At 70.4% G+C, this 56,189-nt stretch carries 51 protein-coding genes, 5 tRNA genes and 1 riboswitch (2 of these 57 only partly in view); of the genes, 35 read left to right on the top strand and 21 right to left on the bottom strand.

Annotated features, from left to right (window positions below; genetic code table 11):
• On the top strand, positions 1-264 hold the final stretch of the coding sequence (locus AC1DE0_RS12440; RefSeq protein ID WP_478100901.1) for an MFS transporter. 936 nt of this gene lie to the left of the window's left edge; the window shows 264 of its 1,200 coding nt (coding positions 937-1,200); its start codon lies off the left edge, out of view; it ends in the stop codon at positions 262-264.
• Between the two features lie 188 nt (positions 265-452).
• Here the strand turns inward: AC1DE0_RS12440 and AC1DE0_RS12445 are convergent, their stop codons facing one another.
• Together AC1DE0_RS12445 and AC1DE0_RS12450 are read right to left on the bottom strand one after the other, a co-directional pair.
• Complete coding sequence (locus AC1DE0_RS12445) at positions 453-2,207, bottom strand: MDR family MFS transporter (RefSeq protein WP_478100903.1); 1,755 nt, start codon at positions 2,205-2,207, stop codon at positions 453-455.
• Between the two features lies 1 nt (position 2,208).
• Complete coding sequence (locus tag AC1DE0_RS12450; RefSeq protein WP_478100905.1) at positions 2,209-2,736, bottom strand: MarR family winged helix-turn-helix transcriptional regulator; 528 nt, start codon at positions 2,734-2,736, stop codon at positions 2,209-2,211.
• Between the two features lie 229 nt (positions 2,737-2,965).
• Between AC1DE0_RS12450 and AC1DE0_RS12455 the strand changes: the two genes are divergently transcribed.
• The gene (locus AC1DE0_RS12455; protein ID WP_478100907.1) at positions 2,966-3,694 is read left to right on the top strand and encodes an ANTAR domain-containing protein; all 729 of its coding nucleotides are present in this window, start codon (positions 2,966-2,968) and stop codon (positions 3,692-3,694) included.
• A gap of 150 nt (positions 3,695-3,844) precedes the next feature.
• Here AC1DE0_RS12455 and AC1DE0_RS12460 read toward each other — a convergent pair whose 3' ends face one another.
• Both AC1DE0_RS12460 and AC1DE0_RS12465 read right to left on the bottom strand, forming a co-directional pair.
• Entirely contained in the window at positions 3,845-4,633 is a 789-nt protein-coding gene (locus tag AC1DE0_RS12460; protein ID WP_478100908.1) for a sigma-70 family RNA polymerase sigma factor, read from the bottom strand.
• Positions 4,634-4,801: 168 nt separating this feature from the next.
• Positions 4,802-5,665, bottom strand: a complete 864-nt coding sequence (locus AC1DE0_RS12465) for a maleylpyruvate isomerase family mycothiol-dependent enzyme (protein ID WP_478100910.1) — start codon at positions 5,663-5,665, stop codon at positions 4,802-4,804.
• Positions 5,666-5,691: 26 nt separating this feature from the next.
• On the opposite strand from AC1DE0_RS12465, the gene AC1DE0_RS12470 reads away from it, so the two are divergent.
• Both AC1DE0_RS12470 and AC1DE0_RS12475 read left to right on the top strand, forming a co-directional pair.
• A complete protein-coding gene (locus AC1DE0_RS12470; protein WP_478100913.1) occupies positions 5,692-7,776 on the top strand; it encodes a bifunctional copper resistance protein CopD/cytochrome c oxidase assembly protein in 2,085 nt (694 codons plus the stop codon).
• Between the two features lie 45 nt (positions 7,777-7,821).
• Positions 7,822-8,055, top strand: coding sequence for a DUF6767 domain-containing protein (locus AC1DE0_RS12475; RefSeq protein WP_478100915.1), 234 nt, complete (start codon positions 7,822-7,824; stop codon positions 8,053-8,055).
• A 109-nt stretch (positions 8,056-8,164) separates the two neighbouring features.
• Here the strand turns inward: AC1DE0_RS12475 and AC1DE0_RS12480 are convergent, their stop codons facing one another.
• Complete coding sequence (locus AC1DE0_RS12480; protein ID WP_478100918.1) at positions 8,165-8,371, bottom strand: hypothetical protein; 207 nt, start codon at positions 8,369-8,371, stop codon at positions 8,165-8,167.
• Between the two features lie 130 nt (positions 8,372-8,501).
• Here AC1DE0_RS12480 and AC1DE0_RS12485 point away from each other — a divergent pair, with 130 nt between their 5' ends.
• The 6 genes from AC1DE0_RS12485 to AC1DE0_RS12510 all read left to right on the top strand — a co-directional run bounded on the left by AC1DE0_RS12485 (position 8,502) and on the right by AC1DE0_RS12510 (position 15,139).
• On the top strand, positions 8,502-9,308 hold the full coding sequence (locus AC1DE0_RS12485; RefSeq protein WP_478100920.1) for a carbon-nitrogen family hydrolase: 807 nt from the start codon (positions 8,502-8,504) through the stop codon (positions 9,306-9,308).
• A complete protein-coding gene (locus tag AC1DE0_RS12490; protein WP_478100922.1) occupies positions 9,305-11,167 on the top strand; it encodes an NHL domain-containing thioredoxin family protein in 1,863 nt (620 codons plus the stop codon). Before AC1DE0_RS12485 ends, AC1DE0_RS12490 begins: the two co-directional genes overlap by 4 nt.
• 59 nt (positions 11,168-11,226) lie before the next feature.
• The gene (locus tag AC1DE0_RS12495; RefSeq protein ID WP_478100924.1) at positions 11,227-12,102 is read left to right on the top strand and encodes a hypothetical protein; all 876 of its coding nucleotides are present in this window, start codon (positions 11,227-11,229) and stop codon (positions 12,100-12,102) included.
• Positions 12,103-12,170: 68 nt separating this feature from the next.
• Positions 12,171-12,461, top strand: coding sequence for a DUF6458 family protein (locus AC1DE0_RS12500; protein WP_478100926.1), 291 nt, complete (start codon positions 12,171-12,173; stop codon positions 12,459-12,461).
• A gap of 259 nt (positions 12,462-12,720) precedes the next feature.
• Complete coding sequence (locus AC1DE0_RS12505) at positions 12,721-13,959, top strand: acyltransferase family protein (RefSeq protein ID WP_478100928.1); 1,239 nt, start codon at positions 12,721-12,723, stop codon at positions 13,957-13,959.
• A 175-nt stretch (positions 13,960-14,134) separates the two neighbouring features.
• Complete coding sequence (locus AC1DE0_RS12510; protein WP_478100930.1) at positions 14,135-15,139, top strand: GNAT family N-acetyltransferase; 1,005 nt, start codon at positions 14,135-14,137, stop codon at positions 15,137-15,139.
• 96 nt (positions 15,140-15,235) lie between these two features.
• Here the strand turns inward: AC1DE0_RS12510 and AC1DE0_RS12515 are convergent, their stop codons facing one another.
• Positions 15,236-17,098, bottom strand: a complete 1,863-nt coding sequence (locus tag AC1DE0_RS12515; protein WP_478100932.1) for an acyl-CoA dehydrogenase — start codon at positions 17,096-17,098, stop codon at positions 15,236-15,238.
• 244 nt (positions 17,099-17,342) lie between these two features.
• Here AC1DE0_RS12515 and AC1DE0_RS12520 point away from each other — a divergent pair, with 244 nt between their 5' ends.
• Entirely contained in the window at positions 17,343-17,558 is a 216-nt protein-coding gene (locus tag AC1DE0_RS12520; protein WP_478100935.1) for a hypothetical protein, read from the top strand.
• Positions 17,559-17,639: 81 nt separating this feature from the next.
• Here AC1DE0_RS12520 and AC1DE0_RS12525 read toward each other — a convergent pair.
• Positions 17,640-17,713, bottom strand: a tRNA-Gly gene (locus AC1DE0_RS12525).
• Between the two features lie 130 nt (positions 17,714-17,843).
• On the opposite strand from AC1DE0_RS12525, the gene AC1DE0_RS12530 reads away from it, so the two are divergent.
• Positions 17,844-19,901 carry a transglycosylase domain-containing protein gene (locus tag AC1DE0_RS12530; protein ID WP_478100937.1) on the top strand — a complete coding sequence of 686 codons (2,058 nt, stop codon included), beginning with the start codon at positions 17,844-17,846 and terminating at the stop codon, positions 19,899-19,901.
• 40 nt (positions 19,902-19,941) lie between these two features.
• Here the strand turns inward: AC1DE0_RS12530 and AC1DE0_RS12535 are convergent, their stop codons facing one another.
• Positions 19,942-20,433 (bottom strand): FBP domain-containing protein, encoded by a 492-nt coding sequence (locus AC1DE0_RS12535; protein WP_478100939.1) that lies wholly within the window; start codon positions 20,431-20,433, stop codon positions 19,942-19,944.
• Positions 20,434-20,816: 383 nt separating this feature from the next.
• A riboswitch (cyclic di-AMP (ydaO/yuaA leader) is annotated at positions 20,817-20,956 on the top strand.
• Positions 20,957-20,958: 2 nt separating this feature from the next.
• Between AC1DE0_RS12535 and AC1DE0_RS12540 the strand changes: the two genes are divergently transcribed.
• Positions 20,959-21,543, top strand: a complete 585-nt coding sequence (locus AC1DE0_RS12540) for a C40 family peptidase (RefSeq protein WP_478100941.1) — start codon at positions 20,959-20,961, stop codon at positions 21,541-21,543.
• Between the two features lie 78 nt (positions 21,544-21,621).
• Here AC1DE0_RS12540 and AC1DE0_RS12545 read toward each other — a convergent pair.
• Positions 21,622-21,692, bottom strand: a tRNA-Gly gene (locus AC1DE0_RS12545).
• Positions 21,693-21,801: 109 nt separating this feature from the next.
• On the opposite strand from AC1DE0_RS12545, the gene AC1DE0_RS12550 reads away from it, so the two are divergent.
• Positions 21,802-22,233 (top strand): hypothetical protein, encoded by a 432-nt coding sequence (locus tag AC1DE0_RS12550; protein WP_478100944.1) that lies wholly within the window; start codon positions 21,802-21,804, stop codon positions 22,231-22,233.
• Positions 22,233-23,102 carry an SMP-30/gluconolactonase/LRE family protein gene (locus AC1DE0_RS12555; protein WP_478100946.1) on the top strand — a complete coding sequence of 290 codons (870 nt, stop codon included), beginning with the start codon at positions 22,233-22,235 and terminating at the stop codon, positions 23,100-23,102. Before AC1DE0_RS12550 ends, AC1DE0_RS12555 begins: the two co-directional genes overlap by 1 nt.
• A gap of 79 nt (positions 23,103-23,181) precedes the next feature.
• On the opposite strand, the gene AC1DE0_RS12560 is transcribed toward AC1DE0_RS12555, so the two are convergent.
• Positions 23,182-24,738 (bottom strand): AAA family ATPase, encoded by a 1,557-nt coding sequence (locus AC1DE0_RS12560; RefSeq protein WP_478100948.1) that lies wholly within the window; start codon positions 24,736-24,738, stop codon positions 23,182-23,184.
• A gap of 80 nt (positions 24,739-24,818) precedes the next feature.
• On the opposite strand from AC1DE0_RS12560, the gene dcd reads away from it, so the two are divergent.
• From dcd to rpmG, 7 genes are all read left to right on the top strand, one after another.
• A complete protein-coding gene (dcd, locus tag AC1DE0_RS12565; RefSeq protein WP_478100950.1) occupies positions 24,819-25,397 on the top strand; it encodes a dCTP deaminase in 579 nt (192 codons plus the stop codon).
• Positions 25,394-26,134 carry an alpha/beta hydrolase gene (locus AC1DE0_RS12570; RefSeq protein ID WP_478100952.1) on the top strand — a complete coding sequence of 247 codons (741 nt, stop codon included), beginning with the start codon at positions 25,394-25,396 and terminating at the stop codon, positions 26,132-26,134. The genes dcd and AC1DE0_RS12570 overlap by 4 nt, the downstream gene beginning before the upstream one ends.
• 53 nt (positions 26,135-26,187) lie before the next feature.
• Complete coding sequence (locus AC1DE0_RS12575) at positions 26,188-27,396, top strand: ABC transporter ATP-binding protein (protein ID WP_478100954.1); 1,209 nt, start codon at positions 26,188-26,190, stop codon at positions 27,394-27,396.
• Positions 27,393-28,034 (top strand): ABC transporter permease, encoded by a 642-nt coding sequence (locus tag AC1DE0_RS12580; protein ID WP_478100956.1) that lies wholly within the window; start codon positions 27,393-27,395, stop codon positions 28,032-28,034. The genes AC1DE0_RS12575 and AC1DE0_RS12580 overlap by 4 nt, the downstream gene beginning before the upstream one ends.
• Complete coding sequence (locus tag AC1DE0_RS12585; RefSeq protein WP_478100958.1) at positions 28,031-28,801, top strand: ABC transporter permease; 771 nt, start codon at positions 28,031-28,033, stop codon at positions 28,799-28,801. The genes AC1DE0_RS12580 and AC1DE0_RS12585 overlap by 4 nt, the downstream gene beginning before the upstream one ends.
• Positions 28,798-29,742, top strand: a complete 945-nt coding sequence (locus AC1DE0_RS12590; RefSeq protein WP_478100960.1) for an ABC transporter substrate-binding protein — start codon at positions 28,798-28,800, stop codon at positions 29,740-29,742. Before AC1DE0_RS12585 ends, AC1DE0_RS12590 begins: the two co-directional genes overlap by 4 nt.
• 134 nt (positions 29,743-29,876) lie before the next feature.
• Positions 29,877-30,044 (top strand): 50S ribosomal protein L33, encoded by a 168-nt coding sequence (gene rpmG / locus AC1DE0_RS12595; RefSeq protein WP_478100962.1) that lies wholly within the window; start codon positions 29,877-29,879, stop codon positions 30,042-30,044.
• 188 nt (positions 30,045-30,232) lie between these two features.
• Here the strand turns inward: rpmG and AC1DE0_RS12600 are convergent, their stop codons facing one another.
• Positions 30,233-30,958: a hypothetical protein gene (locus AC1DE0_RS12600; protein ID WP_478100963.1), complete on the bottom strand. Its 726-nt coding sequence runs from the start codon at positions 30,956-30,958 to the stop codon at positions 30,233-30,235.
• 176 nt (positions 30,959-31,134) lie between these two features.
• Between AC1DE0_RS12600 and AC1DE0_RS12605 the strand changes: the two genes are divergently transcribed.
• From AC1DE0_RS12605 to AC1DE0_RS12615, 3 genes are all read left to right on the top strand, one after another.
• Entirely contained in the window at positions 31,135-32,388 is a 1,254-nt protein-coding gene (locus AC1DE0_RS12605; RefSeq protein ID WP_478100965.1) for a GAF domain-containing protein, read from the top strand.
• A 237-nt stretch (positions 32,389-32,625) separates the two neighbouring features.
• Positions 32,626-34,149: an acetaldehyde dehydrogenase ExaC gene (exaC, locus tag AC1DE0_RS12610; RefSeq protein ID WP_478100967.1), complete on the top strand. Its 1,524-nt coding sequence runs from the start codon at positions 32,626-32,628 to the stop codon at positions 34,147-34,149.
• Between the two features lie 14 nt (positions 34,150-34,163).
• Positions 34,164-34,610: a DUF779 domain-containing protein gene (locus AC1DE0_RS12615; protein ID WP_478100969.1), complete on the top strand. Its 447-nt coding sequence runs from the start codon at positions 34,164-34,166 to the stop codon at positions 34,608-34,610.
• A gap of 94 nt (positions 34,611-34,704) precedes the next feature.
• Here AC1DE0_RS12615 and AC1DE0_RS12620 read toward each other — a convergent pair whose 3' ends face one another.
• Positions 34,705-35,439: a transporter substrate-binding domain-containing protein gene (locus AC1DE0_RS12620; RefSeq protein ID WP_478100971.1), complete on the bottom strand. Its 735-nt coding sequence runs from the start codon at positions 35,437-35,439 to the stop codon at positions 34,705-34,707.
• Between the two features lie 160 nt (positions 35,440-35,599).
• Positions 35,600-37,951, bottom strand: coding sequence for a (Fe-S)-binding protein (locus tag AC1DE0_RS12625; protein WP_478100973.1), 2,352 nt, complete (start codon positions 37,949-37,951; stop codon positions 35,600-35,602).
• A 320-nt stretch (positions 37,952-38,271) separates the two neighbouring features.
• On the opposite strand from AC1DE0_RS12625, the gene cysK reads away from it, so the two are divergent.
• From cysK to AC1DE0_RS12640, 3 genes are all read left to right on the top strand, one after another.
• Positions 38,272-39,201 (top strand): cysteine synthase A, encoded by a 930-nt coding sequence (cysK, locus tag AC1DE0_RS12630; protein WP_478100975.1) that lies wholly within the window; start codon positions 38,272-38,274, stop codon positions 39,199-39,201.
• 56 nt (positions 39,202-39,257) lie between these two features.
• Positions 39,258-39,983: a serine O-acetyltransferase EpsC gene (gene epsC / locus AC1DE0_RS12635; RefSeq protein WP_478100978.1), complete on the top strand. Its 726-nt coding sequence runs from the start codon at positions 39,258-39,260 to the stop codon at positions 39,981-39,983.
• Between the two features lie 148 nt (positions 39,984-40,131).
• Positions 40,132-41,928, top strand: a complete 1,797-nt coding sequence (locus AC1DE0_RS12640; protein WP_478100981.1) for a serine/threonine-protein kinase — start codon at positions 40,132-40,134, stop codon at positions 41,926-41,928.
• Between the two features lie 129 nt (positions 41,929-42,057).
• On the opposite strand, the gene AC1DE0_RS12645 is transcribed toward AC1DE0_RS12640, so the two are convergent.
• From AC1DE0_RS12645 to AC1DE0_RS12655, 3 genes are all read right to left on the bottom strand, one after another.
• A tRNA-Ser gene (locus AC1DE0_RS12645) sits at positions 42,058-42,148 on the bottom strand.
• Positions 42,149-42,163: 15 nt separating this feature from the next.
• Positions 42,164-42,775 carry a DUF6518 family protein gene (locus AC1DE0_RS12650; RefSeq protein ID WP_478100983.1) on the bottom strand — a complete coding sequence of 204 codons (612 nt, stop codon included), beginning with the start codon at positions 42,773-42,775 and terminating at the stop codon, positions 42,164-42,166.
• The gene (locus AC1DE0_RS12655; protein WP_478100985.1) at positions 42,772-43,245 is read right to left on the bottom strand and encodes a lactococcin 972 family bacteriocin; all 474 of its coding nucleotides are present in this window, start codon (positions 43,243-43,245) and stop codon (positions 42,772-42,774) included. The genes AC1DE0_RS12650 and AC1DE0_RS12655 overlap by 4 nt, the downstream gene beginning before the upstream one ends.
• A gap of 605 nt (positions 43,246-43,850) precedes the next feature.
• Here AC1DE0_RS12655 and folP point away from each other — a divergent pair.
• Entirely contained in the window at positions 43,851-44,810 is a 960-nt protein-coding gene (folP, locus tag AC1DE0_RS12660; protein ID WP_478101307.1) for a dihydropteroate synthase, read from the top strand.
• A gap of 228 nt (positions 44,811-45,038) precedes the next feature.
• A complete protein-coding gene (locus AC1DE0_RS12665) occupies positions 45,039-45,242 on the top strand; it encodes a cold-shock protein (RefSeq protein ID WP_121033889.1) in 204 nt (67 codons plus the stop codon).
• Between the two features lie 227 nt (positions 45,243-45,469).
• On the opposite strand, the gene AC1DE0_RS12670 is transcribed toward AC1DE0_RS12665, so the two are convergent.
• Complete coding sequence (locus AC1DE0_RS12670) at positions 45,470-47,008, bottom strand: LCP family protein (protein ID WP_478100987.1); 1,539 nt, start codon at positions 47,006-47,008, stop codon at positions 45,470-45,472.
• A 193-nt stretch (positions 47,009-47,201) separates the two neighbouring features.
• Between AC1DE0_RS12670 and AC1DE0_RS12675 the strand changes: the two genes are divergently transcribed.
• Positions 47,202-47,288 (top strand) — tRNA-Ser (locus AC1DE0_RS12675).
• A 266-nt stretch (positions 47,289-47,554) separates the two neighbouring features.
• On the opposite strand, the gene AC1DE0_RS12680 is transcribed toward AC1DE0_RS12675, so the two are convergent.
• A complete protein-coding gene (locus AC1DE0_RS12680) occupies positions 47,555-48,055 on the bottom strand; it encodes a DUF6328 family protein (protein ID WP_478100989.1) in 501 nt (166 codons plus the stop codon).
• A 102-nt stretch (positions 48,056-48,157) separates the two neighbouring features.
• The gene (locus AC1DE0_RS12685) at positions 48,158-50,002 is read right to left on the bottom strand and encodes a phosphoenolpyruvate carboxykinase (GTP) (RefSeq protein ID WP_478100991.1); all 1,845 of its coding nucleotides are present in this window, start codon (positions 50,000-50,002) and stop codon (positions 48,158-48,160) included.
• A gap of 420 nt (positions 50,003-50,422) precedes the next feature.
• On the opposite strand from AC1DE0_RS12685, the gene AC1DE0_RS12690 reads away from it, so the two are divergent.
• Positions 50,423-50,495 (top strand) — tRNA-Arg (locus tag AC1DE0_RS12690).
• A 78-nt stretch (positions 50,496-50,573) separates the two neighbouring features.
• On the opposite strand, the gene AC1DE0_RS12695 is transcribed toward AC1DE0_RS12690, so the two are convergent.
• Entirely contained in the window at positions 50,574-50,774 is a 201-nt protein-coding gene (locus AC1DE0_RS12695) for a hypothetical protein (RefSeq protein WP_478100993.1), read from the bottom strand.
• Positions 50,775-51,260: 486 nt separating this feature from the next.
• The gene (locus AC1DE0_RS12700; RefSeq protein ID WP_478100995.1) at positions 51,261-51,722 is read right to left on the bottom strand and encodes a MarR family winged helix-turn-helix transcriptional regulator; all 462 of its coding nucleotides are present in this window, start codon (positions 51,720-51,722) and stop codon (positions 51,261-51,263) included.
• A 127-nt stretch (positions 51,723-51,849) separates the two neighbouring features.
• On the opposite strand from AC1DE0_RS12700, the gene AC1DE0_RS12705 reads away from it, so the two are divergent.
• The 3 genes from AC1DE0_RS12705 to AC1DE0_RS12715 all read left to right on the top strand — a co-directional run.
• The gene (locus AC1DE0_RS12705) at positions 51,850-52,545 is read left to right on the top strand and encodes a maleylpyruvate isomerase family mycothiol-dependent enzyme (RefSeq protein ID WP_478100997.1); all 696 of its coding nucleotides are present in this window, start codon (positions 51,850-51,852) and stop codon (positions 52,543-52,545) included.
• A gap of 97 nt (positions 52,546-52,642) precedes the next feature.
• Positions 52,643-54,283, top strand: a complete 1,641-nt coding sequence (locus AC1DE0_RS12710) for an AMP-binding protein (protein WP_478100999.1) — start codon at positions 52,643-52,645, stop codon at positions 54,281-54,283.
• A gap of 168 nt (positions 54,284-54,451) precedes the next feature.
• Positions 54,452-56,189: the 5' portion of a sunset domain-containing protein gene (locus AC1DE0_RS12715; protein WP_478101001.1), read on the top strand. Its footprint extends 371 nt past the window's final position; the window shows 1,738 of its 2,109 coding nt (coding positions 1-1,738); the start codon lies at positions 54,452-54,454; its stop codon lies off the right edge, out of view.

Here is a 56,189-nt window from a genome sequence, read left to right on the forward strand (position 1 = left end):
GCCACCGCCCCGACCCTCATCACGACGATGAACCTCATCGAGCGCATCGTGCCCAAGGCCCAGCTCAACGAAGGCATGACGATCGTGCTGACCGGTCTCATCATCGGCATCGCGGCCGGCTCGGCCGTGTCGGGCGCGGTCGTCGACCGCGTGGGCGCGCAGCACGGCTACTGGGTGGCGGTCATCGCCGGCGGGTTCGCCTTCGTGATGGCCCTCGGCACGCGCGCCTTCCTCAGCCGCCGCGAGCTGCACAACCTCCGCTGACCCGCGCACGACGTCCCGGGCGAGGACCTGGACCAAGCGCTCCGGCATACCTCCTCGCCGCCCACCGTCGAGTGGCCAAAGTCTGCGGTCTCCCGCACGTCGAAAGGCCACTTCTCGCGGCGAGAAGTGGCCTTTCGACTTCCGTCAGGCGGCCAACTTCGGCCTCTCGACGGTTGAGGTGGGGTGGGTCAGTGGCCGGCGGGGATGGCTGCCTGGTCGTCCTGCTTGGCCGCCCCCGGCTGGCCCGGCTTGGGGCCGAGGTCGACGTGAGGCAGGAAGAGCGTCGCGATGACGGCCAGCACCATGACGCCCGATGCGACGAGGAAGACCACCGACATGGCGTCGGAGAAGCCGACGAGGAACGGATGGGCCAGCGTCGGGTCGAGCTGCTGGATGAACGAGCTGTCCTGCAGCGCGGCGTTGCCCGCGCCGCCAGCCGCCTGGCCGGACTGCTGGGCGGCCTGCATCTGGTGGACGAACTGCGCGTTGACCTGCGGGTCGCCGCCGGTGGGGTTGCGGGACGCGGCGATGAACGCCGGGTCGGACGCCGCGGTCGCGAACGCCTCGTTGATCTTCGTGCCGGCCTGCGAGAAGAGGATCGAGAGGAAGACCGCGGTGCCGAGCGTGCCACCGATCTGACGGGTGAACGTCGCCGACGACGTGGCGACGCCCATGTCCTTGCGGTCGACGGCGTTCTGCACGGCGAGGGTCAGCGGCTGGAAGTTGAAGCCGAGCCCGACGCCGAAGAAGAACATCCCGATCATGACCTTCCACAGGTCGGTGTCGGCACCGACGTAGTGGAAGCCGAAGAGGGCGAGCACGAGCAGCACCGCGCCGATGATCGGCCAGTGCCGGTAGCGACCGGTGCGCGAGATCATCTGGCCCGAGAGGATCGAGCCGAGCATGATGCCGAGAGTCATCGGCAGGAGCATCAGGCCGGCCTCGGTCGGCGTCGCACCCTTGACGATCTGCAGGTAGAGCGGCAGCGCTGCGAGACCGCCGAACATGCCCATGCCGATGAAGACCGAGGCGATCGACGACGAGGCGACCGTGCGGTTCTGGAAGAGGCGCAGCGGGATGAGTGCCTCCTCGCCCATGGACTTCTCGATGAGGAAGAAGGCGATGAAGCCGATGGCGCCGATGGCGTAGCAGAGGACCGCGGTGACCGAGCCCCAGCCCCACTCGCGACCCTGCTCGGCCACGATGAGGAGCGGCACGAGGGCGATCGAGAGCGATGCGGCGCCCCAGTAGTCGATCCGGTGGTCGAGACGCTTGTGCTTGAGGTGCAGGGTGCGGGTGACGACGAAGAGCGCCGCGATGGCGATCGGCACGTTGACGAGGAAGACCCAGCGCCAGCCGGTGACCCCGAAGAGGGTGGCCTGCCCGGCGAAGAAGCCGCCGATGACCGGTCCGAGCACGCTCGAGGTGCCGAAGACGGCGAGGAAGTAGCCCTGGTACTTGGCCCGCTCGCGTGGCGGCACGATGTCGCCGATGATTGCGAGGGCGAGCGAGAAGAGACCGCCGGCGCCGATGCCCTGCACCGCGCGGAAGGCGGCGAGCGACGGGATCGACCAGGCGAGCGTGCAGAGCATCGAGCCGATCGTGAAGATCGAGATCGCGAAGATGAAGAGCTTCTTGCGCCCGTAGATGTCGCCGAGCTTGCCGTAGAGCGGCGTCGCGATGGTGCTCGTGATCAGGTATGCCGTCGTGACCCACGCCTGCCCGGCGAGGTCGTTGAGGTCGTCGGCGATGACGCGCATGGCGCTCGCGACGATGGTCTGGTCGAGCGCCGCGAGGAACATCCCCATCATGAGGCCGACCAGGATCGTGACGATCTCGCGGTGCGACAACGGCGTGTGGTCGGCTGCCGGGGCCCGGTGGCCCGGCGTGGCGCCCGATGCGGCGCTCAGCGCGCCGTTCGGTTCGGCCGTGGTGTCGGACATGTCAGTCCTCTTTCTGGTTCTGGTCCTGCAGCTGTCTGGTGGTGTGGAAGGGCATCGGGGGCGGCGCTGCACCCCGGGCCCGGAGGTTGGCGTCGAGCACGTCGCCGAGCTCACGCAGTCGGTCCACGAACGCGGCGGTCTCGGGGCTCTGCCAGTCGGAGAGCAGCCCCTGGAACCACGCGGCGCGGGAGGCCTGGATGCGATCCAGGGCGTCACGCCCGCGCTCGGTGAGCGACACGACGGACGCACGCCCGTCGTTGGGGTCCGCGCTCTTCTCGAGCAGCTCGACCGCCACGAGGGCGCTGACCTGCCGGCTGACGGTGGACACGTCGTTGTGGAGGGTCGTCGCGATGTCGGAGATGCGCACGGTCCCGGCCCCGGCCACGACGAAGAGCACGGGGTATGCCGTGACGTCGACGTCGACGTCGTCCTCGAGCCGCGGGGCCGTGTTGCGGGCGGCCACGAGCAGCTTCTGGACGCGCAGCAGCCCGAGGAAGACGTCGTTCGCCTCGTCCTTGCTGACCGTCACCGCGTGAACCCCTTCGATTACTTGCTTGCAGCATGCAAGTATTTGCCCGGCACTGGTCGGTGTCAACTTTCCTGTCCAGGGTTCGTGCCCACGGATGGGGCGTTGCTCCCACCTGCAGGTCCGTTGTGGTTTTCTGTGGTCCTCGCAGTGCAGCCAGGTGCGAAGATGACTGACGCGCCGGTCCGTCCAGAAGCGGCGACACGGCCCACGTCCGAGTGGAGGGAGTGCCATGAACAGCGACGTCCCCGTCGACCCGACGATCACCGACGTCTTCCGACAGATGTCGGCCCTCGTCTATGCCGGCGCCGACTCCGGCTCGATCCACCAGGCCCTCGTCGACGCCTCGGCCCGACTCGTCGAGGGCTGCACCCGCGCCTCGCTTCTCGTGCGCACGCGCGACCGGTTCGTCACCGCGGCGAGCACCGACGACATCGCCCGGCGCATCGACCAGATCGAGCTCGAGGTCGGTGAGGGGCCCTGCGTCGATGCGATCGTCGAGGAGGCCTACCAGCACGACCCCGACCTCACCGACGGCACGACGCCGTGGCCGCGGTTCGCCGAGCGCATCGTCGCCGAGACGCCGGTGCGTTCCGCCATCGGCTACCGGCTCTTCCTCGACGGCGACAAGGTGGGAGCCCTCAACCTCTTCGCCGACGTGCCGGGCGCCCTCACGGCGAAGTCGGCCGACACCGGCGCGGTCATCGCGTCGTTCGCGTCGGTGGCCATGATGGCCATCCGCGCCCGTGAGGAGGCCGCGACCCTGCGTCAGGGTCTGAGCAGCAACCGCGAGATCGGCAAGGCGGTGGGACTGCTGATGGCGGCGCACCACATCAGCGGCCAGGAGGCGTTCGAGCTGCTCCGCAGCACCTCGCAGGAGCTGAACATGAAGCTGGCCCACGTGGCCTCGCAGGTCATCGAGGGGCAGGAGTCGCAGTTCACCGGCAACCACCGCGGGTGAATCGCCTTCCGCCACAAAGGCATTGCGGGTCGGCCCGGCGCGAGCGACCGTGACGGCCCCCACCCGGTGCACGACCCGCCGGTGACGACAAGCGGCCCCGAAGCGCTGGGAGGTGCGCGTCGGGACCGCCGGTGGGGTTCTCTGGAGGGGTCAGGCCGAGACCATGCCCTCCGCGGTGAGCTGTCGCCGCAGCTCGTCGAGCGTGCGTCGCAGCAGCCTGCTGACCTGCATCGCGCTGAGCCCCATGGACTCCGCGATCTCGGCCTGGGTCATGTCGCCGCCGAAGCGCAGCTGCACGAGCCGCTGGTCGCGGGCCGGCAGCCTCTCGAGAGCGCTGCGCACGACGATGCCCTCGTCGAGTGCCGGGTCGGCGCCCGGGTCGCCCCGTGCGTCGAGCAGGTCGAGCACCGGCCTGGCGCCGTCGCTCGTCGTCGTGTCGAGCGAGGCGGGCCGCAGGTTCGTCGCGGCGACCTGGGCCTCCTTGACCGACTCGAGGGTGAGGTCGAGCTCGCTCGCGAGCTCACCGGCGTCCGGGTCATGGCCCAGACGCTGCTCGAGCCGGGACCTGGTGTCGGTGACGAGCTGACGGCGTTCCTGGAGCTCGCGCGGGGGGCGCACGAGCCAGCCGTGGTCGCGGAAGTGACGACGCAGCTCGCCGGTGATGGTCGGCGTGGCATAGGCGCCGAACTCGGTGGGCTTGTCGAGGTCGAAGCGCTGGATCGCCTTGAGCAGGGCGAGGAACGCCACCTGCTCGAGGTCCTCACGGTCGAGGCCCTTGCCGGAGTAGCGGTGGGCGAGGGAGCGTGCGAGCGGCATGTGCAGCAACGTCACGGCCTCGAGGGCGTTTGCGCGTTCGGACTCGGAGTCCGCCGTGCGTAGGGCATGAATGAGATCTCTGGTTCGCGCATCCCTGCGCGGACCCGCGGACGGGTCGGTCATTGTGTCTCCGATGATCGGATATCCCCGATGCGGCACTGGCTTGACCGACTACCTATGACGCTAGGCCGTTGCCCAGACATACACAAGATGGGCGTACTTACCGTGGGGGTGTCCCGAGGTGTATAAGGGCATCGCGCCCCGGTGACCTCCGAACGGGGACGGGGAGCGTCAGTGCGTGACGACGACGAGTGCCTCGAGAACCCGCCGTGCGATCTCCTCGTCGCCCGTCACCGTGTAGTGGATCTCGTCGACCGGACGACGCCCGGCCGCCCGTCGGGTCAGTGACTCGGTGGTGAGGTGGATCGACGTGACATCGAGCTGCTCCTCGCCCTCGGGGCGGTCGTGACCGCTGAAAAGGGCTTCGCCGTAAGGTCGCCCGTCGTCGCCGGTCACCACGCGCACGCCGTCTCGGGCCACGACGGGGCCGCTCACGTCGATGACGACGGCGTGACCCGGACCGACGTCGGCGGCGCGAGCCGCGATGCGCGGGAGGGCGGCGAGGATGTCTGCGGTGAACACCGCGGCGCTCGGCGAGTCGAGGTTTCCGGGCCGGTCGAGCGCGGCACGCAGGTCCTGCTCGTGCACCCAGGCATCGACGACTCGACGGTGCAGGTGCCCCCCGAACGTCGTGTCGGGCCCGAAGAAACCGCCGATCACCGTGTCCATGTCGGCGTCGAACTCGCGCAGCTCGGCGACTCGCCGGGGGTGGAACTCGGCGAGCTCGGCGACGACCTCGCGGCCGCTGAGCCCACGACGAGCCTCGACGTCGACCTCCACGAAGCGGGCGAAGTCACTGTGCAGGTGGGGGTAGTCGGGCACCGTGACCTCGACGCGGGGCAGGCCGGCGAACGACTTCTCGGAGCCGACGACGTGCGAGATCTGGTCCTTGACGGTCCAGCCCGGACACTCGGTCTGCAGGTCGAAGTCGTCGTCGCGGCATGAGAAGCCGAGATCGATGATCGACTGGACGGAGTGGTCGAACGCGTCGATCAGACCGATCCGGTCGTCGGGGGCAGCCGGGTGCATGGGCATGTCATCAGACTACTTACCCTTGACGCATGCCTACCCAGCAGCGAGCCGGTCTCGCCGACCCTCGCGCGGGAGCCCAGCCCGCCGCCTCGTGGGGCGCCTCGGCCGTGGTCGCCGCGGTCGTCGTCGTGGGGCTGCTCGCCACCGTCGTGGCCGCCCGCTACACGGGCGCGACCGACTCACCCCCCGACGGCATCATCGATGCCGGACCGGTCGTGCGCTGGGCACTCCCGCTCGCCCGGGTCGTGCACGACGTCGCGGCCTCGCTGACCATCGGGTCGCTGCTGCTGGCGGCCACGATGGTGCCGGGGCGCACCCGGCAGGAGAGCGCCTCGCTCGACGAGCCGCGTCGGGCGGCTGCCTTCCGGGTCGCGACCGCCGCGGCGTTCGTCTGGGCGGTCGCGGGCGCCGTGGGTGTGGCGCTCACCTTCGCCGACGCCGCCGGTCTGCCGCTCAGTGACCCGACCTTCGGCACGAACTTCACGGGCAACGTCTGGAGCATCGAGACGCTCAGGGTCGGGCTGATCAGTGCGATCGCAGCCTTCGCGGTCGCGTCCGTGGCCTCCGTCGCCCGCGCGCGCTCCGTGGCGGTCGGGCTCACGGTCGTGTCGGCGTTCGGCCTGCTCGTGCTGGGTCTCGCCGGCCACGCCGGCGGCTCGGCCGACCACGAGACCGCGGTCAACGCGCTCGCCGCCCACCTGCTCAGCGCCGGCGTCTGGGTCGGTGGTCTGATGGCGCTCGTCGTCCTGCGCAGCCACCTCGGCGACGCCCTGGGCGCCGTGGCCCGCCGCTACTCGACCGTGGCGCTGTGGTGCTTCGTCACGCTGGGTGTCTCGGGTGTCATGTCGGCCACGACCCGGCTCGGCGGCTGGTCGGATCTCGCGACGGCATACGGCGTGCTCGTGCTCGTCAAGGTGCTCGCCTTCGTGGCTCTCGGTGTCGCCGGCGTGTGGCACCGCCGCGTCACCCTTGACCGCATCGACGACGCGACGTCGGCCGGGGACCGGGCCGGTCGGGGCCGGCTCTTCGCCCGGCTCGCGGTCGCCGAGACGCTGGTGATGGGCCTCGCGTTCGGGGTCGCGGCAGCCCTGTCGCGCACCGCACCGCCGGTGCCCGAGAGCGTGTCGAACCCCTCGCCGGCCCTGGCACTCACGGGCTTCCCCGCCCCGCCCGCACCCACGGCGCTGTCATGGCTGACCGCCTGGCGCGTCGAGTGGCTCTTCCTCGCGACGGGGCTGCTGGCCATCGGTGTCTACGTCGTGGGGGTCGTGCGGCTGCGCAGGCGAGGTGATGCCTGGTCGGTGCTGCGCACCCTCGCGTGGGTGGCCGGTTGGCTGCTGTTCCTCTACGCCACCAACGGCGTGCTCGGCGTCTACAGCCGGGTCGCCTTCTCCTGGCACATGGTGCTGCACATGACCGAGGCGATGGTCGTCCCGATCCTGCTCGTCCTCGGGGCGCCGGTCACGTTGGCGCTGCGCACCCTGCGCCCCCGTCGTGACGGCACGCTCGGCCCGCGCGAGCTGCTGCTCGGCGTGGTGCACTCGCGCTTCCTCGCGGTGCTCGGCAACCCGGCCGTGGCGGCCACGCTGTTCTTCTCCAGCCTCGTCGTCTTCTACTGGACGGGCCTGTTCCAGCTGGCCCTCCAGACCCACACGGGCCATCTGCTCATGACCGCCCACTTCGTGCTCACCGGCTACCTCTTCGCGTGGGTGCTCGTCGGAGTGGACCCGGGCCCGAAGAAGTGGAGCCCGGCCCTGCGACTGGTCGTGCTCTTCGCGACGATCTCCTTCCACGCGTTCTTCGGCGTCGCGATGATCAGCGGCACGACGGTGCTCGGCGGCGACTTCTTCGAGGTGATCAAGATCCCCTGGATCGGTGACTCCGCCGCCGCCCGCCTCACCGACCAGCAGTACGGCGGCGGTGTGGCGTGGGCCATCGGTGAGCTGCCCTCCCTCGTGCTCGCCATGATCGTCGCACTCCAGTGGTCGCGCAGCGACAGGGCCGAGTCGAGGCGGGTCGACCGCCGGGCCGACCGCGACGGCGACGCCGAGCTCGCGGCCTACAACGAGCGCCTCGCGTCGCTCGCCAGGCGCGACGACAACGCCGCGCGCTGACCGGGCGCTACTACTACATGCGGTAGTATTCGGTCAGGAGGTTCCATGTCCCGCAGACCACCCGCCCCGATGTGCCCGATCCGGCTCGGCGAGGCGTGCAGCCTCTGCGTCCCGGGTGCCACCGGCCCACAGGACTGTGGCCTCGTCTACCTCGTGCAGAGCGACCCCGAGCTGCGCGAGCAGCTCGCTGCCCGTCGCAGCGCGTACTCCGCGACCCGGGGACGCACGGCCGGGGTCGGTGGTGCCGACCTCAGCGCACCGGCTGCTGCAGCTCGGTGACCCAGGCGTCCGGGTCGCCCACCGTGACCGCCCGGTCGCAGGCCGGGAGCGCGCTCACCTCGGCGCCCTCGACGTCGACCGACTCGAGCGCCGGGAACCCGACGCCCCATCACGTCCCGTCCGCATCGCCGTCGTACCAGGCGAGCGACGCCGACTGGAGCGTCACCCCGGCCGCACCGAGGCCGCTGACGAGCCGGTCGAACGCCGGCCCGATCTGCTGTCCCAGCTCGCTCATGTCGGCGACCCGTCCGGTCATCTGCGCCAACATGCGCAGCGTGACCACCGCGAGCCGGGCGAAGTCTCCGATGTTGAACATGACGACCATGGTCTACGCCCTCACACGGTGTGAGGGCCTAGGCCGACGGACACCGAGGGCGTATGCCTGGTGCTGCCCGGGTGCCGGGCGTGGCCGACCGCCGCCGACCGGGTCGTGTGAGCATGGGGGCATGAAGGTTGCCCTCATCCAGCTCGCCTACGGCGACGACGAGTCCGTCGCCCACCGCACGGCCAGGGTCGCCGACCTCGTGCGCGCCCAGGAGGGTCACGACCTCGTCGTGCTGCCCGAGCTGTGGTCCGCAGGTGGCTTCGACTACACGCACTGGGACGAGCGAGCCGAGGCGGTCGACGGCCCTGTGGCACAAGCGCTCTCGGCTGCGGCCCGAGACGCGGGCGTCATGCTGCACGGCGGGTCGATCGTCGAGCGGGGCGCGCCGACCGAGGCCGACGGACGCGGACTCTGGAACACCAGTCTCGTCTTCTCGCCGTCTGGTGAGCTCGTGGCGACGTACCGCAAGATCCACCGGTTCGGCTTCGGCGAGGGCGAGCCGAGCCTCATGGACGCCGGAGAGGACCTGGTCGTCGTCGACGTGCCTGTGGCCTCCGGCGCGACGGTGCCCGTGGGGGTCTCGACCTGCTACGACCTGCGCTTCCCCGAGCTCTACCGGCGGCTCCTCGACCGTGGCGCCGAGGTCTTCGTCATCCCGGCCGCGTGGCCGCGCAGGCGCGTCGGGCACTGGACGCTGCTGGGCCAGGCGCGCGCGATCGAGGACCAGTGCGTCGTGCTCCAGTGCAACACCGCCGGCACGCATGCCCGCCACGAGATGGGCGGACACTCGCAGGTCGTCGACGCCGCCGGGAAGGTTCTCGCCGCCGCGGGCCTTGACGAGGAGGTGCTGAGCATCGACATCGACACCGCGGCGACGCTCGAGTGGCGGCGCACCTTCCCCGTGCTGCCCGACCGGAGACTCTCGTGAGCGCCGACGCCTCGACGCTTCGCGCGCGCGTCAAGGTCCGCGCCGCAGAGCTCGTCGGCCGCGGGTGGCTCAACACGGGCGGACGCCCGTTGTCGCTCGCCGATCTGCGCGGGCGCGTCGTCGTGCTCGACTTCTGGACCTTCTGCTGCATCAACTGCCTGCACGTCCTCGACGAGCTGCGCCCGGTCGAGCAGCAGTTCCCCGACGCCCTGACGATCATCGGCGTGCACTCCCCGAAGTTCGAGCACGAGGCCGACGCCGACGCCCTGACCGCCGCCGTCGAGCGTTATGCCGTCCACCACTCGGTGCTCGACGATCCCGAGCTCGTCACGTGGAGGGCCTACGCCGCGCGGGCGTGGCCGACCCTCGTGGTCGTCGACCCGGAGGGCTACGTCGTCGCGTCGATGTCCGGTGAGGGGCACGGGCCCGGGCTCGCTTCTCTCGTCGCCGAGCTCATCGAGGAGCACCGCGCGAAGGGCACCCTGCAGCCGGGGGACGACCCCTACGTCCCGCCGCCCGCTCCTGAGACCGCCCTGCGCTTCCCCGGCAAGGCCGCGGCCCTGCCCGACGGCTCGTTCGTCGTCTCCGACACCTCCAACCACCAGATCGTGCACCTCGAGGGCGACCTCGAGACCGAGCGCGCCCGCTGGGGAGGCGAGGGCGTCCTCAACGAGCCACAGGGCGTCCTGCTCGCGACGCCCGAGGTGGCCGAGCGCCTGGGTGTCGACCTGCTCGTCGCCGACTCGGTCAACCACCAGCTCAAGGGAATCCGCTTCTCGGACGGCTCGATCCACGTCGTGGCGGGCACGGGCCGCCAACTGCGCGAACGCACCGGCGGCGGTCCTGCCCTCGAGCAGGCGCTGTCGACGCCGTGGGACCTCGCGTGGCTGGGCGACCGCGTCGTCATCGCCATGGCCGGCACGCACCAGCTGTGGGCCTGGACCCCGGGCGACACCATCGAGCACGGCATCGTCGAGGTCGTCGGCGGCACGTCGAACGAGGGCCTCGTCGACGGGCCGGCCCTGGATGCCTGGTTCGCCCAGCCGTCGGGCCTGGCCGCCTCCCCGTCGGGCGAACGCCTCTGGGTGGCCGACGCCGAGACGTCCGCGCTGCGTTCCGTGCACCTCGGTGCCGATGGGGGCCAGACCGTCGAGACTCACGTCGGCACAGGCCTGTTCGACTTCGGACACCGCGACGGCAATGCGACCGAGGCGCTGTTCCAGCACCCGCTCGGGGTCACCGAGCTGCCCGACGGGTCGGTGGCCGTCAGCGACACGTACAACGGTGCGATCCGTCGGTTCGACCCCGTCACTCGTCAGGTGACGACCGTGGCGCAGGGCCTCGCCGAGCCGAGCGACGCCGTCGTCGAGGTCGACCCGGAGTCCGCGCAGACCCGTCTCGTCGTCGTCGAGTCCGCGTCGCACCGGCTTGTCCGTGTCGCCCTGCCCGAGGACGCCCAGCGCGTCGACGGACCGGCGCACCGCACCCAGCGCCCGTCGACGCCCCTTCCGTCCGGCGAGGTGACGCTCGAGGTGACCTTCGTGCCCCCGGCAGGCCAGAAGCTCGACCACCGCTGGGGCGACCCGACACGGCTCGACGTGTCGGCCACCCCCGACGCACTGCTCGTCGAGGGAGCCGGCCGTGCCGAGGGACTGACCCGCCGTCTGGTGCTGCGCGGCGACATCGGCACCGGCACCCTGCACATCTCGGTCCAGGCCGCCTCGTGCGACGGCGACCCGGTCACAGGCGAGGTGCCCGAGCACGCCGCCTGTCACCTCTTCCAGCAGGACTGGGGCATCCCCGTGGTCATCGACCCGGCCGCCCCTGCCACACTGGCTCTCGACCTCCGGGGGGTCTAGCGAGGTCTGCGGTGCGACCGGGAGCGTCCCGGACGCCGACGATCGGACAGGTGGCAGGCGTGGCACAGCGATCCGGCAGGGCCGGGCCCTCCTTCCTCTCCGCCCTGTGCGGTCTGCTCGCCGTGGTGCTGCTGCCCGTGGCGCTCCTCGGGTTCTGGGCGTCGGTGATGCTCACCCGCACCGACGTCTTCGTCGACGAGCTGCGACCCGTCGTCAGCAAGCCGCAGGTCCAGGAGGCGCTCACCGACGGCATCGTCAACGGCGTGCTCGGCGCGGTCCAGCTCCAGCCCGCCGTCGAGAAGGCGCTCGAGGTCCCGATCCGTGCAGAGGCGGCGACCATCGTCGCCAGCCCGCAGGTCGCGTCCGCGTGGGCCACGGGCATCCGGGCGGTGCACACGCAGTTCATCGCCGTGATGCAGGGCCGGGCCGACACCGAGCTCGACTCCCAGGGCAGGGTCGCCGTGCGCCTCACCATCCCGGTGCCCGCGCTGACCTCGACGCTCGAGCAGGCTGGCGTGAAGGGGGCCGGCTCGTTCGCCCCGGTCGTGACGATCCCCATCGCGAAGGCCAGCGACCTGCAGAAGGCGCAGCAGGCATACCGGATCGCCGACGCGTGGGGCCCATGGGCACCGGCCGTCGTCGCCGCGCTCGGGCTGCTCGCGATCTTCCTCGCCCGTCGGTGGCGCACTGCGACGACCCTCGTGGCCCTCGGGTGGATCGTCACGTCGCTCGCGCTGGCCCTTGTCGTGATGGTCGCGCGCGAGCCGCTGCTGAGGCGCGTCGACCCTGCCGTGGCGCGCACGCTCGCCGACGCCGCCTACGGGCTCGCGGCCCGCAACCTCTACTACGAGATCGTGATCGCCGTGGGCGTGGGAGTCGTGATGCTCCTGCTTTCGACGGTCACGCTCGTGTTCGGTCGCCGTCGCGCTGCCTGACGGAAGCCTCTGTCGGGTATGGGGTGGTCAGGCACGCGCTGTGGCGTGCCCTTGACCAAGGAGACCACATGGGTATCGGACTCGGGATCGTGCTTCTGGTGATCGGTGCGATCTTCTACTTCACGAACATCGACTCGAGCGTGCTCAACATGAGCAGCAGCACGGGCAACACCATCGGGATCATCCTGATGGCAGCAGGGGCCCTCGCGGTCATCCTCGCGCTCATCATGAACGCCCAGCGCACGCGCACCCAGCACACCACCGTGACCGAGCGACGCGGCGAGCCCGACGTCGTCGAGCGGCGCGGCGAGCCCGACGTCGTCGAGCGTCGCGTCACGCGCCGCGACGACGTCGTCTGACGCGCGGTCCCGCCACTCTGCGATGGCGGCCTGAGCAGGAGAACTCACCTGCTCGGGCCTCCGTCCGTGCTTCGATGAGGCGTGAGACCACACCAGCCACCGGCGTACGCGCCCGGCGACGTCCCGTCGCCCGCTGACCCACGCACTCACGGTCACAGCGCGGCCTCCGTCGACGCCGCCACGCCCGCCGACCGCGACCGCTGGGTAGACACGCTCCGCGTCGGCTCCCTGCTCGTCGTCGGTGCTCGGACACTGGCTCATGGTCGCCATCACGTCGGACGGGCGGATCACCAACGCGCTCGCGGTCGTGCCGGCCCTTCAGCCGCCCACCTGGCTGCTCCAGGTGATGCCGCTCTTCTTCCTTGTCGGCGGGGTCGCCCACGCCCACACGCTCGCGTCGCTCGAGCGGCGCCACCCGTCCGGCCCCGGCCGGTATGCCGCGTTCTTCCGGGCGCGCGCACGGCGCCTCCTGCGACCGACCCTCGCGTTCCTCGCGACCTGGGCGGTGCTCGGCCTGGTCGCCCACCTGAGTGGCCTCACCGCCCGGCCCGGCGACGCCGGCCGCCTCGCCCGGGACGCGCTCGTCATGGTGCCGCAGCTGCTGTGGTTCGTCGGCATCTACCTGGGGGCGTGTGCCTTCGCGCCGTTCATGCGCGGCCTGCACGCCAGGTTCGGCCTGCGGGTGGTCGCCGTGCTCGTCGCTCTCGCTGTCGTCGTCGATGTCATGCGGTTCTCCGGAGGGCAGGCGCTCGTCGGCAACCTCAACTTCGCGCTCGTGTGGCTGGCCCTGCACCAGCTCGGGTTCGCTTGGCGCGACGGCCTGCTCACCACCTCGCGGGGCTGGCTGATGGCGGGCGTCGGCTTCGGCGCGATGGGGCTCGCCGTCGCGCTCGGCCCCTACCCCGTGTCGATGGTCGGGCTGCCGGGCGAGGCGGTCTCCAACATGGCACCTCCGACCGCGGCCCTTCTGGCGCAGGGCATCGGCATCTGCGGGCTGGCCGTCGTGCTGCGACCGGTCATGGCTCGCATGCTCGCCCGACCGCGCGTGTGGCGGGTGGTCGTCTCCGCGGCGCCGTTCGCGATGACGGCGTTCCTCTGGCACCTCACCGCGCTCATGGCGGTGCTCCTCGGGCTGCGTGCGATCGGGCTGCGGCAACCCGCAATCGGCTCGTGGGCCTGGCGGCTGTCGCGGCCGGTCCTGTTCGCCGTTCTCGCCGTCGTGACGGCCGCGCTCGTCGCGGACTTCGTGCGCTTCGACCGGACGAGGCGCCCGGCTGACGACGGTGTGGACGAGCGCCGCGGGTGGGTCGACCCCGTCGCCGCGGTCTCGGCCGGAGTGCTCTTCTTCGGCATCCTCATCGTCTCGATCGTGGGCGTCGACGTGCTCGGCAACCGGCCGGTCTTCTTCCTTGTCGGCGACGTCGTGCCGGCCGTCGGGTTCGCGGTCCTCGCGCTCGGCCTCCTGCTGCTCCGCACCACCCGCCCCCGCCGCCGCTGACCCACGTCCAGCCCCCGCCCCAATCGAGAGAACGCTCCGTCACCCTCGTCCCCGATCGAGAGACCGCTCCGCCACCCCCGTCCCTGATCGAGAGAACACTCCGTCACACGCGGGCGACGCTGCGACTGCCGGAAACTCGATGGCACCCCGCCGGTGGCGCCCCTACGGTCGATGCATGGACACGAGGCTCATCGACGTGCACGACGACGAGGTGTGCGCGCGGGCGTACGAGGTCATCATCGCGAGCAAGGACCACGAGCGTCCTTGGCACCAACCACCCTCTCTCGCAGAGACGCTCGTCGAGTGGCGGCACGTTGACGAGGCGGAGCGGCAGGAGATGTGGGGCGCCTGGGACGGCGACGATCTCGTCGGTGTCGCCACGATCTGGCTGCCGATGAGCGACAACAGCTCGATGGTCTGGCACGACGTCCAGGTCGACCCCGCGCACCGTGGGCACGGCGCCGGCTCGGCCCTTGTGGACCGCGTCGTGGCCCGGGCCCGGGAGGAGTCGCGCACGACGCTCGTCACCGACGTCATGGTCCCGCCCGACGCCGACGACCACCCCTATCGCCGGTTCGCCGAGAGGCACGGCTACCACCTCAGCAACACCGAGATCATGCGCCACCTCGACCTCCCGGTCGCCGACGACCTGCTGGCGAGGCACGCAGAGCACGCGCGCCCGAGGTGGCAGGGCGCGTACCGCCTCGAGACCTACGTGGGTGGCGTGCCGGAGCACCTGCAGGAGTCGCTCTGCGCGGTGATGAACCAGCTCGCCGTCGACGCACCCACGGGCGACATCGAGTTCGAGGAGGAGTCGCTGACGCCGGCCCGCTACCGCGAGTACCTCGAGGTCTTCGAGAAGCAGGGGCGGGCGCGCCTCACCACGGTCGGCGTGCACGAGCAGACGGGAGACGTCGTCGCCTACACCGACCTCATGCTGCCGTCAGGGGCACCGTCGGTCGCCTGGCAGTGGGGGACCTTGGTGCACAAGGCCCATCGCGGTCGGCGGCTCGGCATGGCCGTCAAGGTGGAGAACCTCCGGCGGTTGCAGACCGACCACCCCGAGCGCAAGCGCGTCGTCACCGGTAACGACGACACGAACTCGTGGATGGTCTCGATCAACGAGGACCTCGGCTTCCGCATCGTCGAGCTCTGCCCGGCCTACCAGCGCAAGCTCTGACGCAGGGGCCCAGTCGAAAGGGCAGCCCGTCCCACACGGGGGAGGGCTGCCCATTCGACGTCGGAGAGGATGGCGCGCTCTCTCGCCCGTGGAGGGTCAGAAGGCGGACTCGGGAAGGTCCATGATGTCGTTGTCGGTGGCCTCGGCGATGGCACGCTCGGCCGCGATCTTCGGCAGGACGTTCTTGGCGTAGAACGAGGCCGCCGCCACCTTGCCGCGGTAGAAGTCGGCGTCCTTGCCGGAGGCCCCACCGTCGATCGCGGCCTGCGCGACCTCGGCCTGGCGCAGCAGCAGCCAGCCGACGACGAGGTCACCGGCAGACAGCAGCAGGCGCGTGGTGTTCTGGCCGACCTTGTAGAGGTTGGCGACGTCGCCACCCATGCGCGGGTCGCTCTGCATGAGCGTGCCGATCATCGAGCCGACGATGCCCTGGATGTCCTCGAGGGCGCGACCGAGCAGCTCGCGCTCGGTGTCGAGCGAGCCGCCGAGGTCCTTGGCGAACTCCTGGATCTGCCCGGCGACGTGCTGCAGGGCGGCGCCCTTGTCGCGCACGATCTTGCGGAAGAAGAAGTCGAGGCCCTGGATCGCGGTCGTGCCCTCGTAGAGCGTGTCGATCTTGGCGTCGCGGACGTACTGCTCGATCGGGTAGTCCTGCAGGAACCCCGAGCCACCGTAGGTCTGGAGCGACTCGGTGCCGAGCAGCACCCAGGCGCGCTCGGAGCCGAGGCCCTTGACGATCGGCAGCATGAGGTCGCTGATCTTGTTGGCGAGCTCGGCGTCGGAGCCCTTCTCGAGGGGCGCCGCCGGGTTGCCGGCCTGAGCCTGGTTGACGGTGTCCTGCTGGCTCGCGGTGTAGACGACGAGCGCGCGCAGGCCCTCGGCGTACGCCTTCTGCAGCATGAGCGAGCGGCGCACGTCGGGGTGGTTGGTGATGGGGACACGCGGGGCCGACTTGTCGGTCATCTGCGTGAGGTCGGCGCCCTGGACCCGCTCCTTGGCGTACTCGAGGGCGTTGAGGTAGCCGGTCGAGAGCGTGGCGATCGCCTTGGTGCCGACGAACATCCGCGCGTTCTCGATGACCTTGAACATCTGCGCGATGCCGTCGTGCACGTCGCCGAGGAGGGTTCCGACGGCCGGCTCGTGCTCGCCGAAGGTGACCTCGCACGTCGTGCTGACCTTGAGGCCCATCTTGTGCTCGACGTTGGTGACGTGGGCGCCGTTCCGCTCGCCGAGCTCGCCGGTCTCGAGGTCGACGTGGAACTTCGGCACGATGAAGAGCGAGAGGCCCTTGGTGCCGGGGCCGGCGCCCTCGGGGCGGGCCAGGACGTAGTGCACGACGTTGTCGACCATGTCGGACTCGGCCGAGGTGATGAAGCGCTTGACGCCGGTGATGTGCCACGTGCCGTCGGGCTGCTGGACCGCCTTGGTGCGGCCGGCGCCGACGTCGGAGCCGGCGTCGGGCTCGGTGAGCACCATCGTGGTGTGCCAGGCCTTGTCGACGATGTGCTTGGCCAGCTTCTTCTGGTCGTCGGTGCCGAGGTGCCACAGCAGGTTGGCGAACGAGTAGCTCGCGGTGAACATGTGGATGGCGGGGTTGGCGCCGCACACCATCTCGGCGACCGACCAGCGCAGCGACGCGGGAACGACCATGCCGCCGAGCTCGGCCGGCACGTCGAGGTTGCCCCAGTCGCCGTCGACGTAGGCCTTGAACGACTTCTTGAACGAGTCGGGCATCGTCACGGTCTGGGTGGCCGGGTCATAGACGGGCGGGTTGCGGTCGCTGTCGAGCAGGCTGTCGGCCAGCTCGTTCTCGGCGAGGCGCGAGACCTCGCGGAGGATGTCATTCGCCGCGTCGACGTCGACGTCGGCGTAGATGCCGCGCCCGAGGACGTCCTGACGGTTGAAGACCTCGAACAGGTTGAACTCGAGGTCGCGCACATTGCTCTTGTAGTGGCCCATCGGGACCCTCCGCGTTCTGTCGCTCGTCGTGCGTCCGCGTCGGCGGGCGCGCCAAGTTACTGGCCGGTCACTTCCATGATGCTACTGACCGGTAACGAATCGCAAGGGGAGCAGGTCACGGTTGGGCCACGCTCGCCCGCTTGCGTATGCCGTCCCGCTGCTGCCCGCGTGCGCGGGCACGCGCCGGGGTGGTGCAGTCGAAAACCCGCTCGCTCCGGCGCGCCCCAGCCGCTGGGATGGGGCCATGGACGCCCGCAACCGACTCCGCGATGAACCCTTCCACTGGCAGCGCACCGCCTCGGGCGAGGTGCGAGTGTCGCGAGGCGGGCGGCTCGTCTCAGTCGTCGCCGGGGGCCCGGCCCGCCGTCTCGACCGGGTGCCCGACGGAGGAGACGAGAACGCGATCCAGCACGCCCTCGCCCGGGCGACCGGCAACTACAAGCGGGGCAACGAGCGCTGACCATCTCGCCGGGCACGCGGCATACGCCCTCGCCCGGACATGCAGGAGGGCCCGGTCCGTGGAGGACCGGGCCCTTCGCGTTGGAGCAGGCGGCACGAATTGCACGTACGTCTTCCCCCTGGAAGAGGGCTGTTCTGCTACTGAACTACGCCTGCGAGGCGTCGCAACCGTAGCAACAGTCGGGCGTCGTCGTCCAAACGGCCACGCCGGTGGCATACCTCCGCTCGCAGCCAGCTCCCAGCCGACACGCAGCGAGCCGTCGGCGTCGCGCGCCTATCGTGGTCCGTGACCGGACGACGCCGCGACCTCGGACGAACGGCCCGCACGCTTGCCGCCTTCGTGGCGGCCGCGGTGTCGGTCGGGGTGCTGGCTGCCGGTCTGTGGACGCCCGCACTGGCTGCCCTCGGCGGGCTGTCGGCCGCCGGCGCCGACGCGTTCATGGCCCTGCCGAGCACCTTCACCATGGCGCAGCTCGCGCAGGGCTCGCGGATCCTGGCCGCCGACGGATCGCTCATCGCGACGCCGCAGGACGAGGACCGCGTGGTGGTGCCCCTCTCGCAGGTCGCGCCGGTCATGCGGGTCGCCCAGGTGGCGATCGAGGACAGCCGCTTCTACGAGCACGGGGCCATCGACCCCCAGGGGCTCACCCGTGCAGTCCTCGCGGACCTGCGCACCGGGCAGGCGACCGAGGGTGCGTCGACGCTCACCCAGCAGTTCGTCAAGCTGTCGCTGCAGGCGCAGGCGCTGCGAGACGGCCAGGACGCGGCGGCCCGGGCCGCCATCGCGAAGACGATCCCGCGCAAGCTCGTCGACCTGCGCTACGCGGTCGCGCTCGAGCGGTCATGGAGCAAGGGCGAGATCCTGCAGGGCTACCTCAACCTCGCGTACTACGGAGACGGGGCCTACGGCGTCGAGGCAGCCGCCCGGCACTACTTCGGCGTGCACGCGAGTGAGCTCACCCTCACCGAGGCCGCGACCCTCGCCGGTCTCGTGCAGAGCCCGAGCACGAGCGACCCGGTGCACCATCCGAAGGCGGCGCAGGCCCGACGCAACGTGGTGCTGGCGCGCATGAAGGCGCTCGGCGAGCTGAGCCCGACATCGTATGCGGCGGCCGTGAAGCGGCCCCTGGCGCGAGACCTCGATGTCACCCATCAGCCGGCGACGTGCGACGCGTCCCCCGACCCCTACTTCTGCTCGTTCGTCATCGCGTGGCTCGAGGGGCAGCCCGCACTCGGTCCGACCCAGCAGGCCCGGCGCGACCGGATCTTCCAGGGCGGCCTGACGATCCGCACCACGCTCGACCCGTCGGTGCAGCGTGTCGTCGACGCGTCCCTGCGCGCGGTGGCCCCGGAGCAGAACACGCTCGGTGTGGCGGCAGCCGCGTACGTCACGGAGCCCGGCACCGGCGCCGTGCTCGGCCTCGGCCAGGACACGGCCTACGGCTCGGGTCCCGGCGCGACCGAGCTCGACTATGCCGTCGACCGGCGCTATGGCGGCTCCGGCGGCTTCCAGTTCGGGTCGACGGCCAAGGCCTTCTCCCTCGTGACCGCCATGAAGCAGGGGCTCGGCACGAACGCCTCGGTGAACGCGCCGGCCGCGGACAACCATCGGCCGGCGACCTTCAGCAGCAAGCAGTTTCCCCAGCCGTGTGGCGTGGGCGGCCCGTGGTCGGTCTACAACGACGAGCCGTGGAAGGGCGGCACCATGTCGCTGAAGCAGGCGACGGCGAAGTCGACGAACACCGCCTTCGTGGCACTCGCCAGCCGGATCGGGGTCTGCGCGATCCACTCGACGATGACGGCCTTCGGCATCCACGGCGGCGACGGCCAGCCGTTGGGCACCTACCCCCCGCAGGTGGTGCTCGGCGCACAGGCCGTCTCGCCGCAGACGATGGCGAACGCGTATGCCGCCCTCGCCGCCCACGGCACCCTCTGTGACGTCCACCCCGTCACCAGCGTCGTGGCGGGTGGACGCACGCTGTGGGCGCCACCTCCAGCCTGCCGACGGGTGGCCGACGCACACGCGGTCGACGAGGCGACGACGTACCTGGAGTACAACATGACGCACGGCTCGGGCATCCTCAACCAGCTGCCCGGACGCCCGACGGCCGGCAAGACGGGGACGTCCGACGGCAACGCGCAGTCGTGGTTCGTCGGCTACACCCCACAGCTGACGACCGCTGTGTGGGTGGGCAACCCGGTCCACCCCACCCGGCACATGTTCAACGTGTCGATGGCGGGCAAGTCGTGCGCGTCGATGACCGGTGCCTGCTACGCCGCCCCGATCTGGCGCCGGATCATGGATGGCGTGCTGTCGGGGGAGCCGGTCGAGCCGATGCCCTGACGCCGGGCCGGGGCCTTGACGTCAGGGCATCAGCGCCAGCTCAGGAGCCGTCGCGGACCCGACGCGCGAAGGCGGACGAGCGCGCCCGGAGCTCCTCGACGCGTCGATCGACGAGCGAGCCTGCGTCGAGTCCGCCCTCCATCGCGTTCGGCGGGCGGCGCACGTGCTGGGAGCAGCTGAAGTCGGCGTGGACGAGGGTGCCGAGGCTGTTTCCCTCGCGGCCGGCGGCGCCGGCACGTCGCGCGACCCACAGCCGCACGTCGGCCGTGGCGAAGGCGTCCTCGCACCAGGCGCACATCGCCCGCGCCTTGCGTGTCCGCTCCGACGCCCGCAGGACGAAGGCGACCGCCTCGTCGTCGACGGGCACGACGGCATACGCCCTCTGGGGGTTGCTGCGGTCGACCCAGCCGAAGTAGTCCAGCTGCTCCCACGGGAGCGTCTCGAGGCTGCCCGGGATGCTCGCCTGCTTCGCCTCGCGGCGCGAGCAGTTCACGAGGGCAGTGCGAATCTCATTGTCTGTCAGTGGTTTCACGGTGTTCCTGTCAGTCGGGCAGGACCGGGCGACCCGGTCAGCCGGGGTGGGTGAGGTGACGCAGGTCCGTGACCGCTGAGCAGGCCATGAAGGCCACCCACCTCTCCGCGGGCTCTCCCGCCGACGACTGACGACTCCGGTGCGGAGCGGCAACCATGGTGTGCCGGAAGCCCGTCGCGGGTCCAGTCGTTTTCGGACGGTTTCGTGCTCCGCTGTCAGAAACGCCCTCCTTCAGGGCGGTTTGTCATGTCAACATCTGCCGATATCGAGCCGTGACCTACACGGTTCAACCATTCGTCTGCGACCGTCGATGCAGTTCATCGGCCGGGGTCCTCCCCGGCCGGCCCGCCGGTACGCCGAGTCCTGTCCGCCGGCCGGGGCAGCTGCGCATCACGCGGACAGGAGCGGGGGACCCAATTCTGGGCCGGCTAGGACCGGTCCTCGGGGTGAAGCCGCGACCTGCGGCCGGGCCACTTCTGCCCGAACCCGACAGCTCACCTCGAAGGCGTGGGAAGGAACCCGACCATGCCCGCTACGAGTCCTGCACGCCCTGCACGCCCCGGACGCCATCGGCGCCCCGGCCGTCGACTGCCGCTCCAGTCCCTCGCCCTCACCCCGCTGCTCGGCGCCGCCCTCCTCGTGGGGACCGGCGGTGCACCGCCTGCCTCCACGACGGCGCCGACCGCTGCTGCCCCCCACGTGAAGGCAGCACCGAAGAAGGCGGTCAACGTGGCCACCGCCCCCGTGGCGGCCGTCCCGCGTCGCATCCAGGCACTTCGCCTCACGGCCGCTCAGAGGGGCAAGCCCTACCGCTGGGGTGCCGCGGGGCCGTACGCGTTCGACTGCTCCGGCCTCATCTACTACGTCTACCGGACCCGTTTGCACGTGGCACTGCCCCGCACTGCGAACGCCCAGCGCCTGAGGACCGTGCGGGTGGCCAAGTCCAACATCATGGCCGGGGACCTCGTCTTCTTCATGCGGGCCGGACGCGCCTACCACGTCGGGGTGTACGCCGGCAGCGGCAAGGTCTGGCACTCGCCGCGACCGGGCCAGCGCGTGCAGCTCTCGAAGCTGTGGACCAGCGCGTGGGTGGCCGGTCGGGTGCGCTAGGAGGCTGTGCCGGGCCCGGTGCTCGTCGCCGGGTCTGGCTGGGGCTGACGGGGCGCCCGTCTCGGGTGACTGCTGCGGAGCGAGCGACGGGAATCGAACCCGCGTATCCAGCTTGGGAAGCTGGCGCTCTACCATTGAGCTACGCTCGCACGGGCCGCCGGCTGGTGCCCCGCAAGGGCTCGCGAGGCGGCACGCGGCGTCAGTGTAGCCGACGCCGCGCCAGTGCACTGACCGCGACCCCAGGGGCCCACGACCGTCATGGATCTGACCAAGCAGTCCGCCTTCGTCGACCACGTCCGCGGGCTGGGGGGAGCCACGGCGCAGGTGGCCGTGACCCTCGAGCAGTTCTTCGACGGCAACGACTGCGAGTGGAGCATCGCACCCAACCGGCCCGAGGACGTGCAGCTCGAAACCGTGCGCAAGGTCCTGCTCGACCTGCGCTCGCACCCTGAGGTGCACGACGTCCGGGTCGAGCTCGACGTGCTGGAGTTCGAGGACTTTCCCGACGACGAATGGCCTTACGCCAGTGGGGTGGCCGTCATCACCACACTGCAGCCCGAAGAGGTCGACGCGATGACGATCGACGCCGACACCGAGTCCAGCGGTGGCCCGGCGGGAGCCGCTGACTGGCTGGTCGACGCGCCCGGCGTGCCGGAGGGACACCACTACGTCGGCGTGTGGTGGGACTGATGGATGCGGCCGGGACCGGTCTGGTCGAGGGCGCTCCCGAGCAGGTCACCGACGCGCTCTGCTACCACGGTGAGGGCCCCGTCTGGTCGCCCACGTGGGGTGGCCTGCGCTGGGTCGACATGCTCGCCGGTGACGTCCTGACGCTGCGTGCCGACGGCTCGGTCGACCGGATGCACGTCGGCGACGTGGCCGCGTTCCTGCGCCCTCGCTCGCGAGGTGGCTGGGTGGTCTCGACCGAGCGCGGGCTGTCGCTCGCGGACGGGCCGGACGGCATCCCCGAGCCGTGGTTGGACCTCTGGGACGACCCGTCGATCCGCATGAACGAGGGCGGCGTCGACGGTCGCGGACGGCTGTGGGCGGGGACGATGGGCTACGACCGGGTGCCCGGCAGCGCCACCCTCTATCGCGTCGACCCCGACGGCGCGGTCGCCACCGTGCTCCCCGCCGTGACGATCTCCAACGGCATCGACCTCTCGCCCGACGGCCGACTCGCCTACTACGACGACACCCCGACGGGGCGGACCGACGTCTTCGACGTCGTCGACGGCGAGCTGACGAACCGCCGCCCCTTCGTCACCCACGACATCGGCCACCCCGACGGCCTCACCGTCGACAGCGCCGGCAACGTCTGGGTCGCGCTCAACGGCGCCGGTCGGGTGCGCTGCCACTCGCCGGCCGGTGACGTGCTCGCCGAGGTCGAGCTGCCCGTCCGGCTCACGACGGCGTGCGCGTTCGGCGGCGACGACCTGCGCGACCTCTACGTCACGACGTCGCGCGAGAACCTGGACGATCCGGAGCCCGAGGCCGGCGCCCTCTTCCGGGTGCGCGTCGCCGTGCCCGGTGTGCCCGTGCGCGCCTTCGCCGGTTGAGGGCTGCGTCAGTGCTGCTCGCGGCGCAACACTGACGCACGGCCTTCCGAGGACGTATGCCTTCTCGTGGGCGTACGTCTCAGCCCGAGTAGGTGGTCCCGCCGTCGGAGGAGTAGCCGAACGTCGACACCACGCGACCCGGTCTGTGCGGGAAGCCGGGTGGCATGCTCATGGGGCCGCCTGACGGGTCACCGGCAGGCCCGCCCGGCCCCCCGCCGGCAGGCTCACCCGAGCCCACGCCGAGCAGGCTCCGCGTGAGCCGCTGCGAGTCGGAGAGCAGCTCGTCGAGGGCGTGACCGAGGTGGTCGTCGGCAGGCTGCTCGTCGGCCAGAGCAGCGGCGAGCACGGCCCGCCGCACGAGCTCCTTCGTGAACGATGCCGTGGTGCCCTCGGAGCGGGCGGCCGCAGCCGACATGGCCTCGTGGCCGAAGAGGTGGCCGCCGTAGAGGTGGAGCAGCTCGAGCCGGCCCTCGAGGTCGGGCAGCGGGATCTCGGCCGCGAGGTCGACGCGTCCGGGCCGCTGCGACAGGGCCACCTCGAGGTCCTCGACGCGGTTGGTCGTCAGCACGAAGGCCACGTCGACGTCCGCGTCGAGGCCGTCGAGCGCGTCGAGCACCTCGAACAGCAGGGGTGAGGCGCCCATGGAGAAGGAGCGGTCCTCGGCGACGAGGTCGCAGTCCTCGAGGACGACGATGGCGGGCTGGTGCGCCCGGGCCACCTTGGCGGCGTCGTGGATGAAACGCAGCGAGCCGCCGCTCAGCAGGACCGCCGTCGTGTCGGCCGTCGCCGACAGCAGGTGGCGCACGGTGTGCGTCTTGCCGGTGCCGGGCGGGCCGTAGAGCAGGACGCCCCGCTTGAGGTGCTGCCCGTGGGCGAGGAGCCGCTCGCGCTGCTCGCCCATCCCGATGACGTGGTGCGACACCCGGTCGAGCAGGCCGTGCGGCAGCACCACGGCGCCTGCGTCGACGGTCGGGCGTGCCACGAACGTCACGTCGGCGATGCCCGGGCCGTAGGGGTCGGTGCCGAACGTGATGACCTGGCCGCGGAGGATGCTCCGCTCGTCCATGAGCTGCTGCACGCGAGCCATGAGGGCCTCGGAGAGGTCGCGGTCGGCGCCCATCACCTCGATGCTCCCCAGCTCGCGGCCGAACTGCCGGTTGACGCCCTGCTGGCGGACGGCGACGGGGGCGCCCTCGAACCGGAAGAGTCGGATGCCCGACGTGACCACCTGCCGCTGGTCGTCCTTGCCCGGGCCGGTGGGCATGCGGTCGTAGTCGACCTGCCCGACCGGCAGCCCCGACCCGTGGAGCCCCTGGACGAGGTCGCCGAGCGACATGTGGTGGCGCATGTCGCCCGCGATGCCGACGATCGTGCGGTCGGGGTCGGCCTCCGACACCTCGGCGAGGGCCAGGTCGGCGTCGACCATCCGGTGCGGCGGCACGGGCTGCGAGACGACCGCCAGCGCGCGGGGTGGCACCCCGAGGTGTGAGGCGAGGACGTCGACGAGGCGGGGACCGTCCCCGTCGCCCGGGACGCGTTCGAGCACGGCCCGCACGACGCGATGGAGGTCGTCGAGGAGCGGCTCGATGGACGGCGGGGGCGAGGCATCGTTCGAGGCGGCGTACGAGGGGTCCATGACGTGACGATAGGCGGCGCGCGGGGTCCACAGGGCAGGAGTGGGAGAGTGATTCGCGCACCGCGTTATAGCCTCGACCCGTGCTGCTCTCCGACAAGGACATCAGGGCCGAGATCGCCGCCGAGCGGGTCGTGCTCGACCCGTGGGACCCGACGATGGTCCAACCGTCGAGCGTCGACGTCCGGCTGGACAAGTTCTTCCGGCTCTTCGACAACCACAAGTACCCCTACATCGACCCGGCGGCCGAGCAGCCCGACCTGACGCGCCTCGTCGAGGTCGGTCCCGGCGATGAGGGCTTCGTGCTGCACCCCGGCGAGTTCGTGCTGGGCTCGACGCTCGAGGCCGTGACGCTCCCCGACGACCTGGCCGCCCGCGTCGAGGGCAAGAGCTCGCTCGGGCGGCTCGGCCTGCTGACCCACGCCACGGCCGGCTTCGTCGACCCCGGCTTCAGCGGTCACGTCACGCTCGAGCTGTCCAACGTCGCGACGCTGCCGATCATGCTCTACCCCGGCATGAAGATCGGGCAGCTCTGCTTCTTCCGACTCAGCTCGCCGTCCGAGAACCCTTACGGCTCAGCGGCATACGGCTCCCACTACCAGGGCCAGCGCGGCCCTACTGCCAGCCGCTCCTTCAAGAACTTCCACCGCACCCAGGTGTGAGCGCCACGTCCGGGCCGACCTGCGCCGACTCCCGTATGCCGCTCGCCTTCCTCTCGTGGGACGCGCAGCCCGCAGCTGCGGGGGCGGTGGTCCTCGTCCTGCACGGTGGTGCGGTCGACGGGTTCGAGCCCAACCACCCCTGGTCGCACAACGTGGCCCGGCTCGTGCCGTTCGCCCGGGCCCTGCGCAGGATCCCGGGCCCGGTCGCCGTGGCGCGCTTGCGTTTTCGCGTGCGCGGCTGGAACGGCGCGGAGAACATGCCCGTCGTCGACGCCCGCTGCGCCTTGCGACAGCTGCGGGAGACCTATCCCGGGACCCCGATCGCCCTCGTCGGCCACTCGATGGGCGGTCGCGTCGCCATGCACCTCGGTGACGAGGACGACGTGCGGCTCGTCGTGGGGCTCGCGCCCTGGATCGAGCCCGACGACCCGTGGCCGGGGGAGGGGCGACGCACCGTCGTGATCCACGGCGACCGCGACATCGTCTGCGGTCTGCGCCGGTCGCGTGAACGCATCGAGAAGATGCAGGCGGACGGCCTCGACGCGACCCTGGTGCGTGTCGCGCGGTCCGACCACGCCATGCTCGTGCGCGCCCCGCTGTGGACCGCGCTCGTCACCGAGACCGTCGCGGCCACGTTCGCGCGCGAGCTCGGTGGCTCCGGAGAGCCGCGCTCGGGGCCCATCGGGGCGGTCGTGGCGCAGATCGTGCACTCGGGCGGGGCCACGATCGACATCTGACCGTAAGGCGAAGGTTCACAGCGCCGTGGGTGCTGGCGGGTACGTTGAGGGGCATGATCCGCTTCGACGGCGTGACCAAGCGTTACGGCGACTCGTCCGGGGGCAAAGGGGGGCAGGGGTCTGTCGCCGTCGACGACCTGACGCTCGAGGCCCCGACCGGCAAGATCACCGTGCTCGTCGGGCCCTCCGGCTGCGGCAAGACGACTACGCTGCGCATGGTCAACCGCATGATCGTCCCGACGGCAGGCACCATCTCGGTCGACGGGCGCGACACGGCGTCCTTCGACGTCGCCGAGCTGCGCCGCGGCATCGGCTACGTCATCCAGCACGCCGGTCTCTTTCCCCACCGCACCGTCCTCGACAACGTCACGACCGTGCCCCGTCTGCTCGGCACCGACAAGAGGACTGCCCGCGACCGCGCCATGGAGCTCATCGAGCGCGTCGGGCTCGACCCCGCCATGGCGCGTCGCTACCCGGCCCAGCTCTCGGGCGGCCAGCAGCAGCGGGTCGGCGTCGCGCGGGCGCTCGCAGCCGACCCGCCGGTCATGCTGATGGACGAGCCGTTCTCCGCCGTCGATCCCGTCGTGCGCGAGCAGCTGCAGAACGAGTTCCTCCGGCTCCAGTCCGAGCTCGGCAAGACGATCCTCTTCGTCACCCACGACATCGACGAGGCCATCAAGCTCGGCGACCAGGTCGCTGTGCTGCGCGTGGGCGGCGTGCTTGCACAGTTGGACTCGCCGGCCAAGCTGCTCACCGACCCCGTTGACGACTTCGTCGCGGGCTTCGTCGGCCGCGACCGCGGCTACCGCGCCCTGTCGTTCGAGGCCGCCCCTGAGCTCACGCTCGCCGACGAGCCGACCGTCCGGCTCGGGGCCAGCGCCGACGACGTGCGTGCCGTCGGTACGCCGTGGGTGCTGTGTGTCAGTGACGACCACGAGCCGCTGGGCTGGGTCCGCGCCGCCGCGGTCKAGTCCGAGGTGACGCGGGGCCTGCTCCAGCGCGGTGGCACCGTCGCCTCGACGTCGGGCTCGTTGCGGGCGCTGCTCGACGCCGCACTGTCGTCGCCCAGCGGTCGAGGTGTCGTCGCCGACGACGACGGCCGCCTGGTGGGCACCATCAAGGCCGCCGAGGTGGTGCCGGCCATCGAGGCCCGACGCGACCACACGGCATACGCCCTCGGGGTCGATGGCCCGGCCGAGCGGTCCGCCGACGGCGCCGCCGAGGCTCCCGAGGTCCCCACCGAGGGGGCGACCGCGCGGTGAGCTGGGCGCTCGACCACCTCGGCGACATCGTCACCCGGGCTGGCCAGCACGCCTGGCTCGCTGGGCTGCCGCTCGTGCTCGGTCTCGTCATCGCCCTCCCGCTGGGCTGGCTCGCCTCGCGCACGGCGTGGCTGCGGGCCCCGCTCCTGACGACCACGGGGCTGCTCTACACGATCCCCTCGCTGGCCCTGTTCATCCTGCTCCCGCCGATCCTCGGCACGAAGATCCTCGACCCGGTCAACGTCATCGTCGCGATGACCATCTACACCGTCGCCCTGCTCACCCGCACCGTCACCGACGGGCTCTCGTCCGTCGACGCCTCCACCCGGCAGGCCGCCGGGGCGATGGGCTACGGGCCGGTGGCCCGGTTCCGGGCCGTAGACCTGCCCCTCGCGGTCCCCGTCATCGCCGCAGGGCTGCGGGTCGCCGCGGTGAGCAACGTCAGCATCGTCAGCGTCGCCTCGCTCATCGGGGTCTCGCAGCTCGGCTACTTCCTCACCGACGGCTACGCCCGCACCTTCCCCACCGAGGTGTGGGTCGGCATCATCGCGTGCCTGCTCCTCGCGCTCGTCTTCGACCTCGTCATCCAGGTCGTCTCGCGGCTGCTGACGCCCTGGACCCGGGTGGTGGCCGCGTGAGCTTCTCGTCGATCTGGAGCTGGTTTACCGATCCCACGCACTGGCAGGGCGTCGACGGCGTGCCCAACCGCGTGGTCGAGCACCTGCTCTACACCGGCCTCACCCTGCTCATCGCCCTGGCCGTGGCCGTCCCGATCGGGGCATGGGTCGGGCACTCCGGTCGCATGCGCTGGCTCGTCACGAGCGCCAACGCGGCCCGGGCCGTGCCGACGCTCGGGCTCCTCTTCGCGGTGTCGATGTTCGTCGGACCGCTTATCAAGAGCGACCTCGCGTTTGTCATCCCGAGCATCACCGTGCTCGTCCTGCTCGCCATCCCGCCACTGCTGTCGGGCACATATGCCGGCATCGACAGTGTCGAGCCCGCGGCGCGCGACGCGGCGCGGGGGATGGGCATGACCGGCAGGCAGGTGCTGACGAAGGTCGAGGCGCCGATCGCGCTGCCGCTCTTCCTCAGTGGCCTGCGCAGCGCGACGCTCCAGGTCATCGCGACCGCGACCATCGCGGCCTCGGTGAGCCTGGGCGGGCTCGGCCGCTACCTCATCGACGGGCTCGCCTCGCGCGACTTCGTCCAGATGGTCTGCGGCTCGATCCTCGTCGCCGTGCTGGCCCTCGTGGCCGACGGCATCCTGGCGCTGCTCGAGAAGCGGGCCGTCTCGCCGGGAATCACCGGGCGAACTCCGCGTGTTGCCCGTTCACGAACTCGCACCACCGCACCAGACCAGGCGGCCGCCCTCGTGGGCAGCCCATCCGAAAGGGAACGACCATGACACGCACGCGCTTCCTCGCCGCGGGACTGCTCCTCGCCGCCGTCGTGCCGCTCGCTGCCTGCGGTAGCAGCGGTGACCCGCTCGCGCCCGCCACGCAGCCCGGCGCCGGCTCGACGGGAGGCTCGACCGGCGGCTCGACCGGGGTCGCCGGCTCGGTCAAGATCGGCTCGGCCGACTTCCCCGAGGCAGCCCTGCTCGGCGAGATCTACGCCCAGGCCCTTGAGGCCAAGGGCACCACCGTCACGCGTCAGTTCAACATCGGCAGCCGCGAGACCTACCTCAAGGCCATCACCGACGGCGAGGTCGACGTCCTCGCCGAGTACACCGGGTCGCTGCTCAACTTCTACGACAAGAACGCCAAGGTCACGCAGCCCGACGAGGTCTACTCCGCACTGCAGAAGGTGGTGCCGCAGGGCCTCACCGTCCTCGACAAGTCAGCCGCCCAGGACAAGAACTCCATCGCCGTCACCAAGGACACCGCCAACCAGTGGTCGCTCAAGGCGATCCCCGACCTCGCCGCGCACCAAGGTGAGCTCACCATCGGCGCCCCGGCCGAGTTCAAGACCCGGCAGCAGGGACTGGTCGGCCTCAAGTCGGTCTACAACATCACGCCCAAGGAGTTCCGCCCGCTCCAGAGCCAGGCCACCGTCGAGGCGCTGAAGAACGGCCAGGTCAAGGCCGCCAACATCTTCAGCACCGATCCCTCGATCGCGGCCAACGGGTTCGTCGTGCTCGACGACCCGCAGAGCCTCTTCGGCTCCGACAACGTCGTGCCCCTCGTGCGGACCGAGAAGGCCGATTCGGTCAAGGCGGCCCTCAACGCTGTCTCCGCCAAGCTCGACACCCCGGCCCTTGCCGACATGGTCAAGCAGGTGGTCGTCGACAAGAAGGACGCCGCCGTGGTCGCCAAGGCCTGGCTGGCCAGCGCAGGCCTCGCCTGACGCAACCCTCTGCCGGAGGCTCCCGCGACGCGCGCGGGGGCCTTTGGCATACGGGCTCGGGAATGCACTGTTGTCGAGAATGGTTCTCATGATCGTCGCGAGAGCTCGCGATCACCGGACCTCAAGGAGCACCCATGGCCAAGCGAACCGAACTGCGTCCCGTCGTCACCCTCCGCTCGACGGCAGGAACGGGCTTCAGCTACGTCACGACGAAGAACCGCCGCACCCAGCCCGACCGGCTCGTGCTGCGCAAGTTCGACCCCGTCGCGCGCGAGCACGTCGACTTCCGCGAGACCCGCTGACGCACCGGACCCGCTGACGCACCAGACCAGCCGATCGAGAGAACGCTGCGTCAGGAAAACAGCGCGATCCACAGCGGGCCTCGCCCAACTCGCCAATCGAAAGAGCAGCTCGTCACCCGTGGTGACGAGCTGCTCTTTCGATGTTCGCGCGGTGCGCGGACGCTCCGGCGTCGACGCGGGCGCGCAGGCTAGCGGACCAGCCGCCGCGACATCGGGCCGGGCGTGGCCTCGGAAGTCGTCGGCTCCGGCTCGGCCCAGCCGACCGTGACCGGGGCCGGCACGAGGGGAGCGAAGGTGGCCACGACGTCGATGGCGTCGCGCAGCAGCCGGACCAGCAGCTCCTCGGGGTCGTCGACGCAGGCGCGCGCGATGCCGTCGACGGCCAGCGCGACGATCTTCGCAGCGTTCGCCGGCCGCACCGCGGCGGCGTTGAACCCGAGACGGGCCAGGTGGATGCGTGCCCAGCGTTCGGCTGCCGGCGACGTCGCCAGGGCCGTCCGGGACGCCTTCGACAGCTGTCCGGGCGAGCGGCCGTCCTGCTCGGCGAGGACGCCCTCGGCGTTGAGGATCGCGAGCGCCATGACGTTCTGTCGCTCTTCGGCCGACACGGGCAGCGCCGACCGTGCAGCGGTGAGCACGAGCGCAGCCGGCACGCGTGGGTCGTCCGGGTTGAGACCGACGACCTCGGGGATCATCGTCACGAGCCGTTGTCGGTGCGTCTCGTCGAGCATGTCGTTGACGCAGCGGGCCAGCGTGGCGAGCACCGGGTGGGTGCACACGGGATGGTCGCTCCAGCGTTCACCGGCGAGGAACGATGCCATCTCCATGAAGCAGGCGCCCTTGCGCGCGCTGCGGTGCCGGCCTCGGGACAGGACTGGCACACCGTCTGGGACGAAGGGGGCTCGTCGTGACATCGTCGCTCCTCGGACTTTCCCTCGGGACCCTACGGGCGGGTCCTTTCATGGTGCGCCTCAAAGCCGCGCTTGACCACCCTTTGGTCCTACCCACGAGGCGGAAGTCCGGTCGGACCGTGCTGTGGCCTTCCACTCGAACCTGTCGATCTCGTGCGAACCACGTGCACAATCGGCGCATGCCCGCCGACGAGCAGAGCTCCGCGCGACCCGAGCCCGAGAGCACGGGGGTCCGTGCCCACGTGGCCGACTCGTGGCTGCGGTCCGCGGCGGCCGGCGTCCAGGTCGACACCGTGGACGCCCCGATCACGCTGCCCGGTGACGCTCTTCGCGACCACCGGTCGGCGCATCCGCTGGCCAGGGTGTTCCCGCTCCTCGACGACGTGCTGGGCCAGGCCGCGCGCGACTGCGACGCCGTGATGGCGGTCTCGGACGCGGCCGGGCAGCTGCTCTGGGTGTGTGGCACTCCGAGCGTCCTGCGCCGTGCGGAGTCGATCGGTTTCGTCGAGGGCAGCAACTGGGACGAGCGGGTCGCCGGCACCAATGCCCCGGGCATGGCCCTCCGGCTCGACCGATCGGTCAACGTCCTCGGTGCAGAGCACTTCCGCCGGTCGGTCCAGCACTGGAGCTGTGCGGCGACGACGATCCACGACCCGTCCGATCAGAGCATCCTCGGGGTCCTCGACATCACGGGCGGCGACGAGATCGGCGTCCCGCAGACCATGGCGATGGTGCGGGCCGCCGCGAGGATGGCCGGGTCCGAGCTCGCCCGCGAGCTGCTCGTCCGGTCCCGGAGCGCCTCGTCGCCGGAGGTGCCCGCCGGTGGCGGGCTCTCGGTCCTGATGGAGTCGCTCGGCCGCAACGACACGCTGCTCACGATCGACGACGGCCGCGGCCGCCGACAGACCGTGCGCCTGAGCCCACGCCACAGCGAGATCCTGCTGCTGCTCGCGTCGGCCTCGCGCGGGCTCTCGGGTGACGAGCTCGCCATCCTGCTGTACGAGGAGGACAGCAGCGCCTCGACCCTGCGCGTCGAGATGGGCCGCCTGCGCAGCCTCCTCGGCGACGACCTCCTCGCATCGCGGCCCTACCGGCTCGTCGCCGGTCTTGCCGGCGACTGGCTCGCTGTCGAGGCCCACCTCGCGGCCGGCGACGTGACGAGCGCGATGCGCTCGTACCGCGGCCCGCTCCTGCCGCGGTCGGTCGCGCCGGGGGTGGTCCGGCTGCGCGAGAGCATCGAGGGCGACGTGCGCACGGCCATCCTCCGCAGCGGGCGGGCCGACCTCATGTCGGCGTGGACCCGGTCGGCCTCCGGCGCCGATGACTACGAGATGTGGCAGGCGCAGGCCCGGGTGCTCGGCTCGGCGTCGCCGCTCATGCCGCTCGTGCAGAACCAGATCCGCCGCCTCGACCGAGAGCTCGGCAGCCCCTGACCCGCAGACAGTGGCCTCTCGACCTCGAGACACCCGCAGACTTTGGCCTCTCGACGGTTTCACACGTCGAGAGGCCAAAGTTCGTGGGTGTGCGCACGTCGAGAGGCCACAAACGGGGGCGTATGCCGTGACGCCGTCACCCGGCATACGCGACGCAACGTGGTTGCAACGTTGCGCTGCCTAGCGTCCTGCCAACCCCTTCGAGGGGAGACCACCAAGGATGTTGGGAGATCAACCATGACCGTCTACGCACCGCCCGGGCAGCCGGACTCGCTCGTGACCGTCCTCGACCGCTACGGCCACTTCATCGGCGGCAACTGGGTCGACCCGAAGAAGGGCCTCTGGTTCGAGAACACCTCTCCGGTCAACGGCAAGCCGTTCTGCGAGGTCGCCCGCGGCACCGAGGAGGACATCGAGGCCGCCCTCGACGCGGCCCACGCCGCCGCCCCGGCCTGGGGCCGCACGAGCCTGGGAGAGCGTTCGTTGATCCTCAACCGGATCGCCGACCGCATCGAGGAGAACCTCGAGGCCCTCGCCGTCGCAGAGTCCTGGGAGAACGGCAAGGCCGTCCGCGAGACCCTCGCCGCCGACCTGCCGCTCGCGGTCGACCACTTCCGCTACTTCGCGGGCGTCCTTCGGGGACAAGAGGGTTCGAGCAGCGAGATCGACGAGAACACGGTTGCCTACCACTTCCACGAGCCGCTCGGCGTCGTCGGCCAGATCATCCCCTGGAACTTTCCGATCCTCATGGCCGTGTGGAAGCTCGCGCCGGCCCTGGCAGCCGGCAACTGCGTCGTGCTCAAGCCCGCCGAGCAGACACCGTGGTCGATCCTCAAGGTCGTCGAGCTCGTCGGTGACCTACTGCCGGCCGGCGTGCTCAACGTCGTCAACGGTTTCGGCGTCGAGGCCGGCAAGCCGCTCGCGAGCAGCCCCCGCATCGCCAAGATCGCCTTCACCGGCGAGACGACGACCGGGCGCCTCATCATGCAGTACGCGTCGCAGAACATCATCCCCGTCACCCTCGAGCTCGGCGGCAAGAGCCCGAACGTCTTCTTCGATGACGTGGCCCAGGAGCGGGATGCCTTCTACGACAAGGCTCTCGAGGGTTTCACGATGTTCGCGCTCAACCAGGGCGAGGTCTGCACGTGCCCGTCGCGGGCGCTCGTGCAGGGCTCGATCTACGCCGACTTCGTGCCCGATGCCGTCGCCCGCGTCGAGAAGATCAAGCAGGGCAACCCACTCGACACCGAGACGACGATGGGAGCCCAGGCGAGCAACGACCAGCTCGAGAAGATCCTCTCCTACCTCGACATCGGTCGTCAGGAGGGCGCGAAGGTGCTCACCGGTGGCGAGCGCAACGTGCTCGACGGCGACCTCGCCGACGGCTACTACGTCGCGCCGACCGTCTTCGAGGGCGACAACTCGATGCGGATCTTCCAGGAGGAGATCTTCGGCCCGGTGGTCTCGCTCACGAGCTTCGACGACGAGGCCGACGCGCTCGCCATCAGCAATGACACGCTCTACGGCCTCGGTGCCGGCGTGTGGACGCGCGACGGCTCACGCGCGTACCGGATGGGCCGTGGCATCAAGGCCGGTCGCGTCTGGACCAACTGCTACCACCAGTACCCGGCGCACGCTGCCTTCGGTGGCTACAAGCAGTCGGGTATCGGCCGCGAGAACCACAAGATGATGCTCGACCACTACCAGCAGACGAAGAACCTCCTCGTCTCGTACTCGCCCGACGCGCTCGGGTTCTTCTGACCGGGCCGGTCCCCGTGACCACGCCCCCAGAGACGGTCGCGCCTGGTGAGCCATCGGCTTCCCCCAGCCGGGTCGACCTCACCGGTGAGGCGGCAGACCTGCTCCGCCGCCTCACCGGGATCCACGGTCCGTTGATGTTCCACCAGTCGGGTGGCTGCTGCGACGGCAGCTCTCCCATGTGCTATCCGGCCGGCGACTTCATCACGAGCGATGCCGACGTGCACCTCGGCGACCTGGTTGTCGACGGGGTCGTCGCGCCGGTCGCCTTCTGGATGTCGGTCTCGCAGTACGCGTACTGGCAGCACACCCACCTCACGGTCGACGTCGTGAAGGGCCGCGGCAGCGGCTTCTCCGTCGAGGCCCCTGAAGGCGTGCGGTTCCTCATTCGTTCACGGCTCTTCTCCGACGAGGAGAGCGCGGCGCTCGGACTCGAGGCGCCGAGAGTCAACGAAACCGGCTGAGGTGCAGGCGAACTCGTGGGGCCAGAGGTCCGCACCCGTTGCCCCGGGTGCGGACCTCCATCCTCGTCAGACCTAAGGGCGTATGGCGTTGGGCTCAGGCAGGCGGCGCCGCTGCCTCGCGCCGTTGGCCCGCCCGCTCGAGCGCGTCCGCGACGAATCCGCTCGCCTTCAGCTCCTCGACGAGCTCACGGAGGAAGGCGACGGACTCGGCCGAACGCGTACGGGTCGTGCCCACCGCCTGCCGGATCTGCATGAACGCCCCGTCGACGACGCGGAAGCCAGAGTTCGCCTCGGCGAACGCAGTGACGGCCTCGCGGATGCCGGCGCCGGCCTCGAGGGGCTCGGCGACGAGTGAACCGACGCCCTCGTCGTTGCGAACGAGCTTTGCGTGCTGCAGGGCGCGGGTGAGGTGCAGGTCGTAGGCCGAGCCGGCCTTGACCGCGATGCGGACCCCGTCGGTGTCGACGTCGTCGACGGTGTGCAGGGCCGAGTCCGTGGGCACGACGTAGGCGCCCTCGATGACGACGTACGGCTCGGTGAACGCGACCTCGGCCTCACGGACGGGGTCGATGGCGAGGAAGCAGATGTCGGCAGCGCCGTCCGCCATGGCCTCGAACGACTTTCGCGCCCCGTCGAACGTGACGAGCTCGACCGGCAGGCCGAGGCGTTCGCCGACGACGTGGGCGATGTCGACCGTCACGCCCCGAGGCTCGTCGAGCGTGCCCTGGGCGAGCACCGCGTTGCCGAGGTTGATGGAGGCCCGCAGGACGCCCGTGGGCGTGAGGTCGTGGACGACGTGGGGCGGGGGCGGCGGCGCGCTGGTGGTCATCGTCGCAGGGTAGGCGAGGAGGACGGGGTCTGGCGTGAAGTCCACCTCCGTTCCCGGCGCTCAGCATTCTCTGACGCCGCGGACCACCGCGCGCCAGAGGCCCCTCCCCCTTCGGGGAGGGGCCTCTTCGTGTCATCGGGGCGTATGCCGTCCGGCCGGTTCAGCTGATGGGCGCGGACTCGGGGTCGGGCTGGGGCTCAGGCGTTGTCGCCTCAGTCGGCTCCCCGCCCCCGTCGCTGCGGCGCACGGCGGCGAGCAGCATCTGGGCGACGTCGACGACCTCGACCTCGCCCTCGGCCTTCTTGCCGTCCTGCACCGCGGCGTTGAGGCCGTCGGTGAGCATGACCTTGCAGAAGGGGCAGCCGACGGCGATGCGGTCGGCGCCGGTGGCGAGGGCCTCCTCGGTGCGATTGTTGTTGATGCGCGTGCCGAGCTTCTCCTCCATCCACATGCGGGCGCCGCCGGCGCCGCAGCAGAACGACTTCTCCTTCGAGCGGTCCATCTCGGCGTACTCGACGCCGGGGAGGATCTGGAGCAGCTCGCGCGGCGGGGCGTACACCTGGTTGTGCCGACCGAGGTAGCACGGGTCGTGGTAGGTGACCTTGCTGCCCGTGGAGGCGGCGCCGGTGAGGGTGCCGGCCGACGCGGCCTCGCCCGGGCGGGCCACCGGCGTCAGCCGCTTCTCGCGGACGAGCCGGTTGAGCAGCTGTGTGTGGTGCAGCACCTCGTACTGGCCACCGAGTTGCGGGTACTCGTTCTTGATGGTGTTGAAGCAGTGCGCGCAGGTGACGACGATTTTCGTGGCGCCGACCTCGTTGAGGGTCTCGACGTTCTGCTGCGCGAGCATCTGGAAGAGGAACTCGTTGCCGGCGCGGCGGGCCGAGTCGCCGGTGCAGGCCTCGCCGTCGCCGAGCACCGCGAAGCTGACCCCCGCGGTGTCGAGCAGCTCGGCCACGGCGCGCGTCGTCTTCTTGGCGCGGTCCTCGTAGGCGCCGGCGCAGCCGACCCAGAAGAGGTAGTCGACCTCGTCGAGGCTCTCGACGTCCTGGCCCACCTGCTTGACCTCGAAGGGGAGGTCCTTGGCCCAGTCCATCCGCAGCCGCGGAGCGAGGCCCCACGGGTTGCTGTTCTTCTCGAGGTTCTTGAACAGGCCGTTGAGCTCGGACGGGAAGGCCGACTCGATGAGGTTCTTGTAGCGGCGCATGTCGACGATGGCGTCGACGTGCTCGATGTCGACGGGGCACTGCTCCACGCACGCACCGCACGTGGTGCACGACCACAGCACGTCCTCGTCGATGACGGCATCCGGCCCGTGCGGGTTGTAGGCCGTGAGGGGGTGGCGGATGTCGTAGCCGGTCTCGCCGACGAGCTGCTCGGTCGCGACGGCGCCCTTGGTGGCGTCGCTGAAGCCGTCGGCCGCGTCGATGCCGCCGGCGCGGACCTCCTCGGAGGCGAGCAGCCACGGCGACTTGGCGTGCGCGTGGTCGCGCAGCGTCATGACGAGCAGCTTCGGGCTGAGGGGCTTGTCGGTGTTCCACGCCGGGCACTGGCTCTGGCAGCGGCCGCACTCGGTGCAGGTGGTGAAGTCGAGCAGGCCCTTCCAGGTGAAGTCCTCGACCTTGCCGACGCCGAGCGCAGCGTCCTCGTCGAGGTCCTCGACCTGCTCGAAGTCGAGCACCTCGCCATGGATGCGGATCGGCTGCAGCTCGCCGAGGCTCGTGCGACCGCCGGCGTGGCGCTTGAAGAAGATGTTGAAGAAGGCGAGGAAGCGGTGCCAGGCCACGCCCATCGTCGGCTGCAGGGCGATGGTGATCATCCATGCGAAGGAGATCAGGATCTTGACGGCCGCGATGACGACGATGAGGTTCTCGATCGCGCCGACGGACAGGCCGGTGAAGAAGCTGCCGATCCAGCCGGTGAGCGGGAAGTGCAGAGCGGTGTCCATGCCGGTGCCGGTCTTGCGCGCGAGCGTCCACTCGAGCGCACGGAGCAGCCCGATGCACACGGTGACGCCGAGGATCGTCAGCTCGACGTAGTAGGCCTGCCACCACGTGGACCCGAAGAAGCGGCTCCGGCGGCCGTCCTCACCGGCGGCCGAGCGCGGGTGGTTCTTCTGCCGGATGACCATGAGCAGCACGATGCTGAGGAAGCCTGCGAAGGCGAAGAAGTCGGTGACCCACTCGTAGAGGAAGAAGTGGCCGATCACCGGCAGCACGAAGTCGGGCTGGAACAGCTGCCCGAACGCGTTGAGCAGCGTGAAGAACAGGACGCCGAAGCTGACCATCGTGAACCAGTGCGCCACCGCGACGACCGGCAGCCGCGACATGCGCGTGTGGCCGAGGAACTCGCGCAGCAGGGTGCGCGTGCGGGCTCCCTTGTCGTCACCGCGGTCCTCCGGCTGCCCGAGCCGGAACGTCGCGAGGAAGTGGTTCACCGTCTTGACCAGCAGGGCCACGGCCACGGCGGTCACGCCGAGACAGACGACGATGGCGACGATCTGGAGGGCAGTCATGGCGGCGAGTCTACTGACGAGTTAGCAAGCGCTTAGTGAATGTGACGGCCGTCGCGGCGTGACGCTCGTCCCCTTCGCCCGGGCACCGCGCCCGAGGAGGTATGCCGCCGGGTGAGCTCTCCGGGTCCGTCACCTGGGCGCCCGAGGCCCGACCCGGCATACGCCCTCGGCGGCTCGTAGGGCGCCCGGATCATGGTCGACCTCTTGGCAATGGATAACCGTGTGTTGGAATATGCATAACGAGGACTCGGTTGTCGATGACAACCGAGCCGACCGAGTGTCTGCCGATCCAGCCGCACCCAGCCGAAAGGGCCCCAGCAATGCCGATCTACGAGGACGTCACCAAGCTCATCGGGAACACGCCGCTCGTGCGCCTCAACAAGGTCACCGACGGAGCCGAGGCGACGGTCGCCGCGAAGCTGGAGTTCTACAACCCGGCCAGCTCGGTCAAGGACCGTATCGGCGTCTCGATCATCGACGCGGCCGAGGCCAGCGGCCAGCTCAAGCCCGGTGGCACCATCGTCGAGGCGACCTCCGGCAACACCGGCATCGCCCTCGCCATGGTCGGCGCCGCCCGCGGCTACAAGGTCGTGCTGACGATGCCCGAGTCGATGAGCAAGGAGCGCCGCGCGCTGCTGCGTGCCTTCGGCGCCGAGCTGGTCCTCACCGACCCGGCGACCGGCATGAAGGGCGCCGTCGCGAGGTCCGAGGAGATCGCCGCCGAGCGCGACGGCGTACTGGCGAGGCAGTTCGCCAACGAGGCCAACCCCGAGATCCACCGCAAGACAACGGCCGAGGAGATCTGGAAGGACACCGACGGCGAGGTCGACATCGTCGTCGCCGGCATCGGCACGGGCGGCACGATCACCGGCGTCGGCCAGGTACTGAAGGCGCGCAAGCCCGGCGTGCAGATGATCGCCGTCGAGCCGGCGGAGTCCGCGATCCTCAACGGCGGCCAGCCCGGCCCGCACAAGATCCAGGGCCTCGGCGCGAACTTCGTCCCCGAGATCCTCGACACCGAGATCTACGACGAGGTCATCGACGTCAACGCAGACACCGCCGTGAAGTGGGCTCGCCGCGCCGCCACCGAGGAGGGCCTGCTCGTCGGCATCAGCTCGGGCGCCGCCATCGCCGCCGCCGTCCAGGTCGCCCAGCGCCCCGAGAACAAGGGCAAGACGATCGTCGTCATCATCCCGTCGTTCGGCGAGCGCTACCTGTCCACCGTGCTCTTCGAGGGTCTGGTCGACTGACGCCCCGGCGTCCGATCGACCCCCCTCGCAGCACCGGTGCCGAAGAGGAGACGTGCATGAGCACCGCACCCCAGATCGACCGCAAGCCCAGGCCGGCCGAGCCGCCGCTGACGCTCGTGCGCGGTGAGGGCGGCGTCCCCGCACCCGCCGCACCTGCCGCCCCGGCCGCGCGGGAGGCTGGGCAGCCGACGTATGCCGGCCCGCTCGGTCTCGTGCGCAAGCTCGCCGACCGCTTCGTCGAGGACGTCGACGGAGCGATCGAACGCGACCCGGCCGCGAACTCGCGGCTCGAGGTCGCCCTGACCTCACCGGGCCTCCACGCGATCTGGGCCCACCGTGGCATCCACGAGCTCTGGAAGCAGCCCGGCGGACGGCTCCCGGCGCGGGTGCTGGCGACGGTCGCGCGGTCGGTCACCGGCGTCGAGATCCACCCCGCAGCCCGGCTCGGTCGCCGCTTCTTCATCGACCACGGCATGGGCGTCGTCATCGGCGAGACGGCCGAGGTCGGCGACGACGTCATGCTCTACCACGGCGTCACCCTGGGCGGCCGGTCCATGCAGCACGTCAAGCGACACCCGACCGTGGGCAACCGGGTCACCATCGGTGCCGGCGCCCGCGTGCTCGGCCCGGTGCTCGTCGGCGACGACGTGCAGATCGGCGCCAACTCGGTCGTCGTCAAGGACGTTCCCAACGGGTCGGTGGCCACCGGCGTGCCGGCGGTGATCCGGTTCCCGAAGCGCGACTCCGCGAACCAGTGGCTCGACCCGGCGATGTACATCTGAGCGCAGCTCGCTCGCGAGCTCCACGACCGCTCCCTGAAGAGGGCCCCGACCGCAACCCGGCCGGGGCCCTCCGCCGTTCGCTGCCTTGCCCGGAGCACGATCGGCGCCATGGGGTATGTGAGGGTCGGCGACGGGAGGCGGGAGAGCGGTGAGCGGGCAGCAGGATGTCATCGCGGGGCGATACCGCCTGCTCGACCTCATCGGTTCCGGTGGCATGGGATACGTGTGGCTGGCGTGGGACGAGCGACTGAGCCGGGCTGTGGCGATCAAGCAGCTGCGCTCGGTCGTGGATCTCCCAGCGGCCGACGGCGACGTGGCTCACGCACGTGCGATGCGGGAGGCGCGAATCACAGCACGACTGCATCACCCGAACGCGGTGCCCGTCTTCGACGTCGTAGACCACGAGGGGGCACCCTGCCTCGTCATGCAGTACGTCCCGTCGCGCAGCCTCCACGAGATCCTCGCTGCCGACGGCACGCTTCCCGTCCGACAGGCCGCCGGTGTCGGCGCGGGCGTCGCGGGAGCCCTGGCCGTGGCACACGAGGCCGGCATCGTCCACCGGGACGTGAAGCCCGGCAACATCCTCATCGCCAACGACGGGACGCCGCTCCTCACGGACTTCGGCATCTCGAGGGCGTACGGCGATGCCTCGCTCACCTCGACCGGGATGCTGGCCGGCACGCCCGCCTATCTTGCGCCGGAGGTGGCCCGCGGTGGTGCGTCGACCCCGGCGGCGGATGTGTTCTCGCTGGGGTCGACCCTGTACGCCGCAGTCGAGGGGGCGCCTCCCTTCGGCGCAGGCGACAACCCCATAGCGTTGCTGCACCGAGTCGCCTCGCAGGCGATCAGCGCCCCGCGCAGGGCGGGGAGCCTCTCCCGGGTGCTCGTGTGGATGCTGGCGAGTGCGCCCGAGGATCGCCCGACGATGGGGCAGGCGGCCAAGGCGCTGGAGGCCGTTGCGGCGGGGGCCGGGGACACCGTGCCGCTCGAAGTGGTGCGGCCGGGCATCGAGCCGGAACCGCCCTTCCCCGGGAAGCCGTCGACCGACGACGCTGACGGCGGCCATACCGTCGAACTCCCACCTGAGCCGGTGCTCGGGGGCGTGGCGCAACCAGAGCCAGGGCACGGCTCGTGGCCGGAACCCGGCCCGGAGCCGCGAGCGCAGCCAGCACCGGATGCGTGGGCAGCTCCGGCTGCCTCGTCCGAGGAGTACCCCGCAGCGTCGGCACCCGAGCCGGCTGCGGGCGCCGCCCCATTGACGGCCGAGCCGGTGGATCAGGCGCCCACGCGTCGGCGAGGGGCAGGAATGCTGCTGGCCGCGGCAGCGGTGCTCGTGCTCGGCCTCGTCGTGGCGTTCCTGTTGAACAGGCCCGCCGACGCCCCGACGGTGGTGTCGCCCAGCGCCTCCGAGACGGAGGCCGCTGCGGCGGAGTCCCGGGCGGCCACGAGTGCGCCCACGAGCTCGGCGACGCGGCCGAGCTCGACTCCTCCAACCGCGACCGGAGCGGCATCGCCTCTCGGGAACCGCACCACGACGACGCCCTCGCGACGTCCCACTTCCAGCGTCCCGGCGAGTCCCCGGCTTCCGACCTCCGAGGCAGCGGCACCGAGTGGTTCCCCGAGTGGGGCTGAACTCGCCGGCGCGGTCCGGAACTACTACTCCAAACTCCCACAAGGCACCGACGCCGGTTGGGCGCAGCTGACGGCGCGCTACCGGACGACCACGGCGACGAACCGTCAGACCTACGAGCGGTTCTGGGGTGCCATCGCGACCGTGCAGGCGAGCGACGTGGCCGGTTCGTCACCCGCATCGGTGGTGGCCACCCTGCGCTACGTCTACAAGGACGGCCGCACCTACGTGGAGCGCACCGCCTTCTCCCTGGTGCGCCAGAGCGGACAGCTGAAGATCGACCGTTCCGGCGTGCTGAGCAGCAGACAGCTCTGATGCGGCGCTGCGCCAGGCAGGCCGGCTTCGACTATGGAGTGGCGGAGGGCGTGGGACTCCGTCGCTCGTTCCTCGCTCCTCCTCGAATCGCTGGTTCACCGCCGAAGGAGGCCGGCTCCGCCGGGAGAGTGGCGGAGGGCGTGGGATTCGAACCCACGATGGGCTATGAACCCATAGCGGTTTTCAAGACCGCCGCACTAGGCCACTATGCGAGCCCTCCAGTGTCCGCGGAAGTCTAGCCGCGGCAGGCCCGGCCATCGAATCGATCTCGTCCTCTAGGGTGTTGGTTCGTTCTGGGCGCGTGCGATCGCACCATGAGGGCGACAGCCAGGACGGCCGCCGCGACCAGGACGACGAGGTCGGCGCCGGGTCGGGTCGGACCGGCCGAGCTGCGTCGAGCGTCCATGACCATGAGTCCCGGCCCGATGAGGGCCGCCGGCAGCGCCCACCAGGTCGGGCGTCGGCCGACGTGCCCGAGAACGCCGAGCACCGGGCCCGTGATGACCGCAGCCACGCACCAGACGCGGGTCGCGTCCCAGTCCATCCCGGACGTGATCCCGACGGCCGCCTTGGCGGCGTAGTAGGACACGACGGCGACGAGCAGCCCTGCCGTCGCGGACAGGATCGCCGGGAAGAGACGGGGGGCGACCCAAGCGAGGGCCATGCCGAACAGCCCCCAGGCCCAGGGCGCCCCGAGCCAGCCGCTGATGTAGCGCAGCCAGACGACGCCCGGGTCGGGACGTAGCGAGAGGGGCCCGTAGCCCGAGGCGAGAGCGCCCAGAACGACCGACCCGGCGCCCAGTGCGACAGCGGCGACGAGCGACCATGGGGCGGTCCGACGGCTCACGGGTAGGTCGCCCAGTACACCTTGCACAGCGCGCCGATCTGGACGGACTCGGCGATGTGGGCGTCGGCGTAGTCGAACTGCCACGCGTACACCTTCTTGCTCGTCGTCATGACGGCGGTCGCCGAGTGGTAGTAGGTGCTGTTGTAGTACTTCGACCAGCAGTGCTTCTGGCCGTTCTCGTCGTAGGAGCCGTAGGTCCACACCCCGCCACCGACGTCCTGACGGCCCGACGACGTCGCCGGGGCGTCGGACGACGAGGACGCCGAGAGGGCCGGGTCGGAGGACGGGCCGAGCTCGGCCCACCCACCGACGGTGCGGCCCTCGGCGTCGACGACGGTCCCCGAGCGTGTCGCCTGGGTCGTGGCGGCGGGCGCGGCCGAGACGGCAGCATGTGCTGTGGCCGGCGTCAGGGACGCGACCAGCAGGAGTCCTGCGGTGGTGCCGAGTGTGGTGGCGAGGCGAGTGCGCACGATGGGTTCCCCTGTCGTTGTGGCCGACCGGCAGGCCGACCGGGTGGCCGGACCGAACCCGCCCGGTGTCCTGATCCAAGCGGCAGCAGCCCACGTGCGCCACCGGAGCCGGCGCTCCGCCCGGCCCGGGCCGAGACATGAAAAAGGTCTCCGGGGAGCCGGAGACCTTTTGTTCTCAGGTGCTCAAGCCGGCTGGGCCGGTGCGAGCGGGTGCACGCGCTGTTCAGAGCAGTCCGAGGCGCTCCTCGAACGTCGTGCTGGAGTTGTACTGACCGACCGGCAGGGTGGGTGACGGACGGTTCATGGCCGCGAAGAACGACACGATGTACGACATCTCTGTATTCAGTTTCCTTGGATGACAAAGCCCCCATCCGACGCGTCGTTGGGGGCTCGGTGGTCGACCGTCATTGCGGGACGGTCAGGACCGGCAGACCATCCGCGACCCGACCGGGAGCATGGCCTGGTCGTGGACGACGTCTGCAGGACAATGGTAACAGTTCCGCAACCATGCTCGTGACCACCGTTGACCTTTGAAGAGCATCGTGAGATACGACAGTGTGACCAGACATTCCGACCCGGATCCCGGGCCCACGACCGCCGAGATCCTGGACCGTCTGGCCCCGCTGGGCCTGCCCGCGACGCGCGCACTCGTCTTGCGCGGCAAGCGATTCGACGCCTCTGCTCCAGCCGTGATGGCGATCGTCAACCGCACGCCCGACTCCTTCTTCAGCGGCAACAGGCACGTCGACCTCGAGTCGGCCAAGGCGGCTCTGGCCCGCGCCGTCGAGCTCGGCGCCGACCTCGTCGACGTCGGAGGAGTGCGGGCCGGCCAGGAGGGAGAGGTCGTCGACGCCGACGAGGAGATGCGTCGTGTCGTGCCGTTCCTCCAGTGGGCGCGCGACGCCTACCCGGACGTCATCCTCAGCCTCGACACGTGGCGCTCGGAGGTGGCCCGTGAGGCCGCCGGGGTCGTCGACCTCGTGAACGACACGTGGGCAGGCCATGACCGCGACCTCGTTCACGTCGCGTCGGCCATCGGCGCCGGCTACGTCATCTCACATACCGGCGGCCTTCCGCCGCGCACCGACCCGGTCGACGTCACCTACGGGGACGACCCGCTCGACGTCGTGCGGGACGTCGTGCGCACCCTCGCCGACGGTGCCCACGACGCCGAGCGGGCCGGCATACCCAAGGAGCGCATCCTCGTGGACCCGACCCTCGACTTCGGCAAGACGACGGCGCACTCGCTCGAGGTCCTGCGGCACACCGCTGACGTGGTCGCGCTGAACTACCCTGTGCTGCAAGCGATGTCGCGCAAAGACTTCGTCGGTGAGGCGCTCGACCTTCCTGCCGAGGAGCGGCTGGAGGGCTCGCTCGCGGCAACAGCCGTGGCGGCCTGGCTCGGCGCCACCGTCTTTCGCGCGCATGACGTCCGGGCCACCCGGCGTGTGGTCGACATGGTGGCCACGATCCGCGGAGACCGGCCCCAGCAGGTGGCTCGCCGAGGCGTCCGAGCCACCGGGGCGCGGGAGCAGTCCACCGAGGCCTCGCCGAACGGCGCGTGAACGGGGCAAAAAGCACTCGATCCGACGGGCCGACCGGGCGGTATTCTGCTAGGTTCGTCGCGGTTGCAGTTGCAGTTCCTCGTAGTCGAGCAGGTGCCCGTCATCCACAACGGTGACGGGATTTCTTTGTCGGCTTCGGTGGGTTCGCCCGTCGAGTGGAGTCAAAGCGGCAGCTTGGGAAGCGCGAGGTGCGTTGTCCCATACGCTAAAGAAGGAAGAGTTACCGGTATGGCACAGGGAACCGTCAAGTGGTTCAACGCTGAGAAGGGCTTTGGTTTCATCGCCCAGGACGGCGGCGGCCCCGACGTTTTCGTCCACTACTCGGCCATCGAGTCGAACGGCTACCGTTCGCTGGACGAGGCACAGCGAGTCGAGTTCGAGGTCACGCAGGGTCCGAAGGGCCCGCAGGCCGACGCAGTTCGCCCGCTCTGATCACACGAGATCAACAGCAACGAGCGACACCAACCTCAGTCGTTTGTGACAAAGCCCCCGGCCATCGGCCGGGGGCTTTGTTGTGTCCCGATCCCTGGTCACCCGGGCGGGTCGACCTGACGCGACCTGCCCTGCCCCACCATCGAGAAAGCGATCCGTCCGGTCGGACGGATCGCTTTCTCGATGGTCGTGGAGAGAGGGGCTTCAGGCCTCTCGCGGGCCGGGGCTCAGCCGCACTCGTCGTAGGACGCCGTGGTGGGCGACGACGACGGCGTCTTGGTCGGCTTGGGGCCGGACGTCGAGGTGGTGCTGCTGGCCGGCGTGTTCACCGGTGGCGCGATGCCCTTCTGGATGAAGGCGTGGATCGCGTCGTAGTCGGGTCGGACCGAGTTGAAGCCCGGCACCTGCGTCAGCGCGAGGCTGCTGATCTTGCCGCTCTTCTGGACCCGCTCGATGAGGTCGACGAAGGCGGGGAGGTTCTGCGCCGGGATGTCGGTGTAGATGTTGTCGCGCGCGATCCTCGCGATCTCGGGGTACTTCGAGACCATCGAGGCGGGGTCGACCTGCTTGACCACGGCCTGGATGACACAGCGCTGGCGGGCCTGGCGGTAGTTGTCGCTGTCGGCGGCGCGGGTGCGGGCGTACCAGAGGGCGAGGTTGCCGTTGAGGTGCTGACGGCCGGGGCTGAAGTAGCCGGTCTCGCCGATGACGCCGCCGTTGCCGTCGCTGTGTCCGCCGATCGGCAGCTTGGTGCCGAAGCCGCTGAGCTTGACGTTGATCGTGACGCCGCCCATCGCGTCGATGAGCTGCGAGAAACCCTTGAGGTCGATGACGACGGTGTGGTCGATCTTGAGGCCGAGCACCTCGGCGATGACGTTGCGGGTCTCGTCACGGCCGGGGGCCGCGCCAGAGTAGGAGCCGGGGTGGTCCTGGCGGTACTCGTCGACCTCGGTCCACACGGCGTTGAGCATGCACTGGTCGTTGGGGTCCTTTTGCTCGCGGAAGCAGGTGGGCCGACCGTAGGTGCCGCTGGGGTAGAGCCCACGCAGGGGGCTGGTCTTCGGCAGAGGGACGCGCTGGAGGTTGCGGGGCAGCGAGATGAGCGCCGTGCGGCCCGTCTTGGTGTCGATGCTCGCGACGATCATCGAGTCGGTGCGGGTGCCGGTGCGGCCCACGCCGGCATCGGAACCGAGGAGCAGGACGTTGACGCGTGCCTGCTCGGCCCACGGGTCGTCACCCTCGGCGACCTTCGCGCCGACGCCGGGCTTGACGGGCGTGCTGCCGAAGACCTGCGCGACGGTGGTCTGGGTGATGCTGGCGTACTCGGCGAACTTGAACGAGGACCCGGCCACGAGGAAGACCATGAGGGTCGTGAAGGCCGCCAGGGCGCGGGTGCGGGCACGGTCGAGGCGGGTAGGTCGCGACTGCACCGCGGTCAGGATGATCGAGCCGCACCACAGGATGCCGCCGACGACGAACGCGACCGCGAGGGCCTGCAGGACGTTGGGACGCGCGACCACCGAGAGCGCGGCGTTCGTGACGCCCGTACGCATGACGTAGTAGCCGCCGACGCCGAGGCTGACGAGGGCGACGATCAGGATCAGCCAGCCGGCGCGGCGGCTGCGGGTCTGGGTGAGGCCGGCGCCCGGGACGACGGTGCCGAGAGCAGTGAGGCCGAGGGCGCGCCGAAAGCCCGACGACAGCTCACGTCGGATTGCCTCTCGACTCGCGGGCGCGGCGGGACCTCGCGCGTTCGGGTGGGTCATGGAGTCCTCTCTCGATCAGCCCGCGCGCACGAGCCGACAGCACATTGTGCCCTGCGAACCTGATAGATGCCGCATCGGATCATGTGCCGCAGGTCAATCCGGGTCACCCCGGTTTGGGTCGTGCCCTCCGGTGCCGGTAGCCTGTGCTCGCCCGTGCATCCGACGCCGCCCCGGTGGCCGCGATCACAGGCACGGAGGCGTCGCATAGTGGCCTAGTGCGCCCGCCTGCTAAGCGGGTTGAGGATAAAACCTCTCGCGGGTTCAAATCCCGCCGCCTCCGCTCCAGAACACCGAACGCCCCCGAGCACGCTCGGGGGCGTTCGGCGTTTCTTTCGCGGAGGCGGCGCGATGCAGGGAGGAGCGGCTGGTCGCTTCGAGGAACGAGCCGCGACCAACGCGACGGCTCCCGGCGCCGAGTGCCTGCCGGCACGCCGAGACACCCGCGACCACCCGGCATACGTTGGCCTCTCGACTGTCGGCAGGCAGCAGATCTTGGCCTTTCGACGGTTGAGGGTGGGGGCGTCAGGGGGGAGGCCTCGGCGGCGCTCAGTCCTCCTCGACCGCCCACTCGCGCCGCCGCCGGTGTCGTTGCGACAAGGGGAGTAGCACCCACAGGACGGCGGCGAGCGCGGCGATCGCGCCGCCGATCCAGAACGCGGTCGTGTGCGAGAGCAGCACGTCGAGCACGAGCACGACGCCGCCGACGATGCCGATGACGAGGAAGAACATCCCGGTGCCGATGAGAGTGTCGGTGTGGCGCACCACGAAGTCCTTGAGCCCTTCGCGGAAGAGCATCCGGTGCATCGCGACGGGTGTCATGAACACGAGCGTGCTGACGGCAACGGACAGCAGCGTGATGACGTAGATCGTGCGCTGGATCTCGCTCAGCGTCGCGAAGCGCTGCTGGAACGGGATGGTCAGCAGGAAGGCGAAGAGGATCTGGACTCCGGCCTGGGCGATGCGCAGCTCCTGCAGCTGCTCGCCGAAGTTGCGGTCGATGCGTTCGGCTTCGCTCTCGTCGCGCGTGTAGGAATGCGGCTCGCTCATGTGAACCATGTACCCCCATGACGGAGGGCCCGGCACCTGTCGGTGCCGGGCCCTGCATCACGTCTCCACCGCCCGCCGGCAAGCAGGCGGTGGATCGTCCTCCTAGTTACCGCTGATGCGGGCCTTGAGGCCGTCGAGCTCTGCCCACAGCTCGGTGGGGAGCTGGTCACCGAACTTGGCGAACCACTCCTCGATGAGGGGCAGCTCCTTCTCCCAGTCGGCCGCGTTGACGGAGATCGCCTTGGCGACCTGCTCGGGCGTCAGGTCGAGCCCGTCGATGTCGAGGGCGCCCTCGGTCGGGACGAGGCCGATCGGGGTCTCCACGGCGTCGGCCTCGCCGTCGAGGCGCTCGATGACCCACTTGAGCACGCGGCTGTTCTCGCCGAAGCCGGGCCAGAGGAACGAGCCGTCCTCGTCGTCGCGACGGAACCAGTTGACGCCGAAGATGCGGGGGAGCTTGGAGGCGTCCGCGCTCTTGCCGATCTCGAGCCAGTGGTTCATGTAGTCGCCGGCGTGGTAGCCGATGAAGGGCAGCATGGCCATCGGGTCGCGGCGCACGACGCCGACGGCGCCGGTCGCGGCAGCGGTGGTCTCGGAGGAGAGCGTCGCACCGATGAAGGTTCCGTGCGTCCAGTCGCGCGACTCGTAGACGAGCGGCACGGTCGTCTTGCGGCGTCCGCCGAAGAGGATCGCGTCGATCGGCACTCCGTCGGGGTTGTCGTACTCCGGGGCGATCATCGGGCACTGCGAGGCGGGCGTGCAGAAGCGGCTGTTCGGGTGGCTCGAGAGCGTGCCCGCCTTGCCGTCCTCAGGCGTCCAGTCGTTGCCGTGCCAGTCGGTGAGGTGCGCCGGCGGCTCGTCGGTCATGCCCTCCCACCACACGTCGCCGTCGTCGGTCAGGGCGACGTTGGTGAAGACCGAGTTGCCCTTCTCGATGGTGGCCATCGCGTTGGGGTTGGTCGACGCGCCGGTGCCGGGCGCGACTCCGAAGAGCCCGAACTCCGGGTTGACGGCATACAGGCGCCCGTCCTCGCCGAAACGCATCCAGGCGATGTCGTCGCCGACCATCTCGGCCTTCCAGCCGGCGACGGTGGGCGTGATCATCGCGAGGTTCGTCTTGCCGCAGGCGGACGGGAATGCGGCGGCGACGTAGTGGACCGACCCCTTGGGCGAGGTGAGCTTGAGGATGAGCATGTGCTCGGCCATCCAGCCCTCGTCGTGCGCGATCGCGCTCGCGATGCGCAGCGAGTAGCACTTCTTGCCGAGCAGCGCGTTGCCGCCGTAGCCGGAGCCGTAGCTCCAGATGGTGCGCTCCTCGGGGAAGTGGACGATGTACTTCGTGTCGGAGCACGGCCACTTCACGTCAGCCTGGCCCTCGGCCAGCGGGGCGCCGACCGAGTGCAGGGCGGGGACGTATGCCGCGTCGGTGGCCTCGATCTTGCGCAGCACCTTGTCGCCACAGCGGGCCATGACGAGCATCGAGACGACGACGTAGGCCGAGTCGGTGATCTCGACCCCGAACATCGGGACCTTGGCGTCGAGGTGGCCCATCACGAAGGGGATGACGTACATCGTGCGGCCCTGCATCGACCCGCGGTACAGCTCGGTCATCCGAGCCTTCATCTCGTCGGGCGCCATCCAGTTGTTGGTGGGCCCTGCATCCTTCTCGTCGAGCGAGCAGATGTAGGTGCGGTCCTCCACGCGGGCGACGTCGGTCGGGTCGCTGGCGCAGTAGAAGGAGTTCGGCTTCTTCTCCTCGTTGAGGCGCACGAACGTGCCCGCCTCGACGAGCTGGTCGGTCAGCTCGCTCCACTCCTCGGGGGAGCCGGTGATCCAGCGGATGTCGCGCGGCTGGGTCAGCTCGGCAACCTGCTCGACCCATGCGGCCAGTCCCGCGTGCGTCGTGTGTGTCTGTTTCTCGTGGGTCGTGGTCAACTCGGGGCCCATCCCTTCGCGCGCGGTGCCGCCCGGCACCACGTCGTGCCGGTGTGAAGCTGCTCCCCACGTGGGTCCTGGGCAGACCCGGATCGGGCTGCAGGTGTCCACATGCTGAACAGATGACGTGATGACTTCAAGGTACGCGTCGGCGACAGCGGGTTTGACCGCAAGTGGGAGCCGGGGCGGTGAGACGCCTCACAACCTCCCGGGCGCGCAAGAATTCCGACGTCGCACTGTCGGTTTCTTGCAGGAATTTCACGACCCGACCGCAACGCGATGTCCGTTGCCGACGACACGGCGCGACGGCATACGCGGAAGGGGTGCCGAGGGGGCGCGGACGGGCTGCCGAAGAGGCTGTCGGGGCCGATTTCGTGGATGCGGACCGCAGGCGCTAAGGTAACTTCTCGTTCGCCCCAGTGGCTGGACGACGCACCCGTAGCTCAACGGATAGAGCATCTGACTACGGATCAGAAGGTTAGGGGTTCGAATCCCTTCGGGTGCACTCTGTGTTGAGACAGAAGAAAGGCCCCGGCCCCCGAGAGCGGCCGGGGCCTTTGTCGTGCCCAGGGCGGGCGACCGGTCAGCAGACGTTGAGCTCGGCGGAGACGTAGCGTCCGCGACTGTCGCGCACCGCGGTGAAGGGGAGCGACGAGCCCTCCCAGCGGGCCATGGACAGCTCGCCCGACGTGGCGCTCGTCCAGCGGATGCGCGGCAACTCCGTGACGACGCCACCACCTCGCGAATCGCAGCCCCAGTTGTCCTTGTGCACGAAGTCGAACATGAGCAGCCGCTCGGCGGCAGCGCGGGACGTTGCGGGGGTCGGACGAAGGCGTGCGACGCGCGGGCAACCGCTTCGAGGCGGGTCAGGTCGGTGTCGAACCAGCGGGCGGCCACGGCGCCGTGACCGAGCTCGGCGACCAGCGCGTCCGGGCCGATGTGGCCCGCAGTGGGGTCGTAGACATCGGCGGTGCGCTCGTTGGTGAAGCTCTGCATCGCGGCTCGCCTCGAGGCGAGGTCGCTGTAGACCGTCAGGGGAGGCGGGCTCGTCCGCAGGAGCAGGACCATGGCGACGACGACCGCCGTCACGAGGGTCACCGCAAGGAGGAGGATGCGACGAATTCGTCCTGTCGAAACCGGGTCTGGCGCACTGGTGCTCACCTTTGGAGCGTGCGTCCGCTGGGCTGGCGCGACCAGGGCTGGAGGTCCCGCCTTGCGTGTGACGCATGTCAAACGCGCTCCGAGCAGCGCCTTCGTGAAGGCCCGCCCCTCAGTCGAGGTCGCGGTAGGGGTCGGTGATCTCGCGCAGGAGCGTGAGTGCTTCGCGCAGCTGGCGCATGCGGGTGCGGCCGAGGTGGGCCTCCCACTCCTGCTCGATCTGCTGCTCCTCGCCGCGGGCGACGGGCATGAGCGTCTGCGCCCTGTCGGTGAGGCGGACGAGCCGCGCTCGCCCGTCGCTGGGGTCGGGCACGCGTTCGACGTAGCCGGCCGCCTCGAGGCGGTCGACGAGGGCCGTGGCCGTCTGCTTGGTCACCTGGGCCTGCTCGGCGAGCTCGGTGAGGCGGGTGCCGTGCGGTCCGATGCGGGCGGCGACCCTCGCCTGGGCGAGGGTGATGTCGTCGATGCCCGCGCGCCGCATGGCCGCGACCACCCGGTTCTCGACGTCGCGCGCGGCGATGAACATGAGCAGGCCGACGAAAGGCTCGGAGGGCTCGGACAGTTCGGACGTCATCGCACCTCTTGAAACTAGTCAGTAAGTCGAACTATATTGATCAGTCTATCGAACTAGCTGGTCGCGACGGACCGACGGCCGCCATTTCCTGGCGTGGCGCGAGGATCTGTGACAGAGGGGGATCGACATGGCATCGATGGCAAGGACTGCCGATCTCGACCTGATCTGGTCGGAGATGGACGACCAGCGCCAGCGCACGGCGGCGATGCTCGAAGGGCTCACCGACGAGCAGTGGGACCACCCCTCGCTCTGCGAGGGCTGGACCGTCCGCCACGTCGCAGCCCACCTCACGCTGCAGCGGCAGCACCTCCCCGACGTCATCCGTTTCATGGCCGTCCACCCGAGCCTGCTCGGGGCGCTTTCCCTCAACCGGATGATCGACCGCACGGCTCGGTTGCAGGCAGCTCTGCCGACCGACGAGATCATCGCCCGGATCCGCGCCGGCATCGGGTCGCGGCGACGCAACACCTTCATCGCGCCCGCGGGCAGCCTCTCCGACACCCTCGTGCACGCCCAGGACATGGCCCTGCCGCTCGGGGTGGACCTCGAGATGCGACCGGTGGCTGCCCGAATCGCGGTCGACCACATCTTCGCGACGCGCCACGGCTGGACGGGCTCCGTCTTCAGGCAGCTGCCCCTCGATGGCTACCGCCTCGCGGCGACCGATGTCGACTGGGAGGTCGGCAGCGGGCCGGAGATCACCGGACCGGCAGCCGCCCTGCTGCTGCTCGTCACCGGACGACACGCCGGTCTCGCCCTGCTGGAGGGGGACGGGGCCGCCCAGCTGAAGATGCAGACGATGCCCGCCCGACGGCATACCTGACCGGGTGTGGCGACCGCAACGACGGACATCCCTTGCGCGCGAGGGGGCGCCGGGGTTGGGTGTGGGTGAACCGTCCACGGCCGCACGGAGGCACCCGATGACCGACGTTCTCGACACCCTCGACGCCACGCTGTCGCACACGCGGGGCGAGAGCGACCCACCCCTCATCGAGCAGACGATCGGCGACAACTTCGACGCGACCGTCGCGCGCTTCGGCGAGCGGGAGGCGCTCGTCGACGTCGCGCAGGGCAAGCGCTGGACGTATGCCGCCCTGCAGGCTGACGTCGACCGGCTGGCCCGGGCGCTGCTGGCCGTCGGTGTCGTCACCGGCGACCGCGTGGGCATCTGGGCGCCGAACTGTTCCGAGTGGACACTGGTGCAGTACGCGACCGCCAAGATCGGCGCGATCCTCGTCAACATCAACCCCAGCTACCGCTCGCACGAGCTGCAGTACGTCCTCGGCCAGGCGGGCATCTCGACCCTCGTGGCGGCGGAGTCGTTCAAGAGCAGCAACTATCGACAGATGGTCGAGGAGGTGCGCGAGGAGGTGTCGGGGCTCGGCCGGGTGGTCTACATCGGCACGAGCGACTGGGACGAGCTGCTCTCCCGTGCCGACGAGGTGACGGCGGAGGATCTGGCGCGGGTCCAAGGCATTCTGAAGAACACCGATGCGATCAACATCCAGTACACCTCTGGCACAACGGGATTCCCGAAGGGTGCGACGCTGAGCCATCGCAACATCCTCAACAACGGCTACTTCGTCGGTGAGCTGTGCGACTACACCGAGGCCGACCGTGTGTGCATCCCGGTGCCGTTCTACCACTGCTTCGGCATGGTCATGGGCAACCTCGCGTGCACCACCCACGGCGCCTGCATGGTGATCCCGGCGCCCGGCTTCGACCCTGCCGCGACACTGCGCGCGACCCAGGACGAGAAGGTCACCTCGCTCTACGGCGTGCCCACGATGTTCATCGCCGAGTGGAACCTGCCCGACTTCGACAGCTACGACCTGTCCACCGTGCGCACCGGCATCATGGCCGGATCTCCTTGCCCTGCAGAGCTGATGAAGAAGCTCATCGCCGCCGGCATCGAGGAGATGACGATCTGCTACGGCATGACCGAGACGTCCCCGGTGTCGACGCAGAACCGCACCGACGACACGTTCGAGCAGAAGGTCGGCACCGTCGGCCGGGTCGGTCCGCACCTGGAGATCAAGATCGCCGACCCCGTGAGCGGGGAGACGCTGCCGCGGGGGCAGGCCGGCGAGTTCATGACGAAGGGCTACTCGGTGATGCTGGGCTACTGGGAGCAGCCAGACAAGACCGCGGAGGCGATCGAGGACGGCTGGATGCACACCGGCGACATCGGCGTCATGCACGACGACGGCTACGTCGAGATCACGGGCCGCATCAAGGACATGGTGATCCGCGGTGGCGAGAACGTCTACCCCCGTGAGATCGAGGAGTTCCTCTACACCCACCCCGACATCCTCGACGCGCAGGTCATCGGGGTCCCCGACGAGAAGTACGGCGAGGAGCTGTGCGCGTGGGTCCGCATGAAGGAGGGCGCCGCGCCGCTCACGGCCGAGTCGCTGCGCGAGTTCTGCACCGGCAAACTCGCCCACTACAAGATCCCCCGCTACGTCGAGATCGTCGACGAGTTCCCGATGACGGTCACCGGCAAGGTCCGCAAGGTCGAGATGCGCGAGACCACGGCCACGAAGCTCGGTCTCGGCTGACCCTGGCTGGGGCGGCGGCCCGGGTCGCAGCCGCGCCAAGGCGATTCGCGGCGTCGCACGGGCAGCCGGACGACACCGACGGCGCGCTACCCGCCGCTCGGGTGCGCTCTCGCAGTAGGTTTCCGGGGGGACCGGTCGAGAAGGTCCGCAAACCGTGAGGGGATTGACATGTCGGACACTGCCAAGGTGGTTCTGTGGATCGCGGTGGCGGTCATCGTCATCGGCATCATCGTCTGGCTGTTCGTCAACGCCGGCAGACGGCGCGAGGTCGAGGCCCGCCGGTTCGAGGCCGGTGAGCTCCGGGCCAAGGTCGAAGAGCGCCGACCGGAGGTGCAGGGCAGCCAGGACCGTGCGTCGGTCACCGCAGCCATGGCCGCGGACGCCAAGGCCGAGGCCGAGCGCACGGCCGCCGAGGCGAAGCAGCGAGCCGAGGAGGCGCGACGCCTCGAGCAGCAGGCCGCCGAGCACCGAGCCGCCGCGGAGACGGCCCACGCCGAGCACGCAGACCTCCAGCGTGAGGCAGACCGGGTCGACCCCGACGTGCGCACTGACGACGAAGGCTTCCGGCTGGACGGTGAGGGCAACCGCCTTGCAGGCCAAGAGGACTCGTCCCGCCGCGGCGGGGGAGCAGCTTCGGCGGCTGCGGTCGGTGCAGCCGGGGCGAGCGCAGCAGGTGCCGGTGCGGCAGCCTTTGCCGGCAACCACGAGGACGACGAGGACGACGACCTCGCTGACGCCGACAACCCCTTCGCTCCGTCCAGCTCTGCCGGCGCACCGTCGGACCCCGTGACATCCGATGCCGCGTCTGAGGGCTCCCCGTCGGCGCCCGGCGAGGAGGACAACCGCACCGAGCCAGCGGCTGAGGCCCCGGGCGACGCGTCGGACGCCGAGTCTGCCGAAGGGGCAGGGAGCAGCCGCTACGAGGAGCCCGCGTGGGAGCCCTCCGACCCCGGCGTGGGACAGCCGACCCCTCGCCGTGAGGCCGCTCCCGACGAGACCCACCAGGACGAGGCCACTGGGCGCGACGCGGGCCAGGACGACGCGGCCCAGGCCGACGCGTCTCGTGACGAGGCGGCTCAGGACACGACCACTCGTCAAGAGGCCGCGCCCGCGCGGGCCGACGCCGCGGCTGGGTATGCGGAGAGCGAGCCCGGCGACGCCGGCGCCCACTCCGACGACACCGTGGATGGTGACCCCGTGGACGAGCAGACCAACGACGAGCTGACGACGCAGCAGACCTCTGAGCGAAGCGGAGCAGCCGCACCGGACGACGGCGACGGCACAGCAGACGGTCCGGGTGACGGCACCGTCGCGGCTGGGGCCGGCGCTGCTGGTGCGGTCGCCGGAGCTGCGGCAGCGCACAGCGACGAGACGAGCGACGAGCGGGGTCACGAGCCAGGTGACGAGCACGCCACCGCTGGTGAGAGCAGCGACGACGGCGACACGCTTGCTGCCGGGACCGACGAGGGCGACGTCGACGACGGTGTGGCATCCGAGTCCGGGGCCGCCGACGACGAGGACCGTGTGGCCGTGCCGGCGCTCGCCGACCGCGACGAGGTGGTCGCCGAGGGTGGCACCCCGGCTGGCGACCCGGGCGACCACCGTGGACAGCCCTGGGCGACGACCCCGGGGCAGCGAGGCCCGGAGGAGAGCGACGAGCCGGCTGACGAGGGCCGCGACGTCGACATGGCCCCGCACTCGCACGAGAGTGACGAGGTGTCCGACGTGGACGAGCCGGCCGGCTCGACGTCGGAGGAGCCTCGTCGGCAGGAGGCTGAGCCCGCCCCCGACGTTGCCGCAGCTGCCTACCCGGAGGCCGATGACGTGAAGCCAGGCGAGTCGACGTCCGAGTCGACGTCTGCGTCGACATCCGGGTCAACATCCGGGTCGACGTCCGGGTCGGCGT

It is taken from the genome of Terrabacter sp. 05T424 (assembly GCF_056396225.1).

Excerpts from the sequence above, each read along its gene's own strand:
- AC1DE0_RS12685 (WP_478100991.1), bottom strand. The coding sequence starts at position 50,002 with ATGGGCCCCGAGTTGACCACGACCCACGAGAAACAGACACACACGACG.
- AC1DE0_RS12465 (WP_478100910.1), bottom strand. The coding sequence starts at position 5,665 with ATGCCCATGCACCCGGCTGCCCCCGACGACCGGATCGGTCTGATCGAC.
- AC1DE0_RS12500 (WP_478100926.1), top strand. The coding sequence starts at position 12,171 with ATGGGTATCGGACTCGGGATCGTGCTTCTGGTGATCGGTGCGATCTTC.
- AC1DE0_RS12445 (WP_478100903.1), bottom strand. The coding sequence starts at position 2,207 with ATGTCCGACACCACGGCCGAACCGAACGGCGCGCTGAGCGCCGCATCG.
- AC1DE0_RS12510 (WP_478100930.1), top strand. The coding sequence starts at position 14,135 with ATGGACACGAGGCTCATCGACGTGCACGACGACGAGGTGTGCGCGCGG.
- AC1DE0_RS12605 (WP_478100965.1), top strand. The coding sequence starts at position 31,135 with ATGCCCGCCGACGAGCAGAGCTCCGCGCGACCCGAGCCCGAGAGCACG.
- AC1DE0_RS12600 (WP_478100963.1), bottom strand. The coding sequence starts at position 30,958 with ATGTCACGACGAGCCCCCTTCGTCCCAGACGGTGTGCCAGTCCTGTCC.
- AC1DE0_RS12710 (WP_478100999.1), top strand. The coding sequence starts at position 52,643 with ATGACCGACGTTCTCGACACCCTCGACGCCACGCTGTCGCACACGCGG.
- exaC (WP_478100967.1), top strand. The coding sequence starts at position 32,626 with ATGACCGTCTACGCACCGCCCGGGCAGCCGGACTCGCTCGTGACCGTC.
- AC1DE0_RS12485 (WP_478100920.1), top strand. The coding sequence starts at position 8,502 with ATGAAGGTTGCCCTCATCCAGCTCGCCTACGGCGACGACGAGTCCGTC.
- AC1DE0_RS12700 (WP_478100995.1), bottom strand. The coding sequence starts at position 51,722 with ATGACGTCCGAACTGTCCGAGCCCTCCGAGCCTTTCGTCGGCCTGCTC.
- AC1DE0_RS12665 (WP_121033889.1), top strand. The coding sequence starts at position 45,039 with ATGGCACAGGGAACCGTCAAGTGGTTCAACGCTGAGAAGGGCTTTGGT.
- AC1DE0_RS12520 (WP_478100935.1), top strand. The coding sequence starts at position 17,343 with ATGGACGCCCGCAACCGACTCCGCGATGAACCCTTCCACTGGCAGCGC.
- AC1DE0_RS12470 (WP_478100913.1), top strand. The coding sequence starts at position 5,692 with ATGCCTACCCAGCAGCGAGCCGGTCTCGCCGACCCTCGCGCGGGAGCC.
- AC1DE0_RS12505 (WP_478100928.1), top strand. The coding sequence starts at position 12,721 with ATGGTCGCCATCACGTCGGACGGGCGGATCACCAACGCGCTCGCGGTC.
- AC1DE0_RS12560 (WP_478100948.1), bottom strand. The coding sequence starts at position 24,738 with ATGGACCCCTCGTACGCCGCCTCGAACGATGCCTCGCCCCCGCCGTCC.
- epsC (WP_478100978.1), top strand. The coding sequence starts at position 39,258 with ATGAGCACCGCACCCCAGATCGACCGCAAGCCCAGGCCGGCCGAGCCG.
- AC1DE0_RS12550 (WP_478100944.1), top strand. The coding sequence starts at position 21,802 with ATGGATCTGACCAAGCAGTCCGCCTTCGTCGACCACGTCCGCGGGCTG.
- AC1DE0_RS12515 (WP_478100932.1), bottom strand. The coding sequence starts at position 17,098 with ATGGGCCACTACAAGAGCAATGTGCGCGACCTCGAGTTCAACCTGTTC.
- AC1DE0_RS12480 (WP_478100918.1), bottom strand. The coding sequence starts at position 8,371 with ATGTTCAACATCGGAGACTTCGCCCGGCTCGCGGTGGTCACGCTGCGC.
- AC1DE0_RS12625 (WP_478100973.1), bottom strand. The coding sequence starts at position 37,951 with ATGACTGCCCTCCAGATCGTCGCCATCGTCGTCTGTCTCGGCGTGACC.
- AC1DE0_RS12460 (WP_478100908.1), bottom strand. The coding sequence starts at position 4,633 with ATGACCGACCCGTCCGCGGGTCCGCGCAGGGATGCGCGAACCAGAGAT.
- rpmG (WP_478100962.1), top strand. The coding sequence starts at position 29,877 with ATGGCCAAGCGAACCGAACTGCGTCCCGTCGTCACCCTCCGCTCGACG.
- AC1DE0_RS12670 (WP_478100987.1), bottom strand. The coding sequence starts at position 47,008 with ATGACCCACCCGAACGCGCGAGGTCCCGCCGCGCCCGCGAGTCGAGAG.
- AC1DE0_RS12590 (WP_478100960.1), top strand. The coding sequence starts at position 28,798 with ATGACACGCACGCGCTTCCTCGCCGCGGGACTGCTCCTCGCCGCCGTC.
- AC1DE0_RS12555 (WP_478100946.1), top strand. The coding sequence starts at position 22,233 with ATGGATGCGGCCGGGACCGGTCTGGTCGAGGGCGCTCCCGAGCAGGTC.
- AC1DE0_RS12455 (WP_478100907.1), top strand. The coding sequence starts at position 2,966 with ATGAACAGCGACGTCCCCGTCGACCCGACGATCACCGACGTCTTCCGA.
- AC1DE0_RS12705 (WP_478100997.1), top strand. The coding sequence starts at position 51,850 with ATGGCATCGATGGCAAGGACTGCCGATCTCGACCTGATCTGGTCGGAG.
- AC1DE0_RS12475 (WP_478100915.1), top strand. The coding sequence starts at position 7,822 with ATGTCCCGCAGACCACCCGCCCCGATGTGCCCGATCCGGCTCGGCGAG.
- cysK (WP_478100975.1), top strand. The coding sequence starts at position 38,272 with ATGCCGATCTACGAGGACGTCACCAAGCTCATCGGGAACACGCCGCTC.
- AC1DE0_RS12680 (WP_478100989.1), bottom strand. The coding sequence starts at position 48,055 with ATGAGCGAGCCGCATTCCTACACGCGCGACGAGAGCGAAGCCGAACGC.
- AC1DE0_RS12695 (WP_478100993.1), bottom strand. The coding sequence starts at position 50,774 with ATGTTCGACTTCGTGCACAAGGACAACTGGGGCTGCGATTCGCGAGGT.
- AC1DE0_RS12540 (WP_478100941.1), top strand. The coding sequence starts at position 20,959 with ATGCCCGCTACGAGTCCTGCACGCCCTGCACGCCCCGGACGCCATCGG.
- AC1DE0_RS12620 (WP_478100971.1), bottom strand. The coding sequence starts at position 35,439 with ATGACCACCAGCGCGCCGCCGCCCCCGCCCCACGTCGTCCACGACCTC.